The sequence below is a fragment of the Shewanella zhangzhouensis genome (assembly GCF_019457615.1).
GTDB classification, from domain to species: domain Bacteria; phylum Pseudomonadota; class Gammaproteobacteria; order Enterobacterales; family Shewanellaceae; genus Shewanella; species Shewanella zhangzhouensis.
The window spans coordinates 1-45,000 of sequence record NZ_CP080414.1 but is presented as its reverse complement, the minus strand read 5'-3'; the positions used below and the strand labels follow the sequence as shown (position 1 = coordinate 45,000).

General features: G+C 53.9%; 40 protein-coding genes (1 of these 40 only partly in view). 22 read left to right on the top strand and 18 right to left on the bottom strand.

Annotation, left to right across the window (positions count from 1 at the left end):
- Positions 1 to 336 carry the 3' portion of a group II truncated hemoglobin gene (locus K0H63_RS00200; RefSeq protein ID WP_220066234.1) on the top strand. The gene continues 96 nt to the left of window position 1, outside the view, so the window shows 336 of its 432 coding nt (coding positions 97-432); its start codon lies beyond the left edge, outside the window; its stop codon occupies positions 334 to 336.
- A 24-nt stretch (positions 337 to 360) separates the two neighbouring features.
- Here the strand turns inward: K0H63_RS00200 and hemF are convergent, their stop codons facing one another.
- The 3 genes from hemF to K0H63_RS00185 all read right to left on the bottom strand — a co-directional run bounded on the left by hemF (position 361) and on the right by K0H63_RS00185 (position 2,521).
- Positions 361 to 1,275, bottom strand: coding sequence for an oxygen-dependent coproporphyrinogen oxidase (gene hemF / locus K0H63_RS00195; RefSeq protein ID WP_220066233.1), 915 nt, complete (start codon positions 1,273 to 1,275; stop codon positions 361 to 363).
- Positions 1,276 to 1,288: 13 nt separating this feature from the next.
- The gene (gene tsaC / locus K0H63_RS00190; RefSeq protein ID WP_220066232.1) at positions 1,289 to 1,852 is read right to left on the bottom strand and encodes an L-threonylcarbamoyladenylate synthase type 1 TsaC; all 564 of its coding nucleotides are present in this window, start codon (positions 1,850 to 1,852) and stop codon (positions 1,289 to 1,291) included.
- Between the two features lie 105 nt (positions 1,853 to 1,957).
- The gene (locus K0H63_RS00185; protein ID WP_220066231.1) at positions 1,958 to 2,521 is read right to left on the bottom strand and encodes a DNA topoisomerase family protein; all 564 of its coding nucleotides are present in this window, start codon (positions 2,519 to 2,521) and stop codon (positions 1,958 to 1,960) included.
- Positions 2,522 to 2,728: 207 nt separating this feature from the next.
- Here K0H63_RS00185 and K0H63_RS00180 point away from each other — a divergent pair, with 207 nt between their 5' ends.
- A complete protein-coding gene (locus K0H63_RS00180; RefSeq protein WP_258405624.1) occupies positions 2,729 to 4,477 on the top strand; it encodes a collagenase in 1,749 nt (582 codons plus the stop codon).
- Between the two features lie 102 nt (positions 4,478 to 4,579).
- Here K0H63_RS00180 and K0H63_RS00175 read toward each other — a convergent pair whose 3' ends face one another.
- The 3 genes from K0H63_RS00175 to K0H63_RS00165 form a co-directional block, all read right to left on the bottom strand.
- Positions 4,580 to 5,059 (bottom strand): DUF494 family protein, encoded by a 480-nt coding sequence (locus tag K0H63_RS00175; RefSeq protein WP_011758169.1) that lies wholly within the window; start codon positions 5,057 to 5,059, stop codon positions 4,580 to 4,582.
- Positions 5,060 to 5,061: 2 nt separating this feature from the next.
- Complete coding sequence (gene dprA, locus K0H63_RS00170; protein WP_491573773.1) at positions 5,062 to 6,090, bottom strand: DNA-processing protein DprA; 1,029 nt, start codon at positions 6,088 to 6,090, stop codon at positions 5,062 to 5,064.
- 72 nt (positions 6,091 to 6,162) lie between these two features.
- Positions 6,163 to 7,266, bottom strand: a complete 1,104-nt coding sequence (locus K0H63_RS00165) for a LysM peptidoglycan-binding domain-containing protein (protein WP_220066230.1) — start codon at positions 7,264 to 7,266, stop codon at positions 6,163 to 6,165.
- Positions 7,267 to 7,390: 124 nt separating this feature from the next.
- On the opposite strand from K0H63_RS00165, the gene def reads away from it, so the two are divergent.
- Genes def through K0H63_RS00140 form a run of 5 tightly spaced genes read left to right on the top strand, consistent with a single transcriptional unit; the run spans position 7,391 to position 13,027 of the window.
- Complete coding sequence (gene def / locus K0H63_RS00160; protein WP_220066229.1) at positions 7,391 to 7,894, top strand: peptide deformylase; 504 nt, start codon at positions 7,391 to 7,393, stop codon at positions 7,892 to 7,894.
- Positions 7,895 to 7,909: 15 nt separating this feature from the next.
- Positions 7,910 to 8,872 carry a methionyl-tRNA formyltransferase gene (fmt, locus tag K0H63_RS00155; protein ID WP_220066228.1) on the top strand — a complete coding sequence of 321 codons (963 nt, stop codon included), beginning with the start codon at positions 7,910 to 7,912 and terminating at the stop codon, positions 8,870 to 8,872.
- Positions 8,872 to 10,155, top strand: coding sequence for a 16S rRNA (cytosine(967)-C(5))-methyltransferase RsmB (rsmB, locus tag K0H63_RS00150; RefSeq protein ID WP_220066227.1), 1,284 nt, complete (start codon positions 8,872 to 8,874; stop codon positions 10,153 to 10,155). The genes fmt and rsmB overlap by 1 nt, the downstream gene beginning before the upstream one ends.
- Before the next feature lie 17 nt (positions 10,156 to 10,172).
- Positions 10,173 to 11,582: a Trk system potassium transporter TrkA gene (trkA, locus tag K0H63_RS00145; RefSeq protein WP_011758163.1), complete on the top strand. Its 1,410-nt coding sequence runs from the start codon at positions 10,173 to 10,175 to the stop codon at positions 11,580 to 11,582.
- 2 nt (positions 11,583 to 11,584) lie between these two features.
- Positions 11,585 to 13,027, top strand: a complete 1,443-nt coding sequence (locus tag K0H63_RS00140; RefSeq protein ID WP_220066226.1) for a TrkH family potassium uptake protein — start codon at positions 11,585 to 11,587, stop codon at positions 13,025 to 13,027.
- A 5-nt stretch (positions 13,028 to 13,032) separates the two neighbouring features.
- Here the strand turns inward: K0H63_RS00140 and hemG (K0H63_RS00135) are convergent, their stop codons facing one another.
- Positions 13,033 to 13,584: a menaquinone-dependent protoporphyrinogen IX dehydrogenase gene (gene hemG / locus K0H63_RS00135; RefSeq protein ID WP_220066225.1), complete on the bottom strand. Its 552-nt coding sequence runs from the start codon at positions 13,582 to 13,584 to the stop codon at positions 13,033 to 13,035.
- A 189-nt stretch (positions 13,585 to 13,773) separates the two neighbouring features.
- Here hemG (K0H63_RS00135) and K0H63_RS00130 point away from each other — a divergent pair, with 189 nt between their 5' ends.
- Complete coding sequence (locus tag K0H63_RS00130; RefSeq protein ID WP_011758160.1) at positions 13,774 to 14,082, top strand: ArsR/SmtB family transcription factor; 309 nt, start codon at positions 13,774 to 13,776, stop codon at positions 14,080 to 14,082.
- 12 nt (positions 14,083 to 14,094) lie between these two features.
- Here the strand turns inward: K0H63_RS00130 and hemG (K0H63_RS00125) are convergent, their stop codons facing one another.
- The 4 genes from hemG (K0H63_RS00125) to pepQ form a co-directional block, all read right to left on the bottom strand.
- A complete protein-coding gene (hemG, locus tag K0H63_RS00125; protein ID WP_220066224.1) occupies positions 14,095 to 14,628 on the bottom strand; it encodes a menaquinone-dependent protoporphyrinogen IX dehydrogenase in 534 nt (177 codons plus the stop codon).
- The gene (locus tag K0H63_RS00120; RefSeq protein WP_220066223.1) at positions 14,628 to 16,085 is read right to left on the bottom strand and encodes a TrkH family potassium uptake protein; all 1,458 of its coding nucleotides are present in this window, start codon (positions 16,083 to 16,085) and stop codon (positions 14,628 to 14,630) included. The genes hemG (K0H63_RS00125) and K0H63_RS00120 overlap by 1 nt, the downstream gene beginning before the upstream one ends.
- A 125-nt stretch (positions 16,086 to 16,210) precedes the next feature.
- Positions 16,211 to 16,831 (bottom strand): YigZ family protein, encoded by a 621-nt coding sequence (locus tag K0H63_RS00115; protein ID WP_220066222.1) that lies wholly within the window; start codon positions 16,829 to 16,831, stop codon positions 16,211 to 16,213.
- A 2-nt stretch (positions 16,832 to 16,833) separates the two neighbouring features.
- Positions 16,834 to 18,153, bottom strand: coding sequence for a Xaa-Pro dipeptidase (gene pepQ, locus K0H63_RS00110; protein ID WP_220066221.1), 1,320 nt, complete (start codon positions 18,151 to 18,153; stop codon positions 16,834 to 16,836).
- A gap of 280 nt (positions 18,154 to 18,433) precedes the next feature.
- Between pepQ and fadB the strand changes: the two genes are divergently transcribed.
- Together fadB and fadA are read left to right on the top strand one after the other, a co-directional pair.
- Complete coding sequence (gene fadB, locus K0H63_RS00105; RefSeq protein ID WP_220066220.1) at positions 18,434 to 20,584, top strand: fatty acid oxidation complex subunit alpha FadB; 2,151 nt, start codon at positions 18,434 to 18,436, stop codon at positions 20,582 to 20,584.
- A gap of 19 nt (positions 20,585 to 20,603) precedes the next feature.
- Entirely contained in the window at positions 20,604 to 21,767 is a 1,164-nt protein-coding gene (gene fadA / locus K0H63_RS00100; protein ID WP_220066219.1) for an acetyl-CoA C-acyltransferase FadA, read from the top strand.
- Positions 21,768 to 21,834: 67 nt separating this feature from the next.
- On the opposite strand, the gene K0H63_RS00095 is transcribed toward fadA, so the two are convergent.
- Complete coding sequence (locus tag K0H63_RS00095) at positions 21,835 to 23,817, bottom strand: methyl-accepting chemotaxis protein (protein ID WP_220066218.1); 1,983 nt, start codon at positions 23,815 to 23,817, stop codon at positions 21,835 to 21,837.
- A 331-nt stretch (positions 23,818 to 24,148) separates the two neighbouring features.
- Here K0H63_RS00095 and tusA point away from each other — a divergent pair, with 331 nt between their 5' ends.
- Together tusA and K0H63_RS00085 are read left to right on the top strand one after the other, a co-directional pair.
- Entirely contained in the window at positions 24,149 to 24,394 is a 246-nt protein-coding gene (tusA, locus tag K0H63_RS00090) for a sulfurtransferase TusA (RefSeq protein ID WP_220066217.1), read from the top strand.
- Between the two features lie 143 nt (positions 24,395 to 24,537).
- Entirely contained in the window at positions 24,538 to 27,726 is a 3,189-nt protein-coding gene (locus tag K0H63_RS00085) for an amidohydrolase family protein (protein WP_220066216.1), read from the top strand.
- A 110-nt stretch (positions 27,727 to 27,836) separates the two neighbouring features.
- Here K0H63_RS00085 and K0H63_RS00080 read toward each other — a convergent pair whose 3' ends face one another.
- Positions 27,837 to 28,406 carry a DNA-3-methyladenine glycosylase I gene (locus tag K0H63_RS00080; protein ID WP_220066215.1) on the bottom strand — a complete coding sequence of 190 codons (570 nt, stop codon included), beginning with the start codon at positions 28,404 to 28,406 and terminating at the stop codon, positions 27,837 to 27,839.
- 110 nt (positions 28,407 to 28,516) lie between these two features.
- Here K0H63_RS00080 and glyQ point away from each other — a divergent pair, with 110 nt between their 5' ends.
- Entirely contained in the window at positions 28,517 to 29,422 is a 906-nt protein-coding gene (gene glyQ, locus K0H63_RS00075) for a glycine--tRNA ligase subunit alpha (protein ID WP_126168880.1), read from the top strand.
- A gap of 12 nt (positions 29,423 to 29,434) precedes the next feature.
- Positions 29,435 to 31,504, top strand: coding sequence for a glycine--tRNA ligase subunit beta (glyS, locus tag K0H63_RS00070; protein ID WP_220066214.1), 2,070 nt, complete (start codon positions 29,435 to 29,437; stop codon positions 31,502 to 31,504).
- Between the two features lie 71 nt (positions 31,505 to 31,575).
- Here glyS and K0H63_RS00065 read toward each other — a convergent pair whose 3' ends face one another.
- Positions 31,576 to 32,631: an HDOD domain-containing protein gene (locus tag K0H63_RS00065; RefSeq protein WP_220066213.1), complete on the bottom strand. Its 1,056-nt coding sequence runs from the start codon at positions 32,629 to 32,631 to the stop codon at positions 31,576 to 31,578.
- A gap of 254 nt (positions 32,632 to 32,885) precedes the next feature.
- Here K0H63_RS00065 and pxpB point away from each other — a divergent pair, with 254 nt between their 5' ends.
- From pxpB to K0H63_RS00025, 8 genes are all read left to right on the top strand, one after another.
- Entirely contained in the window at positions 32,886 to 33,557 is a 672-nt protein-coding gene (gene pxpB / locus K0H63_RS00060) for a 5-oxoprolinase subunit PxpB (protein ID WP_220066212.1), read from the top strand.
- Positions 33,550 to 34,482 carry a 5-oxoprolinase subunit C family protein gene (locus tag K0H63_RS00055; RefSeq protein ID WP_220066211.1) on the top strand — a complete coding sequence of 311 codons (933 nt, stop codon included), beginning with the start codon at positions 33,550 to 33,552 and terminating at the stop codon, positions 34,480 to 34,482. The genes pxpB and K0H63_RS00055 overlap by 8 nt, the downstream gene beginning before the upstream one ends.
- A complete protein-coding gene (pxpA, locus tag K0H63_RS00050; RefSeq protein WP_220066210.1) occupies positions 34,475 to 35,200 on the top strand; it encodes a 5-oxoprolinase subunit PxpA in 726 nt (241 codons plus the stop codon). The genes K0H63_RS00055 and pxpA overlap by 8 nt, the downstream gene beginning before the upstream one ends.
- Positions 35,190 to 35,930, top strand: a complete 741-nt coding sequence (locus K0H63_RS00045) for a DUF969 domain-containing protein (protein ID WP_434086739.1) — start codon at positions 35,190 to 35,192, stop codon at positions 35,928 to 35,930. Before pxpA ends, K0H63_RS00045 begins: the two co-directional genes overlap by 11 nt.
- Entirely contained in the window at positions 35,927 to 36,910 is a 984-nt protein-coding gene (locus K0H63_RS00040) for a DUF979 domain-containing protein (RefSeq protein ID WP_220066209.1), read from the top strand. Before K0H63_RS00045 ends, K0H63_RS00040 begins: the two co-directional genes overlap by 4 nt.
- Before the next feature lie 11 nt (positions 36,911 to 36,921).
- Entirely contained in the window at positions 36,922 to 37,575 is a 654-nt protein-coding gene (pcp, locus tag K0H63_RS00035; RefSeq protein ID WP_220066208.1) for a pyroglutamyl-peptidase I, read from the top strand.
- Entirely contained in the window at positions 37,575 to 37,976 is a 402-nt protein-coding gene (locus K0H63_RS00030) for an NUDIX hydrolase (RefSeq protein ID WP_220066207.1), read from the top strand. Before pcp ends, K0H63_RS00030 begins: the two co-directional genes overlap by 1 nt.
- A 98-nt stretch (positions 37,977 to 38,074) precedes the next feature.
- Complete coding sequence (locus K0H63_RS00025; RefSeq protein ID WP_220066206.1) at positions 38,075 to 38,839, top strand: hypothetical protein; 765 nt, start codon at positions 38,075 to 38,077, stop codon at positions 38,837 to 38,839.
- A gap of 46 nt (positions 38,840 to 38,885) precedes the next feature.
- On the opposite strand, the gene gyrB is transcribed toward K0H63_RS00025, so the two are convergent.
- The 4 genes from gyrB to dnaA form a co-directional block, all read right to left on the bottom strand.
- Positions 38,886 to 41,303: a DNA topoisomerase (ATP-hydrolyzing) subunit B gene (gene gyrB, locus K0H63_RS00020; RefSeq protein ID WP_220066205.1), complete on the bottom strand. Its 2,418-nt coding sequence runs from the start codon at positions 41,301 to 41,303 to the stop codon at positions 38,886 to 38,888.
- 93 nt (positions 41,304 to 41,396) lie between these two features.
- Positions 41,397 to 42,479 carry a DNA replication/repair protein RecF gene (recF, locus tag K0H63_RS00015; RefSeq protein ID WP_220066204.1) on the bottom strand — a complete coding sequence of 361 codons (1,083 nt, stop codon included), beginning with the start codon at positions 42,477 to 42,479 and terminating at the stop codon, positions 41,397 to 41,399.
- A gap of 27 nt (positions 42,480 to 42,506) precedes the next feature.
- Entirely contained in the window at positions 42,507 to 43,607 is a 1,101-nt protein-coding gene (gene dnaN / locus K0H63_RS00010; protein WP_220066203.1) for a DNA polymerase III subunit beta, read from the bottom strand.
- A gap of 19 nt (positions 43,608 to 43,626) precedes the next feature.
- On the bottom strand, positions 43,627 to 45,000 hold the full coding sequence (gene dnaA / locus K0H63_RS00005; RefSeq protein ID WP_220066202.1) for a chromosomal replication initiator protein DnaA: 1,374 nt from the start codon (positions 44,998 to 45,000) through the stop codon (positions 43,627 to 43,629).

Here is a 45,000-nt window from a genome sequence, read left to right as displayed (position 1 = left end):
ATACGTGCCATCGCAAAGCAGTTTTACGCCCGAATGCAGCAGGGTGAAGACACCCAAAAGCTGCTGGCAATGCACCCGGGGCCAATCGAGCAATCAGAACAAAAGCTGTATGAATTTTTGAGCGGCTGGCTAGGCGGACCTCAGCTGTTTCAGCAAAAGTATGGCCATCCTGCACTGCGTGCCAGACACATGCCCTTCGCCATAGATGAGCAAATGCGGGATCAGTGGCTGCTGTGCATGCAGCATGCGCTGGAACAGGAAGTGGCTAATGAACAGCACCGCGAGGTGATCTACCAGGCTATTGCGACCCTGGCAGACCACATGCGCAATCAATAAGCCATTTTTAAAGACCGTTGACCATTAATCAGCCAGCCAGTCCTGGGGCTTGAGGAAACGCTCGTACAGCTCTGCCTCAGGAGTCCCTGCTTCAGGACTGTAGGCATACTGCCAACGCACCAGCGGTGGCATCGACATCAGAATCGATTCGGTGCGACCACCGGTTTGCAGCCCAAACAGGGTGCCGCGGTCATACACCAGGTTAAATTCCACATAGCGGCCACGGCGATAAAGCTGAAAATCACGCTCACGCTCGCCATAAGCCGTGTCTTTACGACGCTCAACAATAGGTGCATAAGCCTTAAGGAATCCATTACCCACCGCTTGCATATAGTCAAAGCACTTATCAAATTCCCAGTGGTTGAGATCATCGAAGAACAGACCACCCACACCTCGGGTTTCACCGCGATGCGGCAGGAAGAAGTACTTATCGCACCATTCTTTGTACTTGGGATACACCTCATCGCCGAAAGGCTTACACAGGTCTTTGGCGCTTTGGTGCCATTCTTTGACGTCTGACTCGAACGGATAATAGGGCGTTAAATCGAAACCACCACCAAACCACCATACGGGGTCGGCACCCTCTTTACGGGCAATAAAGAAGCGCACATTGGCATGAGTGGTTGGGATATAAGGGTTTTTCGGGTGGATAACCAAAGAAACACCCATCGCCTCAAAGCTGCGGCCCGCCAACTCGGGTCTGTGTGCCGTGGCAGACACAGGCATGGAGGCACCCATCACATGGGAGAAGTTTACCCCGGCCTGCTCAAATACAGCCCCATCGGTCAGCACCCGGCTAACGCCTCCGCCGCCTTCGGCGCGCTGCCAGCTGTCGGTCGCAAAGCACGCCTGACCATCCAGCCTTTCCAGGCCAGCGCAGATGTTAGCCTGCAGCTGCATTAAAAACGCTTTTACCTCATCGGCGTTGGGAAGTCCCATGCTGTTTTCCTTCTTATCCTTGTCTGAAAATATGTCCGGTTTGAATATCGATAATGGTGGATGGCTGACCAGATTGCCCGAGCTGTCCCAACACCACGGCGTCGATTTTATCACCCAGCTGAGTTTGAACTTCAGCCAATGTCAGGGCTGGTTGTTCTCCTGCCAGGTTGGCACTGGTGGATACCAGCGGCTTTTGGCAGGCGTCACACATGGCACGTACGCCCTCATGGGCCGTCACCCGCACGGCAATGGTATCAAAGCAGCCCCTGAGCATGGGCGATACATCGGCTTTCGCGGGAATAACAAAGGTAAAAGGGCCCGGCCATTTATCAAATGCGGCCTGTAACTGAGCTTCGGTCACCCGACTTAAGTCAATATAGGGCTTGAGCTGGTCAAAGCTGCTGGCTATCAGAATAAGGCCTTTTTCCCAAGGGCGCTGCTTAACTGCCAAAAGCTTTTGTATAGCAGTATCGTTGTCCGGATCGCATCCCAAACCATATACGGCCTCGGTGGGATAGGCCACAACGCCACCACTTTCGATGATGCCACTGATTTGAGAAGGGTTTACCTGCAACATTAACGTCATCTCGAAGATTAAAAAATTCGCGCCAATGGCCCTGACTATCAGGCTGGATGCTCAGTATAACGACACTGCGGACAAGCTTAAAGAAATGCGGCCGGGTCAAAGAGGCCGTTTGTATTTGCACGGTTTATTGGGGCATTCGAGCCGCGTACCGCTGGCACCTTTACGCTGCACCAAGAGACCGAAGCCACAATCAGGACAGCGCTCAGCCACCGGTGGATAGTTCACCAGAAATTTGCACTTGGGATAACAGGAACATGCGTAAAAACCTTTACCATAGCGATTGGTTCTGTGCTCCATCACGCCGGTTTTGCATACTGGGCAGGCAACCGCCTCTTCCGGCGGGGCCTGATCGGGCTTCTCGATATGGTGGCACAACGGGTATTGAGTACAGCCGATGAAAATACCAAAGCGACCGGACTTAACCGCGAGTTCGTGGCCACACTCAGGACAAACGGAACCTTCAATCACCTGGGTTTCGATGGATTCGTGCTGCACCAAAGGTCGGGTGTATTGGCAAGTGGGGTAATTGTTGCAGCCAACAAAGCTGCCATGTTTGCTGTGACGCACCGACAGCTCGCTGCCACACTCGGGGCAGAGCTCAAACTCTCGCTCCAGGGCGTGCTCGTGGGCACTGAACAGGCTGTGATCTATCTTGGACATGGCGACCTCTACTGCAAACTGCCACCATTTTAGCAATTGGCAGGCCTTGCTGAAAGCCAACGAGCCCGATTAAGCCAGCGTCTTGGCGACAAGCCCCTGTTATCACCAAGCCATAGCTAACTTCACGGTGAAGGCTAAATCATGGTAGGGATGAAAACTCATATTCACAATGTTATATTGTATCCAAAATAACAAGAAAGACTGAATGTGAACCTAAAATCCCTTGCCATCTGCCTGATGTTGGCCATGACCGGCTGCGTCCAATCCCCTAAATCAACCGTAGTGTTCGACACACTCACCCCCAGACTTGCCAACATTGAACATAAACTGGCAGCAGACCGCGAACTCTACAGCAAGGCCAACTTCAATCTGGCACTGGCGCTGCTCGAAAGGCCCGAAACCGACCATGAAAAGCTGCTGGTCTATCTTCGCGCCTACAGCTATTTCGGTGATGCCGATGTCATGGGTGCAAAACAAGCCTCACGCCTTGCTGCAATTTTGGCGCAAGTAGCGCTGACCGCTTCTGCCAGCACTCGCGAACAGGTTGCCGTGGTGGGTTACCGTTTCCTCGCCGATAAAGATCGCGGCGACGAAATTGCGCCTTTTCTTGACCGGCTGGCATCGCAGCTGAAGCAATTGGCCGCTGAACCTGCATCGATTGAACGGGACTATGCCCTGTGGGAAACCCTCAGAGCCTACGGTTTTTTACTGTTTGAAAGCCGTAAACACCCGGATAGTAGCCTCACCAAAGCCCTGCTTGAATCAGATGCGAGCACAGTACTGCTGAACTTTGCCAGCAGCGATGCCGCCATCAGCGGCGAAGATGACTGGCCGCGAATGAATGCCTATTGGGCGCTGGCACTCTATCATCTGGCGCTGCCCGCTGGCGAAAATGGCGAGGTCACGCCGGAGGAAACTCTGCTGGATGAGGCGGTAAAACGTATTGCCATTGCTGATGTCAGAAACCGTGGCGAAGCGGCCAAAACCGCCTACACCCTGGGTTACCACGTCAACCGCTTTGCTGGCAAAGAAGCCTGCGAGCAGGATGACCTCTGCGTGATCCCTGAGCGTACTCAGGTACTGCCCCAACGGCATGGGTGTTCAGACAGACTGTATATCCTGTCTCAGGATTTGACCGAGGCCGAGTTTGCCGAAAGCTGCGCCAAGCTGATTTCTCAGGAAGACAGTTTCCACTCTCTGCTAAAAACAGACCGGGAACCCACTGCCAATGATGTCAATCAGGCCCTACAGGTCGTAGCCTTTAAAAACTGGAGTCAATACAATGCCTACGGCCAACTGCTGTTTGATATAGGCACAGACAATGGCGGTATGTATATCGAGGGCACACCATCCAAACCCGGTAACCAGGCGAGCTTTTTTGCCTTCCGTCAATGGTGGATTGCCCCAGAGTTTGCCATCTGGAACCTCAATCACGAGTACGTGCATTATCTCGACGGCCGATTCGTAAAGTACGGCGGTTTTGGCCACTTCCCGGGCAAGATGGTGTGGTGGGCCGAGGGGCTGGCGGAATATGTCTCCAGGAATAATGACAATCCAGAAGCCCTCACGCTCGCGCGGGAAAAACGCGCAGAAGCCCCCGCCATGGCCGATATCTTCGCCACCGAATACAAGGATGGGCTGGACAGAACCTACCGCTGGAGCTATCTCGCCATTCGCTATCTGGCAGAGCAGCGCCCAGAAGTGTTGGTTAATTTATCGCGCTTATTAAAGACAGATTATTTTGAAGGTTATGATGCCCTGCTAAGCCAAATTGCCAGCGAAGAGCAAAGCCGTTTTGAGACCTGGCTGGATGAGCAAATATCCCATACCGATGCCAAGGAAAAGGACTCCCCAACGCTACCTCACAAACTTAACCGCTATGCTTATCGTGACTACTTGATGCCACTACACTTGGCGCAGGCTGAGGGCAAGGCGGGCGTACATTTCCATTTCTAATCCTGCCTGGTCACCTGAATCACGTACTGCGGTGCAGGCCAAATGCCCAATAAGAAAGGAGACCTCTTGGTCTCCTTTCTTCTATTTGCGAGGGCTGGCGGCTCAGGAATGTAAACGGCCAGGCTGCTCGTCAAACATCATATTTTCCATCTGGTTGTATGCCATTTCCTGGCCTGGTGCATTAAAGAGCACCATCATGATCACCCATTTGAGATCGTCCAATGTGAGGCTGGATTCATCCAAATCCATCACCCTGTCTATCACCATCTCACGGGCTTCGACATTGAGAACCTTTATCTGTTCGAGAAACATGAGAAAGCCGCGACATTCCACGTCCAGGCGCTCCATCTCTTCTGGCGTATACACCCGAAATGAGTGCTGCTCGTGGTGGCACAAATAAGGTTGTTCACTATCGCGAAGATCGGCCAGATGCTCCAGCCAATTCAATGCTTTGATAATTTCTGTTTGGCGAAACCCGGCCAAAGCCAGTTCTTTTTTAAGCTGGTCTTCGTCCACCAGCATGTCAACTTCCAGGTCATTCTGAACATAGTTCTCGAATAGGTACATGAGGATGTCAAACATGGCTAATTCCTCTTCACTCTGACGTAACCACCGGGTACTGCAGCAACCCAACCTTGTAACTCCAACTCAAGTATTTGTTCCAGCACAAGATCTATCGGTTTACCACTATGTTCCACCAACCTGTCTACGGGTGTGGTCTCATACTCTACACTAGCCAAGAGCTCTGGGTAAGGCAACTCCTGACCACTTTCAGCTTCGATATGGGGGCTTTGGGGCAACATATCAAGCTGGCAACTCAACATACTGCCAAGTTCCTCCACTATATCGGCAGCGTCGCAAACAAGTTTTACCCCCTGTCGCAACAAATCATGACATCCTTGATGTCGTTCATCCAATACGCTGCCGGGCACGGCGAAAACCTCCCGGCCTTGCTCCATCGCCAGTCTGGCGGAAATTAACGAGCCGCTCTTTCTGGCAGCCTCAACCACCAGAGTCCCCAGGGCCATTCCCGTGACAATACGGTTTCGTTTAGGGAAGTTACCGGCAAACACCGGTGTGCCCGGCCAGAATTCACTGACTATGCAACCTCTCTCCAAAATTTCATTTGCCAGACGGGCATGCTTTTTCGGGTAGATTTCATCTATCCCCGTGCCAAGCACCGCATGGGTCACACCGCTGGCGGTCAATGCCCCCTGATGACTGGCGCCATCGATGCCGGCCGCCAAGCCGCTGACAACGGCAAACCCATAACCTGCCAGTCCGGACGCCAGCATTCTGGCCGTTTGAAGCCCGCTGTAACTTGCAGCCCGGCTGCCCACCATGGCAACAGAAGGTCGCAATAAAGCCTCAGCCTGGCCTCTTACAAAAAGAAATATGGGTGGGTCTGTGATGGTTTTAAGTAATGGAGGATAACGTGAGTCATCAAAACAGATAAGGTGGTGGTCAGTGGATGCGTCTTGCCATGCAAGAGCCGCATCCACCAAGCGGTAATCCACAATCAGGCCGGACCGCAGAGAGGGGGACAAAGGCAGGGAGTCTTTTTCCGTTTCCAGCCTTTGTCTTAACTCGTCCACATCCATGTGTTGGAGCAATTGGCGGATCCGGGTCGGTCCCAACCCGGAAACAGCACCGACAATTAACCAGTCGACCAGACTGGCTGCGATTTATTCCCCCGCTAACCCGGTTTCCGCAGGCACCGACAATTTGTCATCAGTGCGCACCGGACGGTTGTTGATCATGATAAGACCCATACTCACTTTATCGAACACTTTGAACACCATGAGATTGCCATGATACACATCGGGCAACTTCATGGCGCTGTCGCTGCCAAATTTAGCCATGAGGTTACCATAGGCACTGCGGTCTATGCTTGGGACAGGTGTGCCATTTTTATCAATCACCACGGTTTCACCGTCGCGATGAATGGCAAACACATCGCCGGGCTCTACACCATCGGTCTCACCCTTGCTGATATACACCACATCCAACTTACCCACTTCGCGAATGTCTTTTTCGGTACCAAGCACATAGGCATCGGTGACATCGGCAGGCTTGGGCATAAAGTACGCTGACATCAAGGCTTCATCTTCAATAGGCAGCACACGATTGCCAGGACGGGTTTCACGCAGGTTAGTACTGATTTGGATTTTGGAAATGGGGCCAGACTCAACCACACGGCCACTCGCCGTTAGAATAACCTCACGGCCCAGTGTCTCTTCGGTGGTTTTGTCGGTAAAGATTCGACCAGCCTCGTATGCGGCAACCTTCATACCAATGGGCAGTTCGGCCTGCACATAAATCACGTCACGCTCGATATGGAAACGTGACGGACTCTCGCCACCAAGAATCATGGGCTGCTGGGCATACCATTCATCGTCAACTACTCGGTTTTGGCTCAGATAAGGCTGGATAAGTTCCAGATTGACCGCTGGAATGGCTCCACCTTTTGGCATGACGCGCCCTTCTGGGCTCTTACGAACCTGCGGCTTGACCACCAAACGCGGCTGACCATCAATAAAGACCAATGTCAGACGATCCCCGGGGTAAATCAGATGGGGATTGGCAATTTGTGGGTTGGCATTCCAAAGCTTTGGCCAACGCCAGGGGTCGTTTAAAAACTTCGCAGAAATATCCCAGAGGGTATCTCCTTTTACGACAACGTAGGTGTCCGGATGGCCTGGCTTAAGCGTCAGGGTATCAGCCATGGCAAACGAACTGGTTAGAGAGATTAACGCGACTAGAATTAACCTTTTCATGGGAGCATCCATGTTGTTTGGCTCGTTAGGCGAGCTTTTACTGTTATTGATTGTCGCTACGGATTAAAATTGACCCAATAGCAAAGTCAGTATAACCAACTGGCACGGATTTGACAGACTTGTTAAGAGTTTAAGTATGCCTCTATTAAAAGTTTTACGTTTTCCCGACGAAAGATTAAGGACAGTTGCCAAGCCGGTGACGGAATTTACACCCGCTCTCCAATCGCAAATCGACGACATGTTTGAAACCATGTACGAAGAAAATGGAATTGGTTTGGCCGCGACTCAGGTCGATTTCCATCAACGCCTGATTGTGATGGATCTGCAAGACGAGGTTGAGCGCCCCAAGGTATTCATTAACCCTGAAATCGTGGCCAAGAGCGGTGACTTCTGCAACGAGGAAGGCTGCCTGTCGGTGCCTGGCGTCTATGCCAAGGTTGACCGCGCCGAGTTCATCACAGTGAAGGCGCTTGACCGCAATGGCAATGAATTTACTGTAGAGGCCGATGGCCTGTTCGCCATTTGCCTGCAACATGAGATGGATCATCTCGTCGGCAAGCTCTTTGTTGACTATCTTTCTCCCCTGAAGCGTCAGCGTATTCGCCAAAAGCTGGAAAAAGCCGCCCGTAACGACAAATAAGATTCAGGAACCGTTTTGAAGCCACTGAAAATCATCTTTGCCGGTACGCCGGATTTTGCTGCCCGCCACCTGCAGGCACTGCTGACGTCTGAGCATGAAGTCATCGCCGTCTACACCCAACCAGACCGACCAGCAGGAAGGGGCCATAAATTAACCCCAAGCCCGGTCAAGTCATTGGCTCTGGAACATGGGGTCCCCGTGTTTCAACCTAAATCGTTGCGTAAAGAAGACGCGCAGCAGGAACTGGCGGCCCTCGGTGCCGACATCATGGTGGTGGTGGCTTATGGCCTAATCCTGCCCAAGGTGGTGCTGGATACCCCACGCCTCGGCTGCATCAATGTTCACGGCTCCATTCTGCCGCGCTGGCGCGGTGCAGCGCCCATCCAACGCGCCCTGTGGGCCGGTGATACCGAGACCGGCGTGACCATCATGCAAATGGATGTGGGTCTGGATACCGGCGATATGCTGCTCAAAACCCGCCTGCCCATCGAAGATGATGACACCTCTGCCAGCCTCTATGAAAAGCTGGCAGAGCAAGGCCCTGCGGCACTATTGGATGCCCTTGCAGCGCTCAGTGAAGGCACCTTGAGCGCCGAAAAGCAGGACGAAGCACAGGCCAACTACGCCGAGAAGCTCAGCAAAGAAGAGGCCCGTCTCGATTTTGCCAAGCCCGCTAAAAATCTGTGGCAGGAGGTACGCGCCTTTAACCCCTGGCCGGTGAGCTACTTCGAGCATCAGGGGCAGACCATCAAGGTATGGCAGACAAGTGTGCTGGCTGAATCCGGCCCCAAAACGCCCGGCACCATAGTTGCCGCAGGCAAACAAGGCATAGATATCGCAACTACCGATGGCGTGCTGCGTATTCACAAAATGCAGCTGCCCGGTAAAAAGCCCATGGACGTGGCCGATATCCTCAATAGCCGCGGCGACTGGTTCGCTCCCGGCACCCAGCTGGCAAGCCCAGAGGCAAGCGAGTAATGAATATCCGAGCCCTCGCCGCCAAGGCGATTTTCGACGTACTGGAGCGCGGCGTGTCGCTCTCGGTTGCCCTGCCAGCCCAGCAACAACTGCTGCGTGATGGCAAAGACAAGGCACTGATGGCCGAGATTTGCTATGGCGTCATGCGCCACCTGCCCCAGCTCGACAAGCTGATCAGCGGCTATATGCAAAAACCCCTCAAGGGCAAACAGCGCGTTATCCACCAGCTGCTGTTGGTGGGTGCCTATCAGCTTTACTTCACCCGGGTGCCGGCCCACGCCGCCATTTCCGAAACCGCCGAAGGCTGCCGCGCCCTCGGTTTTGAGAGCCTGGTCAAGGTGGTCAACGGGGTACTGCGCAACATTCAGCGTCAGGTGCCGCCGCTGGATGAGTCCAACGACACCTTAAAGTACAACTTTCCGGCCTGGATAATCCGCCGCCTGAAAGACGCCTACCCAGATAACTGGGAAGGCATTATCGAGGCATCACACCAGCGGCCCCCAATGTGGCTTAGAAACAACCGCCGCCACCAGAGCCGCGATGCCTATCTGCAGGCGCTTACCGATGCAGAAATAAGCGCCGCTGCGGGTCAGGGGGAAGATGCCATTTGCCTCGAATTTGCCACTGACGTTGCTCGCCTGCCCAATTTTGCCGAAGGCGCAAGTTCGGTGCAGGACGGCGCAGCCCAGTGGGCCGCAAGCCTGCTGGCGCCCCAGAACGGTGAGCTGGTACTCGATGCCTGCGCCGCACCCGGCGGTAAGAGCTGCCATCTGCTGGAGCTGGCCGATATCGAGCTGGTCGCTGTGGATTTCGACGAGAAACGTCTCGAACGTGTTTCACAAAACCTGGAACGCCTCAAGCTCAATGCCAAAGTCATCCATGGCGATGCCGGTGATATCGGCAATTGGTGGCAGGGTGGCAAGTTTGACCGCATCCTGCTGGATGCGCCCTGCTCTGCTACCGGGGTGATCCGCCGCCATCCGGACATCAAATGGCTCAGACAGAACAACGACATTGCCGAGCTTGCCAAACTTCAGCAGCAAATTCTCGACAACTGCTGGCAGTGGCTCAAGCCTGGTGGCACACTGCTGTACGCAACCTGTTCCATTTTGCCTGAAGAAAACCGCGAGCAGATCAAGGCCTTCCTTGAACGCACCCCAGATGCGACCCTGGAAACCCTGCCCAATCAGGCAAACAGTAACGATATTGGCTGGCAAATCCTGCCGGGACAGGACGACATGGACGGGTTTTATTACGCCCGCCTGAAAAAAGCGCTGGTTTAGGGATTTAGGCAAACGCCATGAAAATTATCATCTTGGGCGCAGGTCAAGTCGGGGGAACCCTGGCAGAAAACCTGGTGGGTGAAAACAACGACATCACCATAGTCGACAGCGATAAAAACAAGCTGCGCAGCCTGCAGGACAAGTACGACTTGCGGGTAGTCGTCGGCCATGGTGCTCACCCGGACGTGCTGCGCGAGGCCGGCGCCGAAGATGCCGACATGCTGATTGCCGTAACCAACAGCGACGAATGCAATATGTCAGCCTGCCAAATTGCCTACACCCTGTTTGGCACCCCCACCAAAATTGCCCGTATCCGGTCTGAACAGTACCTGCACATGCAGGAGCGGCTGTTTATCGACAGTGAAACCAAAAACTCCGACAACCGCACCCGCGGCGGCTTTGTGATTGACGAGCTGATAGCTCCGGAGCAATTGGTTACCTCTTATATTCAGCGATTGGTTGAATATCCGGGAGCCCTGCAGGTACTGGAGTTTGCCGAAGGCAAGCTGAGCCTGGTGGCAGTGAGGGCTTACTACGGTGGTCCACTGGTGGGGAATGCCCTTGCCGCACTGCGGGAACACATGCCCAATATTGATACCCGGGTGGCGGCCATTTTCCGTCAGGGTCGGCCCATCATGCCCCGGGGTACCACCATTATCGAAGCCGACGACGAAGTCTTCTTTGTGGCCGACAGTCGCCACATCCGCGCCGTAATGAGTGAAATGCAAAAGCTCGATAACAGCTATCGCAACATCATGATTGCCGGTGGCGGGAATATCGGTCTGGGTCTGGCGAAAAAGCTGGAGCGCAATCACTCGGTAAAGCTGATTGAGCACAAGGCAGAGCGTGCCGAGGCCCTGTCTGAGAAGCTGCAAAATACCACGGTTTTTTGCGGCGATGCCTCGGATCAGGAGCTGCTGCTCGAAGAGCACATCGATCAGACCGACGTCTTTATTGCGGTGACCAACGACGATGAGGCCAACATCATGTCGGCGCTGCTGGCAAAACGCATGGGTGCCAAAAAAGTCATGGTACTGATCCAGCGTGAAGCCTATGTGGATATTGTCCAGGAAGCCAATATCGATATCGCCATTTCACCGCAGCAAGCCACCATTTCTGCACTGTTGACCCATATCCGCCAGGGCGATATCTGTAACGTATACTCCCTGCGCCGAGGCGCCGCCGAGGCTATCGAGGCGATTGCCCACGGCGACCCCAGCACATCCAAGGTAGTGGGTAAACAAATCGGCGAAATCCGCTTGCCGCCGGGCACCACCATTGGCGCCATTGTCCGTAATGACGAAGTTCTGATGGCCCACGATAAAACCGTTATCGAACAGGGCGACCATGTGATCCTCTTCCTGGTAAACAAGAAATTTATCGGCGAGGTCGAACGGCTGTTCCAACCCAGCGCTTTCTTCTTCTAACCATGCTGAACCTAAGGCCGCTGCTCTTTATCCTCGGCACCTTTTTGTCGATGTTGGCGGGCTTTATGCTCATCCCCCTGCTGTTTGCTTTGTTGCATGGGGATGAGACCTCCGGCGCCTTTATGATTTCCTCTCTGGTGACCGGCGCTGCCGCCAGTTTTTGTATCAGCAGCGGCCAGCAGAAAAATATCAAACTCAATATTCGCGACATGTTTTTGCTGACCAGCATCACCTGGTTGGTGGTCAGCCTGTTTGCGGCCATGCCTTTTACCCTCTACCACGGCATCAACTACACAGATGCCTTCTTCGAAACCATGTCGGGTATCACCACCACGGGCTCCACCGTGCTGTCGGGCCTGGATAACATGGACCGCAGTATCCTGATTTGGCGCTCATTGCTGCAATGGCTGGGGGGAATTGGCTTTATCGTGATGGCGGTGGCCGTACTGCCTTTTTTAAACGTGGGTGGCATGCGGCTGTTTCGCACAGAGTCATCGGACTGGAGCGACAAGTCCACGCCGCGTACCCAGGACATGGCCAAGAATTTATTCCTGGTATACATACTGCTGACCATACTGTGCGGCCTGGGATACCATCTCGCTGGTATGGACTGGTTTGAGGCCATCAACCACGCCATGACTACCCTCTCCACCGGTGGCTATTCCACGTCCGATGAATCCATGGCGCATTTCAGCCCGGCAGCCCACTGGGTAGGCACCAGCTTTATGCTGGCGGGCGGATTGCCTTTACTTATCTTCGTGCAGATGCTGCGTGGCCGCAGCCTGAAGGTATGGAATGATGCCCAGGTGAAAGGCTTTTTGCTGTTTGTGGCTTTGGTCAGTGTCACCCTTGGCGCCTGGCTTGCCGATGTGAAGGACCTCGCCTTTATCGATGCCCTGCGCCTGACCAGCTTTAACGTGGTCTCTGTGGTGACGACTACCGGCTATGGCCTGACCGATTATGGCAGTTGGGGACCGCTGGCCAATGTGGCGTTTTTGTTTTTGATGTTTGTGGGTGCCTGCTCCGGCTCCACTTCTGGCGGGATCAAAATCTTCCGCTTTCAAATCGCCGGCGCCATCATGCGCGAGCAGTTAAAGCAGCAAATTCATCCTGCAGGGATTTTCCGCGAGCGTTACAACAATCGCCCCATCAGCGAAGACATCATTCGCTCGCTGGTGACCTTTATCCTGCTGTTTATGGGGGTGACGGTAGCGCTGGCGGTGTTTTTGGTGGCCGTGGGTGTCGACCCCATGTCGAGCCTCACCGGCGCCATCACAGCGGTTACTAATGTGGGGCCGGGGCTTGGCCCGGTGATAGGCCCCGCGGGCAACTTTGCCAGCTTGCCAGAGAGTGCCAAATGGGCTCTATCGTTGGGTATGTTATTGGGGCGGCTTGAGATCCTCACGGTTGCCGTGCTCTTCCACCCCAAATTCTGGCACTACTGACAAGCTCAACTCAGCGTTGCCAAATGGTCGGCATAGGCGTCGACATCCTGCCAATCGGTGTAGTCTATCACCGCCTTGGGGTCGGTCGGGCCGTTGGTCATCTTCATGATAAGACGGATCATCAAAGCGTCGTACCAGGGCCAGGCCGGATAATCGACCTTCCCCGCAATGATTTTCAAATCCCCAGGCTGCCAAGGCGATAAGGCGAGAAATTTCTGCAGATACTTGTTGTTTTCCGGGATGCGTTTTTCCGGATTACGAGCCACCACGTTGACGCAATAAAAGCTGGATACCTTGCTGCTGAGCACCCCACCAAATCGGTCGACCAACTCAAACACTGACTTGTCATACGAGCCATAGAGGACACAGGCCCCCAGTGCGACCACGTCAAAGGCGTCCCATTCCGGAGGATTTTGCAGCGCATCGCTTACCGACATCAAAGTACAACCATGCCCACAGGCTTCAAGCCGGGCCGCAATCGCCTCAGAAATCTTTCGGGTGTGACCACCGCGGGAGAAATAAATAAGCAAATGTTGACGCTGCTGAGTCTGTGACATTTCTCTGGCTCCAGGTTGGGCAATGGCACCATTGTGGCAAGCCAACCCCAGGCTGTCGCCTTCCTGGCTCACAAACGGGCATCATAAATACGCAATTGCCAAAGGGGTCACACTTATGGCGCAGGAAATTGCCTTGGCAGCGACACTCAATTAGAATCATCTAATCAAAAGTGTCGCTGAGAGCCGTAAATGCAACCGAATATTGATGTAAATGCCATGGTAGGTAACGCAGAATCCGCAGCCAAGTGGCTCAAAGCCATTGCCAATCCTTATCGGCTGATGATCCTGTGTCTGCTGCTGGACAATGAAATGAGTGTTACCGAGCTCAATGAAATCGTCCCCTTGAGCCAATCTGCGCTGTCTCAGCATCTGGCCGTGCTCAGGGCGGAAGATCTGGTGGATACCCGCAAGAGCTCGCAGCTGGTCTACTACAAGCTCAAAAACGAACAGGTCACTGAGATTATCTCAATTCTGCACCAGCGCTACTGCAGCGTTTAAGGTGCTTTGGTTTTATGGTGCTTTGCGGGCGGCAAAAGTGTCGGCAAAGTCATCCACCTTGTCCCAGTCGGTAAACTCGAAGGTGCCCTTGATATCTGTGGGGCCCTTGGTGATCCACATGATGAAGCGGATCATGGTACGGTCAAACAGGCCGTAGCGGGGATAATCAATCTTACCGGCAAATACCCCCAACTGCTGTGGCTGCCATTGGGACAGCTGCAAAAACTTTTGCATATAGGGGTTGGTCTCTGGGGTATTTTTTTCACTCTTGCGGGCAACCACGTTCACGGTGAAAAATCCGTTTATCTTACTGCCAAGTGCAGCCCCATGCCTGGCGGCAAACTCAAACAGTGCCGGCCTGTGTTTGCCATAGCGTATGCTGGCCCCCACCAATATCTTATCCGCCGCCGCAAGCAGGACATCTGCCTCTGCGATATCCGCCATTGTGACCTTCTCTCCGGCCGCCTCACAGCGCGCCTTGATACGCTCACAAATCTTGCGGGTCTGGCCGTCGACGGTGGAATAGAGGATCAGAGTATGGGTCATCAGGTTCTCCAGAAAGTGGGGGTAAAGAGCACCAACAAAGTAAAAATTTCCAACCGGCCAAACAGCATGGCCACCACCAGTACCCACTTGGCACCATCGCCTATGCTGGCATAGTTACTGGCCACTTCGCCAAGCCCCGGGCCCAGGTTATTCAGGCAGGCCGCCGTGGCACTGAAAGCGGTAATGTCATCCAGTCCCATGGCCATCAAAATCAGCATACAGATAACGAACACCAGGGCGTACGCCGAGAAGAAACCCCACACAGCATCCACGACCCGGTCCGGCAGCGCGGTTTTACCGATACGGATAGAAAACATGGCTCTGGGGTGGATAAGGCGTTTCAACTCACGGCTACCCTGCAGTAGCAGAAGTACGACCCGGATAACCTTGATACCGCCTGCAGTAGATCCACCACAGCCGCCAATAAAACTGGAGAAAATCAGCAGCATGGGCAAAAACAGCGGCCACAGGTGGAAACTCTCGGTGCCGAAGCCTGCGGTAGTGGAAATAGACACCGCCTGAAACAGCGCATAATCGAAGGTTTCTTCTGGCGAGTCGTAAATCCCTGAATGGTAAAGCGTCGCAAAACAGATGGCAGTCAAGAGTAGCTGAATAGCGACCAAAATCTTGAATTCGGTGTCTCGGAAATACACTCTGAGGTTAATGCCTCTGCGGCTAATGGCGGCAAAGTGCACACTGAAATTCACTGCGGCAATGATCAAAAACACGACGCAAATCATATTGATGGCCGGGCTATCGAAATACCCCATACTGGCATCATGGGTGGAGAAGCCACCGATGGCGATAGTGGAAAACGAGTGGCAAATAGCATCGAATACCGACATACCGGCAGCCCAGTAGGCAGTGGCACAGGCTATGGTCAGCAGCAGGTAAATGTACCAAAGCGCCTTGGCTGTCTCAGCGATGCGTGGGGTCATCTTGCTGTCTTTCACCGGGCCGGGAATTTCGGCACGGTACAGCTGCATGCCACCAATACCAAGCACCGGCAAGATGGCTACGGCGAGCACGATGATCCCCATTCCACCCAGCCACTGCAGCAAGTGCCGATAAAACAGAATCGCCTTGGGCAGGCTGTCCAGCCCCACAATCACGGTCGCCCCTGTGGTGGTGAGCGCTGAAAACGACTCAAAGAAGGAGTCAGTCCAGCTTAAATCCGGCGTGGATGAGAAGATAAATGGCAGTGCACCGATAGACCCCAGTACTGTCCAGAACAGCACCACGATCAAGAAACCTTCTCGGGTGCGCAGCTCCGACTTATGCTTGCGATTGGGATACCAAAAAATAAAGCCCAGGATCAGGCTCACCACAAAGGCCTGAATAAATGCAGTACCACCGCCATCTTTGTAATAGATAGCGACCAGCGCCGGTGGCAACATGGTGATGGAAAACAACCCCATCAACAGGCCGGTGATCCTTATTATTGTTCTGTATTGCATGGGGCGGTTCTGGTATTCCCTTGATGCCGGGCGCTTTTTGAGTAATTGGGGGATTGTCGCACAATTCCCCGTTACAGGCACTCATTCACGGTCATCAAAATATAATCGCATTTGATGCGGGCATTTTATTCGGTTTCAGTAAATGCCACCTGAATTTGCCCGGCGCTAAGGGTCGCCAAATCCTGATTGAGGGGCGTGAGCTTGTCTTTTGCCAAAACAAACTCAAGGTTTACAGCACCGGAAAAGTCCCGACGGCTTATATCGGCGCCGTACTTGCCAAGCAGGTATTCGATATCCGCAAGCTGGGCATAATCACAGCGGAGAGACGAGGGATACTTAAGTTCCTTTAAGCGGGTTTCCAGGGTGGGTAACGCCTTTTTGATACCCGAGGTATAGGCCCGCACCAAGCCGCCCACACCCAACTTGGTACCGCCGTAATAGCGCACAACAATGGCCATCACTTCACCCAGCCCTGAGCCTTGCAAAGTAGCCAACATGGGCCTGCCGGCACTGCCGGCGGGTTCACCATCGTCACTTGACCCAATGGCAACACTGTTGTCAGGTGCGGCGGCAACATAGGCCCAACAATAATGACTGGCACCTGGGTAGCGCATTTTCACGTCAGTGAGTACTGACTTCAGCCTTGCTTCTGAGTCGCAGTGGTCCAGCAGGGTAATAAATTGGCTGGCTTTGATTTCTTCTTCAAATACCAGCTCACCTGCTGGAATGAGGTACTTCTCGGCCACTGTCAGTTAAGCCCCAGATCCCGGGTCATGTTCTCGTTGCGTTCCTGATGCACAATCACGTTATCCTCGATACGTATCCCGCCGAAGGGGCGCAGGGTATCAACCATGTCCCAGTTCACGGCTTCTGCCCGGCCATCGGCCTTCAGTTCGGCCAACAAACTGTCGATGATGTAAAAGCCGGGCTCTATGGTGAGCACATGGCGTGGCGCGAGAATACGGGTACAGCGCAGGAAGGGATGGCGCTCCGGTGCCGCCAAATGGGTGCCGCGCTCATCGTGGGCAAACCCGGCCACATCATGCACCTGCAGGCCCAGCATATGGCCAAGCCCATGGGGGAAGAATGCGCTGGTCACCCCCTGCTCCACCAAGTCGCTGGCATCCCCCTTGGCGATACCAAACTCCAGCAGCAGTTGCGCCAGCTTGCTATGAGTCGCCAGATGCAGCTCGGTAAAACGCACACCGGGGCGCATCATGTCCACCAGCTCACGCTGCATCTTGTCTATTGCCTTAATAAGTTCATCAAACACATTTTTTTCAAAGGCATAGGTGCGGGTAATGTCTGCGGCATAGCCATTAAAAGAGGCGCCGGCGTCAATTAAAAACGAATGCCGGTTCGCCGGAGCCCCGTGTTCCAGCGCAGTGTAATGCAGGATGGCCGCATTCTGATTCAGGGCAATGATGTTGCCGTAAGGCACGTCGTTCTCACCCTGGCCGATGGCCGACAAATATTGCTGCTGTATTTCAAACTCGCTGGCGCCCTTATAGAAGGCCTCCCGCGCGGCGTTGTGGCCTATCACAGCGATGCGGTTGGCTTCACGCATACAGGCCAGCTCATAGTCGGTCTTGAAGCTTCTGTGCCAATGGAAGTAGTTCATCACCCCATCGGGATTTCGATTCTTGAAGCCCAGCACGTCGGCCACGTCCAGATGCTCACCAATGTAAGCCCAGGCATCGAGATTTTTCGGCAGTAGCTCCGCCACCTTCTCTGCCTTGGTCAGCAGCTTGATCTCGAAATGCTCGGTCCAGAAACTTTCGGGCACATCACTGACCTTATGCCAGAAATCCACCGGGCGATAAAACACCAGCACAGGCTTGTCACGGCCATTGGTTAATATCCAGCAGTTGGGATTGTCCAACACCGGCAGCCAGGCCTTGAAATGCGGATTGGCCTTGAAGGGATAGTTAATATCATCCAAAAACTGACGGTGGTATTGACCCGAGTGAATGGCCAGACCTTCGAGTTGCTCACGGGCCAGCACATCGGCTACCCGACGGTTTTGCTCATTGATGTGATTGACGTACAGCGGGGCCAAATTTTCCATGTGAATTATCCTGTCTGCGATGTACGACACCTGACGGAACTTTTGAAAAACCACATCCCAAACACCGTCTTGGCGAACTATTCTGTGTGCTGTGCAGTGTATCACAAAGGCCAAAAAGCGCCCTAGCCGCCAAACAATTAAACGATCGTTTTAATTGGGTGTTGTAATTTTTGTTTTTTGGACGCACACTGGCAAACAAATGGTCAAATGATGGCCGCATTTGCTGTGATAAGGAGAGTCCGTCGCCAGATGGATTCCTGACCAAAAGGAAAGCAAGCACATGATCTACCAAAGTCCTACAATCCAGGTCGAACTGACCGATGACAAGATTGCCCGGCTGTGTTTCAACGCTCCCGGCTCGGTAAACAAGTTCGATCGTGAAACCCTCGCCTCCCTCAATGCCGCACTCGATGTTCTCAAAGACTCTGATGCCAAGGCCGCTGTCCTGACCTCAGGGAAAGACACCTTTATCGTTGGCGCCGACATCACCGAGTTTTTGGCCCTCTTCGCCGAAGAAGACGCCAAGCTGATGGAGTGGATAGCCCAGGCCAACGTAGTATTCAACAAGCTGGAAGACTTGCCTTTCCCAACCGTGTCGGCCATCAAGGGCTTCGCCCTGGGCGGCGGCTGTGAAGCGATTCTGGCCACCGATTTCCGTGTTGCCGATACCAGCGCCAAGATAGGTCTGCCAGAAACCAAACTCGGCCTTATCCCCGGTTTTGGCGGTACCGTACGCCTGCCACGCCTGATTGGTGCCGATAACGCACTGGAGTGGATCACCACAGGTAAAGATCAGCGCCCCGAAGATGCCCTTAAACTGGGTGCAATCGATGCCGTAGTTGCCCCAGAAAATCTGGAAGCGGCTGCCATTCAGATGCTCAACGACGCCCTCGCCGGCAAGCTCGACTGGCAGGCCCGCCGCGCCCGTAAACAGGCGCCGCTGACACTGCCCAAACTCGAAGCCATGATGTCTTTCACCACCGCCAAAGGCATGGTGTATGCCGTTGCCGGCAAGCACTACCCTGCGCCCATGGCCGCCGTGTCCGTGGTTGAACAAGCAGCCGGTATGAGCCGCGCCGAGGCCCTGGTCGTCGAGCACAACGCCTTTATCAAGCTGGCAAAAACCGATGTTGCCACTGCGCTTATCGGTATTTTCCTCAACGACCAGTTGGTAAAAGGCAAGGCGAAAAAAGCCTCCAAACTGGCGAAGGATATCAAGCACGCCGCCGTATTGGGCGCCGGAATCATGGGTGGTGGTATTGCCTACCAAAGCGCCAGCAAAGGCACCCCTATCGTCATGAAAGACATCAATCAGGCCGCATTGGATTTGGGTCTGAACGAAGCTGCCAAACTGCTGAGTGCTCAGGTTGCCCGCGGCCGCTCAACCCCAGACAAGATGGCCAGGGTGCTCAATAACATCACCCCGGCTCTGGACTACGCCCCTGTCAAAGACGTCAACGTCGTTGTGGAAGCCGTGGTGGAAAATCCCAAGGTTAAGGCCATGGTGCTGGCCGATGTGGAAAATGTAGTGGCCGAGGATGCCATCATCGCTTCCAACACCTCTACCATTTCCATCGATTTACTGGCCAAGAGCCTCAAAAACCCTGCCCGCTTCTGCGGCATGCACTTCTTTAACCCGGTACACAAGATGCCGCTGGTTGAGGTCATTCGCGGTAAAGACACCAGCGAAGAAACTGTCGCTTCCGTGGTGGCTTATGCCAGCAAGATGGGCAAAACCCCCATCGTGGTAAACGACTGCCCGGGCTTCTTCGTAAACCGTGTACTCTTCCCTTACTTTGCCGGCTTCAATGGCTTGTTGGCCGATGGTGGCGACTTCGCAGCCATCGACAAGGTGATGGAAAAACAATTTGGCTGGCCAATGGGTCCTGCCTACCTGCTGGACGTTGTTGGTCTGGACACTGGCCATCATGCTCAGGCCGTGATGGCAGAAGGCTTCCCGGACCGCATGGGCAAGTCAGGTAAAGATGCCATCGATGTGATGTACGAAGCTGGTCGCCTCGGTCAGAAGAACGGTAAGGGGTTCTACCAGTACAGTATCGATAAACGCGGCAAGCCAAAGAAAGACGTGGATCCTGCCTCTTACACCATGCTTGCCGAAGCCTTTGGTGCTCAAAAAGCCTTCGACGCCGAAGAAATTATTGCCCGCACCATGATCCCCATGATCATCGAAACGGTACGCTGCCTCGAAGAAGGTATTGTTGCCAGCCCGGCCGAAGCCGATATGGGTCTGGTGTATGGCCTTGGCTTCCCTCCATTCCGCGGTGGTGTATTCCGCTATCTGGATACCATGGGCGTGGCCAACTTTGTGGCACTGGCCGATAAATATGCCCACCTGGGCGGCCTGTATCAGGTTACCGACGCCATGCGCGAACTTGCCAGTAACAATGGCAGCTACTATCCAAAGGCCTGATTAGGGAAGGATTATCAAAATGAAACAAGCCGTTATCGTAGATTGCATCCGTACTCCCATGGGCCGTTCCAAGGGTGGTGTATTCCGTAATGTTCGCGCCGAGACCCTGTCGGCCGAGCTGATGAAAGCCCTGTTACTGCGTAACCCCGGTGTTGACCCAAACACCATTGAAGATGTGATTTGGGGCTGTGTGCAGCAAACACTTGAGCAGGGCTTTAACATAGCCCGCAACGCCTCGCTGTTGGCTGGCGTGCCTAAAACGGCCGGTGCCGTGACCGTTAACCGCCTGTGCGGCTCTTCCATGGAAGCTCTGCATCAGGCATCCCGTGCCATCATGACCGGCATGGGTGATACCTTCATCATCGGTGGTGTTGAGCACATGGGTCATGTGCCCATGAACCACGGTGTGGACTTCCACCCTGGCCTCGCCGCCAATGTGGCCAAGGCCTCTGGCATGATGGGCCTGACTGCCGAAATGCTGGGTAAACTGCACGGTATCAGCCGTGAAATGCAGGACCAGTTTGCCGTGCGCTCACACCAGCGTGCCCATGCGGCCTCGGTTGAAGGCCGCTTTGCCAACGAGATTTATGCCATCGAAGGCCACGATGCCAACGGTGCCCTTATCAAGGTGGATTACGACGAGGTTATCCGTCCGGAAACCACACTCGAGTCCCTGGCCGGTCTGCGCCCCGTGTTTGACCCAGCCAATGGTACAGTAACCGCAGGTACCTCTTCTGCACTGTCTGACGGCGCCGCTGCCATGCTGGTGATGGAAGAAGAAAAGGCCCGCGCCCTGGGCCTGACTATTCGTGCCCGGGTGCGTTCCATGGCCGTGGCCGGCTGTGACGCCGCCATCATGGGTTATGGCCCTGTGCCTGCCACCCAGAAGGCACTGGCCCGTGCAGGTCTCAGCATTCAGGATATGGATGTGATTGAGCTGAACGAAGCCTTTGCTGCTCAGTCTCTGCCTTGCGTGAAAGACTTGGGGCTAATGGATGTGGTGGACGATAAGGTTAACCTCAATGGTGGTGCTATCGCCCTGGGTCACCCACTGGGCTGCTCCGGTGCCCGTATCTCCACAACCCTTATCAACCTGATGGAACATAAGGACGCCACTCTGGGTCTGGCAACCATGTGTATCGGTTTGGGCCAAGGCATTGCCACTGTGTTTGAGCGTGTGTAACACCGCCCAAACGCAGTAAGTAAAGAGCCGACCTTTGGGTCGGCTTTTTGTTTCACGTGAAACAGCGTCAGATTTTAAAGCGGCCAGTAATGCTCTTTAAATCCAGGGCAAGCTCACTGAGTTGTGTGGAGGCAACGGCCGTCTGCTCCGAACTGGCTGCATTCACAGCCGCAGCATCGCTTATCACAGCAAGACTTTGACTGATATCCTCTGCCGCCAACGTTTGCTGAGATGCCGCTGTGGCAATTTGCTCCGCATTGGCAGCGATAGACTCTATCTCTATGTGAGTGTTACGTATGGCTTCGGCGGTACCTTCGGCGCTGTCGACCGTTTGCTGAAGATGCCCTGTACTTTCCCCCATTACCCCAACGGCATTTTGTGTGCCCTGCTGCAGCAAAGCAATCATCACTTCGATATCACGGGTCGATTGCGCTGTCTTTTGTGCCAGTTGCCGCACTTCGTCAGCCACAACGGCAAAACCACGCCCCTGTTCTCCCGCTCGGGCCGCCTCAATCGCGGCGTTCAGGGCGAGCAAATTGGTCTGGTCTGCGATGCCACGGATGACCTCCAGCACCTTGCTAATTCCCTGGCTTTGCAGTTCCACGTTGCGAATAACATCGGTTGCTTCAGTAATCGCAGAAGCCAGACTATTGATGGTAGCTATATTACTTCTTACCTGAGTGTCGGCGATTTGCGACAACCCGTACGCCGCCTGAGTCGAGTCAGCTACCTGTCGTGCATTGTGTGCCACGTCAGCGATGGTGGCCGTCATTTCATTTATCGATGTCGATACACGTTCAATATTTGCTTGCTGATGAAACAGACTCTGATTGGTTTCTTCACTCGCGACCCGGGTTTGTTCTGATGCTGCAGAAAGCTGCTCGGTAATACCCACAATCCGTGAGACCAGCTCTCGAAGATTGTGAGACATGGTTTCCATGGCGAGATACACACCTGTCTTCTCGGCATGGCAAAAGTCGATGGCCAAGTCCCCCCCGGCCACACGTTCTGAAATTTGTTGCATAATGGCTGGTTCGCCCCCTAAAGGACGTAATACGGAACGCAGGATCAGCCTAGCAAAACCAACCACCACCAGCACAGAAATCCCCAAAACTATCCACAGGCTATTTTTAATAGCCACAACAGATTCCAGCGCTTCTGCCTCATCGATTTCCACAATCAAGGCCCAGCGAATTTTGCCTGCCAAATCGGGGCTGATTGGCCGGTATGCCGACAGCACCAAATTCCCCTGATAGTCGGCTATGACTTCCATGCCGCTTTCACCGTTCAGGCCTTTTCTGGATGCCACTGTGTTGATGCCATTCGCTTCCACTGAACCGGCAAAACTGGCAATGACCGAGCGGCGCACTGGGTCCAGAAACGAGTCCGAGCGCATACGAAAGTCGCTGCCAACCAGATAGCTTTCTCCCGTATCCCCCATACCGGCTCTTTGACTCATTAATTGATTGATGCGGTCAATCGAGAGCTGAAGCGCTACCACGGCGATTAGGCGCCCATGATAAACAACCGGCATCCCAATGAAGGCTGCCGGTTGTCCCCCACTGGGGGTATATGGCATAAAGTCAACCATTTCAATATTTTGGCTTGCTAATATGTTCCTGAAGAGATCCGCGAGGTTGGTGTCTTTGTAAGGCCCGGAAACCAGATTCGTTCCATAGTCGGATTCTTTTGCATGGCTGTAAGCCAAGTCGCCATCCGGTGCAATGACAAACAGGTCATAGTAGCCATATTCCTTCACCATTTGGGTGAAGTAGTCCTCATGCGCATGGGTAATATGTCTAAGAGAGGAGCCATCACTGAAACTCACCATGTCGGCTATGGCAGCAGCCAGCATCTTAAGATCGGCTCTATTATCGGCAAAGTATTCTGTCAGCTGGTTTTCCTTCAGCTGCCTCACAGCTTCCAGCTTGTTATATACCTGAGCTTTCAAAGCCCGCTCGGCAAGCTGCTCCGATACTACCCCTGCAATGACCAACGGCAATAAGCCAATGCACAGCAGCCCATACCAAATCCCCTTTTTAAACGACATTGCCTTATCACTACTCCATAGTCTGCAGAAATGTGTATTGCTTGTATGGCGAGCAACACTAGCCATCGAACTTAAGTCTGCAACTATCAAATGGTTATTTGCTTATTCATGGAATTGCGTACGGGGTGAGATTGAACGTTTTAGGTGCCAAATCGCTGAGATTATGAACACTGTCCGAAAAGTTGAAAAATCTTTTCCCACTAACGTCAGTCGTTCCACGTGGAACATCGACTTTGCACGATACCGCATAATCCAGTGTTGGCTTGGCGTTGCCACAGTGAGTGGAGTAAAATTTGCCCCAATGACCATTGCTCTCTTTTCAAGATCTCTTATGACCAATATTTTTGCCGAAGCCGATAAGCAACTCGATGCTCTGGGACTGCGTTGTCCAGAACCTGTGATGATGGTACGCAAAACAGTGCGCCACATGGCAGACGGTGAAACCCTGCTGATTATTGCAGACGATCCTGCCACCACTCGCGACATTCCGAGCTTTTGCGAGTTTATGGACCATACCCTGGTCGCCAGTGATACGTCAGTAACACCCTATCGATACCTGATTAAAAAGGGCCTCTAGTAGAGTCCTTGAAGATTATTATTTGAAACAGAAATGAGGTTTTCCTGATCCTGGATTTATGAGATAACAACCTGACGTGCGCTAAGGACTAGCCTGCATTATTCAGTCTTTATCTCAATAACTATAACGATTAGGAAACCCAGATGTTCAAGACCCGTCTCCACCCAACCATGATTGCGGTGGCATTGGCTTTTGCTCCTGCAGCCTATGCCGCCGGCGACGCCGAAACCTGGCAAGTAAACGCCCCGACCAATGCTCCGCTGGAAAAAGTCAGTGTCGATGTAAACGAAGGCACCTGGATGAACCTGAGCCTGAGCCCGGATGGTAAGTACATAGTTTTTGACCTGCTGGGTGACATCTACCGCATCCCAGCCAAGGGTGGTGAAGCTGAAGTACTCGCCAGTGGTATTGCCTGGCAGATGCAGCCAGTTTACAGCCCTGATGGCAAGTACATTGCGTTTACCTCGGATCAGGACGGTGGTGACAACCTCTGGGTAATGGATGCCGATGGTAAAAACCCACGCGCAGTCACCAAAGAAACTTTCCGCCTGATTAACAGCCCAGCCTGGAGCCCTGATTCCCAGTATCTGGTGGGTCGAAAGCACTTTACCGCCAGTCGCAGTCTGGGTGCCGGTGAAGTCTGGCTGTATCACATCAGTGGCGGTGAAGGTGTTCAGCTAACCGAGCGCCCCAATGATCAGAAAGACCTGGGTGAACCTGCTTACTCACCCGATGGCCGTTATATCTATTTCAGTCAGGACGCTACGCCCGGAAAGACCTTCCACTATTCCAAAGATTCCGTGGCCGGTATCTACAAAATTAAGCGCTATGACACCCAAACCGGTGAGATTGAAGTGCTGATTGAAGGTACCGGTGGTGCAATCCGGCCTACACCCAGCCCAGATGGCAAAAAGCTCGCCTTTATCAAGCGCGATGGATTTCAATCCACTCTCTATTCATTGGACCTGGCTTCGGGCGCGAAAGATAAGCTGTACGGCGAACTCGACCGTGACATGCAGGAAACCTGGGCTATTCACGGTGTTTACCCCACCATGGCCTGGGATAAAAACAGTAACGATATTCTGTTTTGGGCCAAGGGCAAGATCCAACGTCTGAACGTATCCAGCAAAAAAATCACCGAAGTGCCCTTCCACGTGAAGACACAGCTGGATGTGCAACCCTCGGTTCGATACACCCAAAACCTTGATCACAATACCTTCGATGTAAAAATGCTGCGCATGGCCCAAGTTTCACCTGACGGTAAGCATGTGGTGTATGAGGCACTGGGTAAGCTTTGGGTTAAATCCTTACCCGAAGGTAAAGTCAGCCGTTTAACCAAACTGGATGACGGCATTTCTGAGCTGTACCCGACCTGGTCACGGGATGGCAGGCAATTGGCCTTTACCACCTGGACCGATAGGGATCAGGGCACGGTACAGGTAATTAGCCTCGGTAATCGTAAGACCACCAAGATAACTCAGGTGCCAGGCAAGTATGTTGAACCTGTATTCTCGCCCAATGGTGAGCTGCTGGTTTACCGCAAAGCCAGCGGTGGTTACATCACCCCAACGACCTGGTCAAAGGATCCTGGTATTTACAAAGCCAGTTTGAAAACTAAAGAAAACACCCGCATCAGCGCGCTAGGCTTCCAGCCACAGTTTGGTGCCGATAGTGGCCGGGTGTACTTTATGGAAAGTGGCGAGACTCCACAGTTCTCCTCTATCAATCTGGATGGTTTTGAAAAGCGCACTCACTACACCAGCAAGCATGCGACCGAATTCCGCATTTCCCCCGATGGTGAACAACTGGCGTTTGCCGAGCGTTTTAAAGTTTGGGTAACCCCGTTTGCCAAACACGGTGAGACCATTGAGATTGGCCCCAAGGCCAGCAATCTGCCTGTAACGCAGCTGAGTGTTCGCGCCGGTGAAAGCTTAAGCTGGAACAGCAAGAGCAATCAGCTGTACTGGACCCTTGGCCCCGAACTGTATCAAATGCCAATCGATAGCAGCTATAGCGCCAAGGCAGATGCAGCATCAAAACCTCAGCCAACGATCACCAATATTAGCTTCGAACAGAAGGCCGATGTTCCACGTGGAACCATTGCCTTTGTCGGCGGCAAAGTGATTACCATGGACAACGACCAGGTGTTCGATAATGGAGTGGTGATAATAACAGATAACAAAATTTCAGCTGTAGGCAGTAAAGATACAGTAACCATCCCAGCGTCAGCTGAAGTTATCGATATCAGTGGCAAGACGATTATGCCGGGTCTATTTGATGCCCACGCACACGGTGCTCAAGGTGAAGATGAAATCATTCCTCAGCAGAACTGGAATCTTTATGCAGGCCTGTCACTGGGTGTAACCAGCATCCATGACCCATCAAACGATACTACTGAAATTTTTGCCGCGTCCGAGCAGCAAAAGGCCGGTAAGATTGTTGGCCCGCGTATCTTCTCAACCGGCACTATTCTTTACGGCGCTAACCTGCCCGGTTACACCAGCCATATCGATTCTGTTGATGATGCCAAGTTCCACCTGGAACGCCTGAAGAAAGTTGGTGCATTCAGCGTGAAAAGCTACAACCAACCGCGCCGTAACCAGCGTCAGCAGGTGATAGCCGCCGCACGCGAATTGGAAATGATGGTTGTGCCTGAGGGCGGCAGTTTGCTGCAACATAACCTCACCATGATTGCCGATGGCCACACTACGGTAGAACACTCTCTGCCAGCGGGCGCCATCTACAACGACATTAAACAGTTTTGGAGTCAGACCAAGGTTAGCTATACCCCAACACTCGTCGTTGCCTATGGTGGTATTTCAGGTGAAAACTATTGGTACGATAAGACAGATGTATGGGCTCACCCACGTTTGTCCAAGTTCGTACCGGGGGATCTGCTCAAGGCCCGCTCTATGCGTCGCCCTACGGCGCCAGAAGGCCATTACAACCACTTCAATGTCGCCCGTGTGGCCAACGAGCTGAACAATGTTGGCGTACATCCCAACATAGGTGCTCACGGTCAGCGTGAAGGCTTGGCAGCGCACTGGGAAATGTGGATGTTTGCCCAAGGCGGCATGAGCAACATGGAAGTGCTGAAGACAGCAACCATCTACCCAGCCAAGACCTTTGCCATGGATCATCAATTAGGTTCAATCAGTGAAGGTAAGCTGGCTGACCTCATCGTTATCGATGGCGACCCACTGGCCGATATCCGTGTAACCGATAAAGTGACCCACACCATGGTTAACGGCAAACTCTATGATGCCGAATCCATGAATCAGCTTAACGGTGACAAGCGCCAGCGTCAGCCTTTCTTCTTCGAAGAAATCTAACCTGTGTTCCCAAAATCATCTCCTCTTCCTCTCAGCAGATGATTTCTGAAAACAAAAAAGGTGTTCCACGTGGAACACCTTTTTTATGGGCTGGCCAGTCGCTTCCAACATCAATACTTTTGGTAGCAATGGCAATCAACCGTGTGGTCATTCACCATGCCGACGGCCTGCATAAAAGCATAGCAAATGGTTGGCCCAACAAAGTTGAAACCAAGCTTCTTGAGCGCCTTGGACATGGCCTCTGATTCTGGCGTCTGCGCAGGCACCTCGGAAATAGCGCCAAAGTGATTCACTATGGGTTTATCGCCAACAAAACTCCATAAGAAAGCCGCAAAATCATTGCCTGCTTCCACGTAGTTAAGGTACGCACGGGCATTACGTATGATGGAGTTGACCTTGGCACGGTTACGCACAATCCCGGGATTTTGCATTAACTCCTCCACCTTGGCCTCATCGAAATTGGCAATGATGGCAGGTTCAAAGTTGGCAAAGGCGGCTTCGTAATTTGCCTGCTTCTTTAAGATGGTGATCCAGGAAAGACCTGCCTGCTGCCCATCGAGACATAACTTGGCGAAGAGTTCCCTGGCATCGTATACCGGCCTGCCCCAAACCTCGTCGTGATACTGCTGATACAGGCTATCGTTCCCTACCCAAGCGCACCGATTCCTACTGTCTGCCATCATCTTTCCCTGTGTTTTAGCCCAAAATTCGCTAAAAAATAGCCTACATAAGCACAGATCTACAAGGTATAATCGAACCCATTTTCTATTTTCAGCTGACAGCAGTAGACATGACGACGAAATACGACGTAAAGACATTCCAGGGCTTTATTTTGACCCTGCAGGATTACTGGGCTCAGCAAGGCTGTGCCATTGTCCAACCACTGGATATGGAAGTCGGTGCCGGCACCTTCCACCCTCAGACCTTCCTGCGCGCCCTCGGTCCCGAGCCAATGAGCAGCGCCTATGTGCAGCCTTCACGCCGCCCAACCGATGGTCGCTACGGTGAAAACCCGAACCGCTTGCAACACTACTACCAGTTCCAGGTCGTATTGAAGCCATCCCCTGACAACATTCAGGAACTCTACTTAGGCTCGCTGCAAGCCCTGGGTATCGACACCCAAATCCACGACATTCGCTTCGTGGAAGACAACTGGGAATCGCCAACACTGGGCGCCTGGGGTCTGGGCTGGGAAGTGTGGCTCAACGGCATGGAAGTGACTCAGTTCACCTACTTCCAGCAAGTGGGCGGTATCGAATGCAGCCCAGTGACCGGTGAAATCACCTATGGTCTCGAGCGTCTGGCCATGTACATCCAGGGCGTAGACAGCGTTTACGATCTGGTATGGACCGATGGCCCTATGGGTCGCATCACCTACGGCGATGTGTTCCACCAGAACGAAGTAGAACAATCTACCTATAACTTTGAGCACGCCGACGTGGACTTCCTGTTCGGCATGTTCGACCAATGCGAAAAAGCCTGTCAGCATTTGTTGTCATTGGAAACTCCTCTGCCTCTGCCCGCTTACGAGCAAGTCATGAAGGCCTCACACGCGTTCAACCTGCTGGATGCTCGTCACGCTATCTCTGTGACCGAGCGTCAGCGCTACATTCTGCGTGTGCGCACCATGGCCAAGGCAGTTGCCGAAGCCTACTACAAGGCCCGTGAAGCCCTCGGCTTCCCGATGTGCAAATAAGAGGAAGATTAAATGAAATTCGAAAACCTGCTCATCGAAATCGGTACCGAAGAGCTGCCACCGAAAGCGCTCCGCACCCTGGCCGAATCCTTTCAGGCCAACTTCAGCGAAGAACTGACCAAGGCCGAACTGCCATTTGAATCTATAGAATGGTATGCCGCTCCACGTCGTCTGGCCCTGTACGTTAAGGGTCTGGCCACCGCTCAGGAAGATAAAGTCGTTGAAAAGCGCGGCCCTGCCGTGCAGTCCGCTTTCGATGCCGAAGGTAACCCCACCAAGGCCGCGGAAGGCTGGGCCCGTGGTAACGGTATTACCGTAGCCGAAGCCGAGCGTCTGGCCACTGAAAAAGGTGAATGGCTGGTTTATCGTGCCCATGTCGCCGGTGAGCCAACAGCAGCACTGGTGCCTGCCATGACCCAGCGCGCACTGGACAAGCTGCCTATCCCCAAACCAATGCGTTGGGGTAGCAACAGCACTCAGTTTATCCGCCCCGTGCACACAGTTACCCTGCTGCTTGGCAGCGAACTGATTGCCGGTGAGGTGCTGGGCATCCAGTCTGACCGTATCATCCGCGGCCACCGCTTTATGGGCGAGTCCAGCTTCAGCCTTGATCATGCGGACAACTACCTGGCTGCTCTGAAAGAGCGCGGCAAAGTCATCGCCGACTATCAGGCCCGTAAAGCCCTTATCAAGATTGATGCCGAAAAGGCCGCTGCCGAGATTGGTGGCAACGCCGACATCGAAGAAGGCCTGCTGGAAGAAGTGGCCTCGCTGGTTGAGTGGCCCGTGGTACTCACTGCCCACTTCGAAGACAAGTTCCTGGCCGTGCCTGCCGAAGCTCTGGTGTACACCATGAAGGGCGACCAGAAGTACTTCCCGGTGTTCTCAAACGATGGCAAGCTGCTGCCAAACTTCATTTTTGTGGCCAATATCGAGTCCAAAGATCCAGCGCAAATCATCTCCGGTAACGAGAAGGTGGTTCGCCCACGTCTGGCCGACGCCGAGTTCTTCTTCAACACCGACAAGAAGCACACTCTTGCTAGCCGCCTGGCGAGCCTGGATACCGTAGTATTCCAGAAGCAACTGGGCACCCTGAAAGACCGTGCCGAGCGCATCTCTGCCCTCGCCGGCTTTATCGCCGGTCAAATTGGCGCCAGCAGCGAAGACGCCGCCCGAGCAGGTCTCCTGTCAAAGTGCGACCTGATGACCAACATGGTGATGGAATTCACCGACACCCAGGGCACCATGGGCATGCACTATGCGCGTCTCGACGGTGAGGCCGAAGCCGTTGCTGTGGCACTGGAAGAGCAATACAAGCCCAAGTTCAGTGGCGACAGCGTGCCTAGCGCCGGTGTTTCCTGCGCCGTGGCACTGGCTGAAAAGCTCGACACCCTGTCTGGCATCTTCGGTATCGGTCAGGCGCCTAAAGGCGCTGCCGACCCGTTCGCGCTGCGCCGTGCCGCCATTGGTGTACTGCGTATTATAGTAGAGAACAAGTTGCCGCTGGATCTGGTTGATTTGATTGCCAAAGCAGTCGAATTGCACGGTGCCAACCTCAGCAATGCCCAGGCTGCTGATGAAGTGCTCGAGTTCCTGATGGCCCGCTTCCGCGCCTGGTATCAGGACAAAGGCATCAGCACCGACGTTATCCTCGCTGTACTGGCCCGTCGTCCAACCCGCCCTGCGGATTTTGATGACCGCATCCTGGCGGTAAGCCACTTCCGCACCCTGGAGCAGGCCGCTGCGCTGGCCGCCGCCAACAAGCGTGTGTCCAACATTCTGGCCAAGGTGGAAGGTGAATTGCCGAGCAGCATCAATGCTGCATTGCTGAGCGAAGCCGCTGAAAAGGCGCTGGCCGACAAGCTTGCCGAAGTCACACCTGTGATTGCCCCGCTGTTTGCTGCCGGTAACTACCAACAGGCGCTGACCGAACTGGCTGCCCTGCGTGAGAGCGTGGATCAGTTCTTCGAAGACGTGATGGTAATGGCCGATGACCAGGCGCTTCGTAACAACCGTCTGGCACTGCTTGGTAACCTGCGTGACCAGTTCCTGCACGTCGCCGACATTTCTCTGCTTCAGTAATGCAGCAGTAGCAAATGCTCGTTAAGAAAAACGCGCCTCAGGGCGCGTTTTTTTATGCCTAAAATTCTTTCTCAACGGGTAAAGAGGATGAGTTTTTCGTGCAGGGGATCAAAGGTTTTCCTGTCCATGCCTATGCGTACCAGCAAATCGTTCAGCTGTGCCTCTTTAAGCCTGGCTGCCTGCCACAACATGGAACACTCACTGATATAGTTAGCTGTCCAGATAGCTTTTGGCAGGGGTTCTGTGGGCATATTGTCTGGATTTGCCAATGCTGCTAGAGAACGGGAAAATAACGGTGGCAGCTGCCAGGATCGTGCCAATACAGCACTTAAAATCAATGACTTGGATGTCATAACCTGACGAAACAACCATGATCTTGGCTGTTCCCCGGGTTCAGCTTTGGCGAAGGCTTCCAGCAACATCTGAAAAATCGCTATCTTACCCACATCGTGAATAAGCCCCAGCATAAAGGCGGTATCCTGATCCTCTTTGGCCAACTCGGCGGCCAGATAGGCAACCTGAAGCGAATGCCGCCATACCTCAGCGCCGAATCGACGGTAATAAATTGGCTTTATTTCAACAACTTCCCTAACTTTCACTGCACTCACGAAACGCCTGAGCTGTTCGCGCCCCAGAATTACCACCGCCTGCTGTAAGCTGGTTATATCCTTGGCGCCCCGATGAAATGCGGGCGCATTACACAGCTGGATCACCTCTGCACTGAGCACCGGGTCACGCTTGATTAGCGCTATCACCTCATCAGTGTCGACCTCCGGATTGGCAAGCTGTTTATCCAATTCAATCAAATCGTGGGGCAGTTTGAAAACCTTTTCGGCAATCACCTTGGGGTCGGCCAGTGCAGACTCCACGTTGCCGATCAGCCGCTTTTCAAGGTTATTGGCAATGCCGCCGGTATCTTTATGACTGGTTGCAAACAGCAGGCTGTAAAAGAGTGCCTCCACATCCACGGTAGGTGCAGCAACCGTATCGGTATCGTTGGGGCTTGAAGATATCTTCTCGGCAACCCGGTTTTGGGCCTTAGCGGCTATACCTTCGCCGGAAAGGCTGCGGGGACGCTCCACCACTGTATTGTCACGAATATTGAAAAGCTTGCTGAAAAGCCGCATTAAGGAAAGTTTCCTTCCAATGAAAAACCCGATTTATCAGGCAGGTTATGGCAGAAGTTCAAGATTAAATACTAGGCTTTCAGTCAGAAATTGCCAGCCCTGTTCGTCACAGATACGTGACGGCAACCCAGGATAGTGCAGCTGAACCCCAACTTAACAAACCCCAAATAAAACAACATTTATGGATCAATTTATTGACACTGGTGGGGGCTTTTTTTAGGTTCAGAAGATGTTTGGCTTAAGGAATATCCCCCATGCAGTCTCTTTCTCCCCAAATCTCGGTTTTGGGTGAGTATCAGGTATTCCTTGGCTTGCCGCTTTCGTCAGACCCCGAGGTTTGTCTGCAGATCCAGAGCCGTATCTGGCAGCTGGCCAATAAGTGCCGGGACCGAGACGGCGTGTTGGAAACCGTGCCCGGGATGAACAACCTGACGTTAAGACTGAGTGACAATCAGGACCCCGAGCTGTGGTGTCGCTGGTTAGAGGCGGAGTTTCATCGCACCGCCAGCACTGATATTCATAAAGGACGCGAGCATATTATTCCTGTCAGTTACGGTGGCGAAGCTGGCCCCGACCTGGAATCATTGGCCACCCGGCACGGACTGAATAGCCGGGACATCATTCGTCTCCACACCCAAGGCAATTATCGGGTCCTCTTTATCGGATTCTTACCCGGATTTCCCTACCTAAGTGGCCTGTCAAATACACTGCACACTCCCAGACTGGCCACACCCAGGCAAGCGGTTCCCGCCGGCAGCGTCGGAATAGGTGGTGCTCAAACAGGCATTTATCCCTGCACGGCCCCAGGCGGCTGGCATCTCATAGGTAGAACTCATACGCAGCTATTTGATGCCACCGCCAACTCCCCTTGCCTGCTGTCACCAGGCGACAGAGTGATTTTTGTCGAGAGAGGGCACTATGCTTGAAGTGATGCTGGCAGGCATTCAAACCACGGTGCAGGACCTCGGCCGCAGCGGCGTTGCCCATCTGGGCCTGCCCCGCAGTGGCGCGCTGGACCGTCAGGCTCTGCTGCTCGCCAACCGGTTGCTGGGGAATCCGGATAACACTGCTGGCCTCGAGTTTGCTTTGGGTCAGTCGAGTCTTAGATTTAACCGCGATGCCTGGATTGCACTCACAGGTGCCGACTTCGATGCCCGAATCGATACCAAGCCGGTCTGGAGTGGTTGGCGCAGCCTGATTAAAGCCGGGCAGACACTTAGCCTGCGCGGCCCCAAGGCGGGAATGCGAGCCTATTTGGCGGTGGACGGCGGTATTCAGGTGCCCCTGTTTATGGGCTCGGCCAGCACAGATTTATCCAGTGGTCTGGGCGGTCTTGAAGGACGAGCACTGAGGTCCGGCGACCGACTTGAGCTTGGGCCAGAACGGCCGCTGAAGCATCAGGTAGGCGCTATGCAAAGCCCCTGGGACAATCAGATAAGGGTGTTGCCAGGGCCGCAATATCCCCTGCTCGCCGAAACCTCAATACTCACAGAGTCAACGTGGCAACTGCAGCCAAGCAGCAATCGTATGGGTGCCAGACTCGAGGGGCCAGCGCTGCGCCTGAAGGCGCCTCTGGAGATGGCCTCCCAGGGCGTGTTCCCCGGGGCCATTCAACTGCCGCCATCGGGACAACCCATAGTGCTGTTAAACGATGCGCAAACCACCGGTGGTTATCCAATTGTGGCCACAGTAATTGAGGCCGATCTGTGGAAGCTCGCCCAGGCGCGGCCAGGGCAATCACTGCAATTTGTGTTGGTCGACCGCGCCGAAGCGCTGGCGGCCTGTGAACGCTGGAAACAATATTTTAATCGCCTCGGCCGTGCCCTGGGCAGCGGAGAAGCCCATGGCTAGTCTTCAGTTAAATGCCGATGTGGGCGAAGGTTATCCCTTTGATGCCGAGATACTCGCGCTGGTGGATGCCGCCAATATTGCCTGTGGCGGTCATGCCGGCGACTCAAACAGCATGCGCGCCACGGTGAAGCTTGCCATGGAAAACGGCTGCCTGATTGGCGCCCATCCGTCATTCCCCGACAGAGCCAACTTTGGCCGCTTGCCGATGAACATGGATGCCACCGAGCTGACCACCAGCCTTATCGCCCAAATCCAGGCCTTGAAGCAGATTTGCGATGAAGAAGATGCTGCGATGTTTCACGTGAAACCCCATGGCGCCCTCTACAATCAGGCCGCTTTCGACAAAGAGTTGGCCACATACTTTATCGAGGCGATACAGGCCGTCGACTCCGGGCTGGTATTAATGGGGTTGGCGGCGAGCCCACTGCTGCAATGGGCCCGTGAGGCAGGCCTTAAGGTGCAGGCGGAGGCCTTTGCTGACCGCCGCTACGAGGCCGACGCGACTCTGGTATCGAGGCAAAAACCGGGCGCCGTAATCCACAACCAAGCCGAAGCGCTGGCGCAGGTGCTGGAATTAATGTCGGGTAGCATCACCAGTATCGATGGCACTCCACTTAGGTTAAGGGCCGATACCCTGTGCCTGCACGGCGATAATCCCGAAGCGTTGCAGTTTGCCCAACGCATAAGGGTATTGCTGGAGGCGAGCCATGCTGAATGAGCTGCTGGCCCTCAACTACTGGCCGCTGATTGGAATACCCGTGGTGGTGCTGGGCTTCGCATTGAGATTCAACCCCTCGTTGGTTGTTACCCTCGCGGGGCTGATTACCGGCTGGGCCGTGGGTATGGATGCCCTTGCCTTGCTGGAGACCTTTGGCGAGAAGTTTCTCTCCAGCCGCCAGCTGGCGTCTTTTCTGCTGATCCTGCCGGTGATAGCCCTGCTGGAGCGGCACGGACTTAGGGAGCGAGCTAAGGGCTGGATTGCCACGATAAAAAGCGCCACCACGGCGCGCATTTTGTCGCTCTACTTTGTTGTGCGGGAAGCCAGCGCCGCGCTGGGGCTGTTAAGCCTTGGCGGCCACGCCCAAACGGTAAGACCCCTGCTGGCCCCGATGGCCGAAGCCGCTGCCATCAATGCCTACGGGCCACTGCCCAAACCCATACGCGACAAAATCGCCGCCCACGCAGCAGCCTGTGACAACGTGGCCATGTTCTTTGGTGAAGATATCTTTATCGCCTTCGGCGCGGTGCTGCTGATGGATGCCTTCCTCAAAGAAAACGGCATTGCGGGTGTCGAGCCATTACACATAGGCCTGTGGGCCATTCCCACCGCCATAGCGGCGCTCATTATTCATCTGTTCAGGCTCTCAAGGCTGGAAGCAGGCATTCGCCGCGATATCGCCCAATGGCAAGCGAAGGAAGACGCCAATCAACAGGAGGCGCAAGCATGAGCCTTATCAGCATCGACGATATCTACCTGCTGATTGGGCTTGTGGTGGCCATATTGGTGATACTGACCCTGAGAGACAAACAACATCCCAAACGGCTGACCACAGCCTTGTTTTGGGGTCTGTTCGGCAGCCTGTTCCTGTTTGGCGACCTGGCGGTGAATACCCTGGGCACCAAACAGGCGCACCAGATTGCGGGCACCATGGTGATTGGTATCGCCTTACTGGCGGGAATGGGCCGGGTCAGCCTTGGCAATTATCAGGAAACAAGCCCGGCCGAGAAAACGGCCAGCGCCGAGCGACTCGGCAATAAGCTCTTTCTGCCGGCGCTGCTTATCCCCCTGCTAACGGTTGCGGCTACTCTGCTGCTTGCGGGGGTCAGTTTCGGTGAAGTGCTCCTGCTCGACCCCAAACATCAAACCCTGGCGGCGCTGGCGCTGGCATGCGGTGTTGCCCTGCTGGTGGGCTGGCGCCTGACCGGCGATAACCCACTCAAGGCCGTAGCAGAGTCTCGTCGATTGGTGGACAGTATCGGCTGGGCCGCAATTCTGCCACAAATGTTGGCTATGCTGGGTGGCGTGTTTGTGGTGGCGCAAACCGGCGACAGCATCAAGGCGCTGGTCAGTCTGTTTGTTGACCCCAATAATCGATTCGGGCTGGTGGTGATTTACTGTGTGGGGATGGCACTCTTTACCATGATCATGGGCAATGCCTTTGCCGCCTTCCCGGTAATGACCGCCGGTATCGCCCTGCCGTTTTTGATTGAGGGTCAAGGCGCCAGCCCGGCGCCCCTGATGGCCATTGGCATGTACTCCGGTTATTGTGGCACCCTGATGACACCCATGGCCGCCAATTTCAACATAGTGCCAGCGGCCTTACTCGACCTCGATGACAAGTATCAGGTCATCAAGGTGCAGATACCCACGGCGCTGGCACTGCTGACCACCAACATATTCCTGATGTATTTCATCGTTTTTGACTGAGCGAGCCCATTATGAAACCCGTGCCACTGATTTTGCTCACCGGATTTGAACCCTTTGGCGGCGAGGTGATTAACCCATCCTGGGAGGCGGTAAAAAACCTCGATGGTGAGCTTATCTGTCGCCACAGGATTAAGGCCATCAAGCTGCCCTGCGTGTTCCACGATGCACTCAGGCAACTGACCGAAGCCATCGATTACCACCAGCCAGCCCTGGTGCTGTGTGTTGGCCAAGCAAGCGGACGCAGTGAGCTGACCCTTGAGCGTATTGGCATCAATATCGACGATGCCCGAATTGCCGATAATCGCGGCCAGCAGCCCATCGATGAACCCGTGATAGCCGGTGGCCCGGCGGCCTACTTCGCCACCCTGCCCATCAAGGCCATGGTGCGCGACCTGCGCGAAGCCGGGATCCCTGCGGCCGTGTCTAATACCGCAGGCACCTTTGTCTGCAACCATGTGCTCTATGGCATGCTGCATCAGCTAAGCCAAACCCCAGAATGCCGCGGCGGCTTTTTGCATATTCCGCTGGCACCCGAACAAGCCTCGCGGCTACCGGGCACGCCGTCAATGGCGCTGGAAACCGTTATCCATGGCCTACGGTTGATGCTGGCCACCGCCGTCACCACGGCCAACGACATCCACGAGAGCGCCGGAGTCACCCACTGATGGCCTTCGACGATACCTTTCGCTTGAGCTGTCATGGGGTTATCACCAACGACGAAGGTAAGGTGCTACTGCTCAAGGCAAATTATGGCAACCGCCATTGGGGCCTTCCAGGCGGCGCCCTGGAGCCGGGCGAAACCATACATCAGGCACTGATGCGCGAATGTCTGGAGGAACTCGGGCAGCAAGTCATTATCGACTATCTCAGTGGCGTGTATTTTCACTCGGTCTATAACTCGCAGACCTTCATCTTTCGCGCCCGCCTGACAAGCCCGCATATCATCCTGAGCCCAGAGCACAGTGAATATGGTTTATTCGCCCCAGACAGCCTGTCAGCGGTCCAGCAGCGCCGAATACAAGAGTGTTTCGACTTTAACGGGCAAGTGCAAAGCGCCGCATTTTAGCGACAGCCATGAACATCGGTACTGTTGAAAACGGCAGCCTATCAAAGTAATTTTCTAGTTAACTTATTGAATGGCTTTAAAATGCATGGAGGCATACCGTGATAGTGAAACAATCCTGGCTCCAGAGTGGCGTGTGTTTGATGGCAGGGGTAGCTCTGGGCTATGTTGTCAGCAAACAGCCGACCGCCGCCATAACGGCTTTACAACCGCTCATGCCGCCCGCAGTTGCAGAAAAGCCAAATCCCGCTCAGCCGCCCGCCTCAGTCCAAACGCACACCGATAACACAGGCAGCAGCGACGCGGGTGATAAAAGCACAGAAACGATTGCCGCATTGCAGCTCACCATCGCAGCACTGCAGAGCGAAAATGACTATTTAAAAGAAGCACTCCATAAGGAGGCGGCCGAGACCAAAGCTCTTACGGCAAGTACCGATGCCGCCCAAGACTCTATGCAGAATAATTCGCCCGACAAAAGGGCCGACACAGTGGCGGTTGAGGATGCCGAGCGCTACCTGCCAGCGCCTTTCGCCGCTCTGATGGCAAAACAGCAAGGAATGCTTGCAGAGCTGTTCATCACTCTTCAAACCGAACCCAAAGATGATGATTGGGCCGTGGTAATGGAACAACAGATCAGTGACTTTATCCTGACCCATGCCCAGTCGGGTGACGTGGAAATTCAGGCCATCAACTGTAAAAAGAAGACCTGCGAAATAAGAGGCTTTGAGTTGATACCCAAGGGTTGGGACAAAATCTTTAAAGAAATGGTGGATGAAAGCTGGTGGACATTCAGAAGCACCGCTGCTTCCTATGACAAATCTGCAGAATTCGGCGAATACTTCTACCTGGTGGCATCGGGCGTATAAAAAAGGGAAAGCAGCTGCTTTCCCTTTTTTGTTCCGAAGCGGACGATTAGACGTCGAGGTTGGCCACGTTCAGGGCGTTGGCTTCAATAAAGTCGCGGCGCGGCTCAACCTGGTCACCCATCAAACAAGTAAACAGCTGATCGGCGGCAATGGCGTCTTCAATGGTCACCTGCAGCATACGGCGGCTCTCAGGATCCATGGTGGTTTCCCACAGCTGCTCTGGGTTCATCTCACCCAGCCCCTTATAGCGCTGGATGTAGAGTCCGCGCTTGGACTCGCCCACCAGCCAGTCGAGGGCTTCGATAAAGCTGGTCACTGGCTTCACTTTCTCGCCGCGCTGTACGTAACCACCTTCTTCAATCAGGCCATCGAGTGCGTTGGCCAGGGCGCCCATCTTGCGATAGTCGCTGGATTGGAAGAAGTCATAGCTGAACAGGTACTCGTGGTCGATACCGTGGCGACGCAGGATCACCTTGGGTACGTACACCTGACGCTCCGGATCGTGCTCGGCCACGGCGTTGTAAAGTACGCCGCTGCTTTCACGCTCAACCAGATCGGCCACAAAAGCATCACACCAGGCTTGCACCTTGGCCTGATCCGCCAGCATGTCGTTGCTCAGCACTGGGTGGTAGAGCATACGGTCGGTCAGCACCTCTGGATAACGCAGATCCAGACGGGCGATGATGCCTTCCACTTCACGGTACTGATTCACCAGCTTTTCCAACGGCTCACCGCTCATGCCGGGCGCACCCTGTGATGGGTGAATAGAAGCGCCGTCGAGTGCACCTGTGGTCAAAAACTCGGTCAGGGCCGGATCGTCTTTCAGGTACTGCTCGTGCTTGCCCTTTTTCACCTTGTACAGTGGTGGCTGGGCGATATACACGTAACCGCGCTCAATCAGCTCAGGCATCTGACGGAAGAAGAAGGTCAGCAGCAGGGTACGAATGTGAGAACCGTCCACGTCAGCATCCGTCATGATGATGATGTAGTGGTAACGGGTCTTGTCCGGATCGTACTCGTCGCGGCCGATGCCACAGCCCAGGGCGGTGATAAGGGTCGCCACTTCCTGAGAAGACAGCATCTTGTCGAAACGGGCTTTTTCTACGTTAAGGATTTTACCCTTCAGTGGCAGAATCGCCTGATTTTTACGGTTTCGGCCTTGTTTGGCAGAGCCACCGGCCGAATCACCCTCCACTATGTAGATTTCGGAGAGTCCGGGATCTTTTTCCTGACAGTCAGCCAACTTACCTGGCAGACCACCCAGGTCCAACGCGCCTTTACGGCGGGTCATTTCACGAGCCTTACGGGCCGCTTCACGGGCACGGGCCGCATCGATGATCTTGCCCACAATCAGTTTGGCGTCTGTGGGGTTTTCCAGCAGGTAATCACCCAGCTTTTCACCCATGGTCTGCTCAACAGCCGACTTCACTTCACTGGAAACCAGCTTGTCTTTTGTTTGGGAGCTGAACTTGGGATCTGGCACCTTCACCGAAATGACAGCGGTCAAACCTTCACGGGCATCATCACCGGTGGCATTGGTTTTGTTCTTCTTGTTGTAACCCTCAGCTTCCATGTAGTTGTTGAGGTTACGGGTCAGCGCGCCACGGAAACCGGCCAGGTGGGTACCACCGTCACGCTGGGGAATGTTGTTGGTAAAGCAGTAGATGTTTTCCTGGAAACCATCGTTCCACTGCATGGCCACTTCCACGGTAATACCGTCTTCGCGCTCCTGGGCGAAGTGGAAGATGTCCTTGTTTACCGGAGTCTTGTTGCGGTTCAGGTACTCAACGAAAGCACTGATACCACCTTCATACTTGAAGAATTCGTCTTTGTTGTCGCGCTCGTCAACCAAACGAATACCTACGCCAGAGTTCAGGAACGACAGCTCGCGAACGCGCTTGGCGAGAATATCGAAATGGAACAGGGTGTCGGAGAAGGTTTCTTCGCTTGGCCAAAAACGTACTTCGGTACCGGTTTTGGTGGCATCACCAACAACCTTGATTGGCGCGTCAGGCACACCATGGGTATAAAACTGCTCGTGTACCTTGCCTTCACGGCGAATGGTCAGCTGCAGCTTTTTGGACAGGGCGTTTACCACTGACACACCCACACCGTGCAGACCACCAGACACCTTATAGGAGTTGTCGTCGAACTTACCACCGGCGTGCAGTACCGTCATGATCACTTCTGCGGCAGACACCCCTTCTTCAGGGTGAATGGCTACCGGAATACCACGGCCATCGTCTTTTACCGAGACTGAACCATCCACATGGATGGTGATGGTGATTTCGCTGCAATGCCCGGCCAGGGCTTCGTCGATAGAGTTGTCGACGACCTCAAACACCATGTGATGCAGACCTGTGCCATCGTCGGTGTCACCGATATACATCCCGGGTCTTTTGCGTACTGCATCAAGGCCTTTAAGTACCTTAATACTCGACGAATCGTAAGTATTCTCTGACATATTTCTCTCTCGTCGGTTATGGAAGGGTGCATCTTCCCGTCAACATACCGGGAGGACTCTGGGGATAACCTCTCCCCGGGGCCTGCCCCTTCCTTATTTAGTCTGTGTTACCCGGCCGGCCTGTACATGAAACATCCTGTCGGGGGGCACAGGCAAAGAATCCACAATGGCTGAAGGTTCGATGGCGGTGACAAACAATTGCGCCCCCGTCTCTATCAGTTCCTTCAGCAACAACTGCCTGTGCTTGGCATCCAACTCGGAGGGCAGATCGTCCACCAAATAGATGCTGTGTTTATCGATTTGTTGCTTGAGCAACTTGCCCTGGGCAATGCGCAAGGCACACACCAATAGTTTCAGTTGGCCGCGGGACAGCGCATCCTGTGCGGGCAAATTACCAACCCGCAATCTGAGGTCTGCCTTATGGGGTCCGCTGACCGTATGACCTATGGCCAAATCCCGCGCATACTGGGTCTGGAGCAACTCGGCAAAGTCGGTCTTGCTGTCCCAGCCACGGGTGAAAGAAACCCGGATATCCACATCGGGTAAAAACTCCCCGATTATACCCTTAAGCACGCCATTTAACGAGCCTACATAATCGTTTCTTATCGCTGTGACTTCAAGGGCATAGCGAATTAATTCCTTATCCCAGAAAGCGATGTGTTCGTAACTAGCTCCATCTCTAAGCAGCTGATTTCTTTGCTTTAAAATTCTGCGTGTATTCATCCATGCCAGATGAAACTGTTTGGAGGCATGGAAGGCGCCCCAATCGATAAATTGACGCCGCGCCGAAGGGCCCTCAAACAGCAGTGAAAAGCTCTCGGGAGTGATCACCTGAATGGGTAAAGCTTCCGCCAATTGCGACAGTCGCTTAACCTTTTCGCCGTCGATTTTGACTTCGGTATCGCCACTGCGATGCCGCCGCAGACCGATACGACTGTCTCCGGCCTGCCCTTGGGCTACCGCAAACAGCGTCAGACTGTCGGCATCGTTCTGGATAACCCGCTGGGACAAATGACTTCGGAACGAGCGGCCCATGCCCAAAAAGTAAATAGCTTCGAGGATACTGGTTTTTCCGCTGCCGTTATGGCCATAAATAAGATTCAGCCCGGCGCCTGGGGCAAGCTGGGCTGAATCAATATTGCGAAATGCGTCGATGGAGAGACGACTGAGGCTCATACCAACAAAGACTCGTCAACGACGGTCTTAGAGCCTCATTGGCATGACCACGTACATGGAGTCTTCTTCCACGTGGTTTTCAATCAGGGCACTGGAGTTACTGTCGATGAGGGTGACACGCACTTCATCGGAGCGCAGGCTGTTGAGCACATCCAGCAAATAGGAGACGTTAAAGCCTATTTCGAGGGTGGTGGAGTTGTAATCCACGTCGATGATTTCTTCGGCTTCTTCCTGCTCGGGGTTGTTGGCGGTGATTTTAAGCAAGCTATCTTCCAGCAGGATACGCACGCCACGGAATTTTTCGTTCGACAGAATCGACGCCCGCAGCAGTGCCTGTTTGAGCTGGTTACGACTGGCTATCACTATCTTGTCACCGCCCTTGGGCAGCACCCGACGATAGTCGGGGAAGCGACCGTCCACCAGCTTACTGGTGAATACGGCTGTGGCAGTGGTAGCACGAATAGCGCTCTCACCGATGGCCAGGGTGATGTCCTGATCTTCTGCATCGAGCAGGCGCGACAGTTCCACCACACCCTTACGGGGTACAATCACCTGCTTCTCAGGCAATGAGGCTTCAATCATGCGATGGCTCAGCGCCAGACGATGACCGTCGGTTGCCACGGCACGCAGTACATTACCCTCAGTCTCAATCAACAGGCCGTTAAGGTAGTAACGCACATCCTGGTTTGCCATGGAAAACTGAGTGGAGTCGATAAGCGACTTGAGGGTGCCCTGCTTTAGGGTAAATTCGATGTCCGGGCGGAATGCCTCGACATTGGGGTATTCTTCGGCTGGCAGGGTTGCCAGAGAGAAACGGCTGCGACCGCAGCGCAGCAACCATTTGTTTTCCTGCTGCTCGACCTTGATTTCGGTCTGCTCTGGCAGGGACTTGACGATATCCAGTAACTTCTTGGCGGGCACTGTGGTGCGGCCTTCCTGAACATCACCGTGAACCGTGGCTTCACCCACGAGTTCCACTTCCAGGTCGGTGCCGGTCATCTTAAGTGAGTGACCACTTACTTCCACTAAAAGATTCGCCAGAATAGGCAGATTATGCCGTCTTTCCACCGCTCCGCTTACCAGCTGCAACGGTTTTAACAGCGCATCCCTATCAATAGAAAATTTCATCGTGTCCAATCCCTGTCTTTTAGGAAGATAAGGTACGAATCAGGTTGGCGTAATCTTCTTTAATATCGTGGCTCTCTTCGCGCAGCTGGGCGATCTTGCGACAGGCGTGCAGCACAGTCGTGTGGTCGCGGCCACCAAAGGCATCGCCAATCTCGGGCAAACTTTGGTTGGTCAGCTCTTTGGAGAGGGCCATGGCCATTTGTCTTGGGCGTGCCACACTGCGGGAACGACGCTTTGACAACATGTCAGCCATTTTGATTTTGTAGTATTCGGCCACCGTCTTCTGAATGTTGTCTATAGTGACCAATTTTTCCTGCAGAGCCAAGAGGTCACGCAGTGCTTCGCGCACAAAATCGATAGTGATGGGCCGACCGGTGAAATTCGCGTTGGCAATAACCCGGTTCAGGGCGCCTTCCAGCTCACGCACGTTGGAACGCAAACGCTTGGCAATAAAAAAAGCCACTTCATCGGGCAGGTTGATGCCGCTCTCCTGGGCCTTGCGCATCAAAATTGCTACCCGGGTTTCCAATTCAGGCGGCTCAATGGCAACCGTTAAGCCCCAGCCGAAGCGGGACTTGAGCCTGTCTTCTACCCCATCGATTTCTTTTGGATAGCGATCCGACGTCAGGATGATCTGATGATTGCCTTCCAGCAGCGCGTTGAAGGTGTGGAAAAATTCTTCCTGGGATCTGTCTTTGTTGGCAAAAAATTGGATGTCATCGATAAAGAGCGCATCGACACTGCGGTAATAACGCTTGAACTCTTCGATGGCATTGTTTTGCAGCGCCTTGACCATGTCCTGCACAAAGCGCTCGGAATGCATGTACACCACTTTGGCATTGGGATTGTTTTTAATAATGCCATTGCCCACTGCGTGCAGCAGGTGGGTTTTACCCAGACCGGTACCACCATACAAAAACAGCGGGTTATAAGCGCCGCCTGGATTTTCAGCCACTTGCAATGCCGCAGCCTTACCCAACTGGTTCGATTTACCTTCTACAAAGTTGTCAAACTGATAGGTGGGATTGATGTTACTGCGATGATTGCTGACAGCAGGTTCAGGCTGGCTGACGAAGCTGTTGCCTGGCTTGGGCTGAGGCGCAGCGGCCTTAACAGGGGCAGGAGCCTGAGCTTGAGGTTTGGCAGAGGGACGACTGCCGATATCAAAGCGCAGTTTTGGGGCATTATCCCCCATTTGCTCGGTAAAAAATTGGTTGATGGAATTGATGTACTTGTCGCGCACCCAATCCAACACGAAGCGGTTTGGCGCATAAAGCACCAGGGTGTCACCTTCCATTTCGGCCTGTAACGGTCTGATCCACATGCTGAATTGCTGTGCAGAAAGCTCATCCTGCAGCCTGCCGATACACTGTTGCCAAAGTGAAACCGCCAC

Bases quoted from the DNA above. Each gene is read 5' to 3' on its own strand.
- K0H63_RS00030 (WP_220066207.1), top strand. From the start codon at position 37,575: ATGGCCTTCGACGATACCTTTCGCTTGAGCTGTCATGGGGTTATCACC.
- K0H63_RS00065 (WP_220066213.1), bottom strand. From the start codon at position 32,631: ATGCGGCTTTTCAGCAAGCTTTTCAATATTCGTGACAATACAGTGGTG.
- recF (WP_220066204.1), bottom strand. From the start codon at position 42,479: ATGAGCCTCAGTCGTCTCTCCATCGACGCATTTCGCAATATTGATTCA.
- hemG (WP_220066225.1), bottom strand. From the start codon at position 13,584: ATGTCACAGACTCAGCAGCGTCAACATTTGCTTATTTATTTCTCCCGC.
- pepQ (WP_220066221.1), bottom strand. From the start codon at position 18,153: ATGGAAAATTTGGCCCCGCTGTACGTCAATCACATCAATGAGCAAAAC.
- glyS (WP_220066214.1), top strand. From the start codon at position 29,435: ATGAAATTCGAAAACCTGCTCATCGAAATCGGTACCGAAGAGCTGCCA.
- rsmB (WP_220066227.1), top strand. From the start codon at position 8,872: ATGAATATCCGAGCCCTCGCCGCCAAGGCGATTTTCGACGTACTGGAG.
- K0H63_RS00095 (WP_220066218.1), bottom strand. From the start codon at position 23,817: ATGTCGTTTAAAAAGGGGATTTGGTATGGGCTGCTGTGCATTGGCTTA.
- K0H63_RS00040 (WP_220066209.1), top strand. From the start codon at position 35,927: ATGAGCCTTATCAGCATCGACGATATCTACCTGCTGATTGGGCTTGTG.
- hemG (WP_220066224.1), bottom strand. From the start codon at position 14,628: ATGACCCATACTCTGATCCTCTATTCCACCGTCGACGGCCAGACCCGC.
- K0H63_RS00185 (WP_220066231.1), bottom strand. From the start codon at position 2,521: ATGTCCAAGATAGATCACAGCCTGTTCAGTGCCCACGAGCACGCCCTG.
- tusA (WP_220066217.1), top strand. From the start codon at position 24,149: ATGACCAATATTTTTGCCGAAGCCGATAAGCAACTCGATGCTCTGGGA.
- K0H63_RS00175 (WP_011758169.1), bottom strand. From the start codon at position 5,059: ATGTTTGACATCCTCATGTACCTATTCGAGAACTATGTTCAGAATGAC.
- def (WP_220066229.1), top strand. From the start codon at position 7,391: ATGCCTCTATTAAAAGTTTTACGTTTTCCCGACGAAAGATTAAGGACA.
- tsaC (WP_220066232.1), bottom strand. From the start codon at position 1,852: ATGTTGCAGGTAAACCCTTCTCAAATCAGTGGCATCATCGAAAGTGGT.
- pxpA (WP_220066210.1), top strand. From the start codon at position 34,475: ATGGCTAGTCTTCAGTTAAATGCCGATGTGGGCGAAGGTTATCCCTTT.
- K0H63_RS00165 (WP_220066230.1), bottom strand. From the start codon at position 7,266: ATGGATGCTCCCATGAAAAGGTTAATTCTAGTCGCGTTAATCTCTCTA.
- K0H63_RS00120 (WP_220066223.1), bottom strand. From the start codon at position 16,085: ATGCAATACAGAACAATAATAAGGATCACCGGCCTGTTGATGGGGTTG.
- K0H63_RS00045 (WP_434086739.1), top strand. From the start codon at position 35,190: ATGCTGAATGAGCTGCTGGCCCTCAACTACTGGCCGCTGATTGGAATA.
- K0H63_RS00085 (WP_220066216.1), top strand. From the start codon at position 24,538: ATGTTCAAGACCCGTCTCCACCCAACCATGATTGCGGTGGCATTGGCT.
- gyrB (WP_220066205.1), bottom strand. From the start codon at position 41,303: ATGTCAGAGAATACTTACGATTCGTCGAGTATTAAGGTACTTAAAGGC.
- hemF (WP_220066233.1), bottom strand. From the start codon at position 1,275: ATGGGACTTCCCAACGCCGATGAGGTAAAAGCGTTTTTAATGCAGCTG.
- fadA (WP_220066219.1), top strand. From the start codon at position 20,604: ATGAAACAAGCCGTTATCGTAGATTGCATCCGTACTCCCATGGGCCGT.
- K0H63_RS00140 (WP_220066226.1), top strand. From the start codon at position 11,585: ATGCTGAACCTAAGGCCGCTGCTCTTTATCCTCGGCACCTTTTTGTCG.
- trkA (WP_011758163.1), top strand. From the start codon at position 10,173: ATGAAAATTATCATCTTGGGCGCAGGTCAAGTCGGGGGAACCCTGGCA.
- K0H63_RS00080 (WP_220066215.1), bottom strand. From the start codon at position 28,406: ATGGCAGACAGTAGGAATCGGTGCGCTTGGGTAGGGAACGATAGCCTG.
- glyQ (WP_126168880.1), top strand. From the start codon at position 28,517: ATGACGACGAAATACGACGTAAAGACATTCCAGGGCTTTATTTTGACC.
- dnaN (WP_220066203.1), bottom strand. From the start codon at position 43,607: ATGAAATTTTCTATTGATAGGGATGCGCTGTTAAAACCGTTGCAGCTG.
- fadB (WP_220066220.1), top strand. From the start codon at position 18,434: ATGATCTACCAAAGTCCTACAATCCAGGTCGAACTGACCGATGACAAG.
- pcp (WP_220066208.1), top strand. From the start codon at position 36,922: ATGAAACCCGTGCCACTGATTTTGCTCACCGGATTTGAACCCTTTGGC.
- K0H63_RS00055 (WP_220066211.1), top strand. From the start codon at position 33,550: ATGCTTGAAGTGATGCTGGCAGGCATTCAAACCACGGTGCAGGACCTC.
- pxpB (WP_220066212.1), top strand. From the start codon at position 32,886: ATGCAGTCTCTTTCTCCCCAAATCTCGGTTTTGGGTGAGTATCAGGTA.
- K0H63_RS00130 (WP_011758160.1), top strand. From the start codon at position 13,774: ATGCAACCGAATATTGATGTAAATGCCATGGTAGGTAACGCAGAATCC.